The sequence below is a fragment of the Streptomyces sp. NPDC001832 genome (assembly GCF_040297265.1).
In the GTDB taxonomy this organism is placed as follows: Bacteria; Actinomycetota; Actinomycetes; order Streptomycetales; family Streptomycetaceae; genus Streptomyces.
The window spans coordinates 1-57,671 of sequence record NZ_JBEOYU010000033.1; the positions used below are offsets into that span (position 1 = coordinate 1).

Annotated in this window: 42 protein-coding genes; 18 read left to right on the forward strand and 24 right to left on the reverse strand. The window is 68.1% G+C overall.

Going from position 1 to position 57,671, the window contains the following annotated elements:
* Positions 1 to 91 precede the first annotated feature (91 nt).
* The 4 genes from kdpF to ABT115_RS22815 all read right to left on the reverse strand — a co-directional run bounded on the left by kdpF (position 92) and on the right by ABT115_RS22815 (position 7,013).
* On the reverse strand, positions 92 to 181 hold the full coding sequence (gene kdpF, locus ABT115_RS22800; protein WP_351792818.1) for a K(+)-transporting ATPase subunit F: 90 nt from the start codon (positions 179 to 181) through the stop codon (positions 92 to 94).
* Positions 182 to 410: 229 nt separating this feature from the next.
* On the reverse strand, positions 411 to 2,936 hold the full coding sequence (locus ABT115_RS22805) for a sensor histidine kinase (protein ID WP_351792821.1): 2,526 nt from the start codon (positions 2,934 to 2,936) through the stop codon (positions 411 to 413).
* A gap of 156 nt (positions 2,937 to 3,092) precedes the next feature.
* On the reverse strand, positions 3,093 to 3,440 hold the full coding sequence (locus ABT115_RS22810) for a CU044_2847 family protein (protein WP_351792822.1): 348 nt from the start codon (positions 3,438 to 3,440) through the stop codon (positions 3,093 to 3,095).
* Between the two features lie 33 nt (positions 3,441 to 3,473).
* A complete protein-coding gene (locus ABT115_RS22815) occupies positions 3,474 to 7,013 on the reverse strand; it encodes an nSTAND1 domain-containing NTPase (protein WP_351792825.1) in 3,540 nt (1,179 codons plus the stop codon).
* Between the two features lie 457 nt (positions 7,014 to 7,470).
* Between ABT115_RS22815 and ABT115_RS22820 the strand changes: the two genes are divergently transcribed.
* The gene (locus tag ABT115_RS22820; protein ID WP_351792828.1) at positions 7,471 to 7,674 is read left to right on the forward strand and encodes a cold-shock protein; all 204 of its coding nucleotides are present in this window, start codon (positions 7,471 to 7,473) and stop codon (positions 7,672 to 7,674) included.
* A gap of 79 nt (positions 7,675 to 7,753) precedes the next feature.
* On the opposite strand, the gene ABT115_RS22825 is transcribed toward ABT115_RS22820, so the two are convergent.
* Together ABT115_RS22825 and ABT115_RS22830 are read right to left on the reverse strand one after the other, a co-directional pair.
* Positions 7,754 to 8,710: an aldo/keto reductase gene (locus ABT115_RS22825; protein WP_351792831.1), complete on the reverse strand. Its 957-nt coding sequence runs from the start codon at positions 8,708 to 8,710 to the stop codon at positions 7,754 to 7,756.
* Positions 8,707 to 10,608 (reverse strand): DUF8034 domain-containing protein, encoded by a 1,902-nt coding sequence (locus ABT115_RS22830; protein ID WP_351792834.1) that lies wholly within the window; start codon positions 10,606 to 10,608, stop codon positions 8,707 to 8,709. Before ABT115_RS22830 ends, ABT115_RS22825 begins: the two co-directional genes overlap by 4 nt.
* A 161-nt stretch (positions 10,609 to 10,769) precedes the next feature.
* On the opposite strand from ABT115_RS22830, the gene ABT115_RS22835 reads away from it, so the two are divergent.
* The 3 genes from ABT115_RS22835 to ABT115_RS22845 all read left to right on the forward strand — a co-directional run bounded on the left by ABT115_RS22835 (position 10,770) and on the right by ABT115_RS22845 (position 13,542).
* Positions 10,770 to 11,591 (forward strand): amidohydrolase family protein, encoded by an 822-nt coding sequence (locus ABT115_RS22835; protein ID WP_351792837.1) that lies wholly within the window; start codon positions 10,770 to 10,772, stop codon positions 11,589 to 11,591.
* Between the two features lie 102 nt (positions 11,592 to 11,693).
* Entirely contained in the window at positions 11,694 to 12,680 is a 987-nt protein-coding gene (locus ABT115_RS22840; RefSeq protein WP_351792839.1) for an acetylxylan esterase, read from the forward strand.
* Between the two features lie 124 nt (positions 12,681 to 12,804).
* On the forward strand, positions 12,805 to 13,542 hold the full coding sequence (locus tag ABT115_RS22845) for a GntR family transcriptional regulator (RefSeq protein WP_351792842.1): 738 nt from the start codon (positions 12,805 to 12,807) through the stop codon (positions 13,540 to 13,542).
* 132 nt (positions 13,543 to 13,674) lie between these two features.
* Here ABT115_RS22845 and ABT115_RS22850 read toward each other — a convergent pair whose 3' ends face one another.
* The 5 genes from ABT115_RS22850 to ABT115_RS22870 form a co-directional block, all read right to left on the reverse strand.
* On the reverse strand, positions 13,675 to 15,651 hold the full coding sequence (locus ABT115_RS22850) for a right-handed parallel beta-helix repeat-containing protein (RefSeq protein WP_351792844.1): 1,977 nt from the start codon (positions 15,649 to 15,651) through the stop codon (positions 13,675 to 13,677).
* A 64-nt stretch (positions 15,652 to 15,715) separates the two neighbouring features.
* The gene (locus tag ABT115_RS22855) at positions 15,716 to 16,627 is read right to left on the reverse strand and encodes a carbohydrate ABC transporter permease (RefSeq protein WP_351792847.1); all 912 of its coding nucleotides are present in this window, start codon (positions 16,625 to 16,627) and stop codon (positions 15,716 to 15,718) included.
* Between the two features lie 9 nt (positions 16,628 to 16,636).
* Positions 16,637 to 17,593, reverse strand: a complete 957-nt coding sequence (locus ABT115_RS22860) for a carbohydrate ABC transporter permease (RefSeq protein WP_351792850.1) — start codon at positions 17,591 to 17,593, stop codon at positions 16,637 to 16,639.
* Entirely contained in the window at positions 17,572 to 18,819 is a 1,248-nt protein-coding gene (locus tag ABT115_RS22865) for an ABC transporter substrate-binding protein (protein WP_351792853.1), read from the reverse strand. Before ABT115_RS22865 ends, ABT115_RS22860 begins: the two co-directional genes overlap by 22 nt.
* A gap of 744 nt (positions 18,820 to 19,563) precedes the next feature.
* The gene (locus ABT115_RS22870; RefSeq protein ID WP_351792951.1) at positions 19,564 to 20,850 is read right to left on the reverse strand and encodes an alpha-L-fucosidase; all 1,287 of its coding nucleotides are present in this window, start codon (positions 20,848 to 20,850) and stop codon (positions 19,564 to 19,566) included.
* 109 nt (positions 20,851 to 20,959) lie between these two features.
* Between ABT115_RS22870 and ABT115_RS22875 the strand changes: the two genes are divergently transcribed.
* Complete coding sequence (locus ABT115_RS22875) at positions 20,960 to 21,745, forward strand: RraA family protein (RefSeq protein WP_351792855.1); 786 nt, start codon at positions 20,960 to 20,962, stop codon at positions 21,743 to 21,745.
* Positions 21,746 to 21,923: 178 nt separating this feature from the next.
* Here ABT115_RS22875 and ABT115_RS22880 read toward each other — a convergent pair whose 3' ends face one another.
* Entirely contained in the window at positions 21,924 to 23,102 is a 1,179-nt protein-coding gene (locus tag ABT115_RS22880; RefSeq protein WP_351792858.1) for a DUF418 domain-containing protein, read from the reverse strand.
* 714 nt (positions 23,103 to 23,816) lie between these two features.
* Between ABT115_RS22880 and ABT115_RS22885 the strand changes: the two genes are divergently transcribed.
* The gene (locus tag ABT115_RS22885) at positions 23,817 to 27,839 is read left to right on the forward strand and encodes a Pls/PosA family non-ribosomal peptide synthetase (protein ID WP_351792861.1); all 4,023 of its coding nucleotides are present in this window, start codon (positions 23,817 to 23,819) and stop codon (positions 27,837 to 27,839) included.
* Between the two features lie 321 nt (positions 27,840 to 28,160).
* Here ABT115_RS22885 and ABT115_RS22890 read toward each other — a convergent pair whose 3' ends face one another.
* The 5 genes from ABT115_RS22890 to ABT115_RS22910 form a co-directional block, all read right to left on the reverse strand.
* Positions 28,161 to 28,514, reverse strand: a complete 354-nt coding sequence (locus tag ABT115_RS22890; protein WP_351792863.1) for a beta/gamma crystallin domain-containing protein — start codon at positions 28,512 to 28,514, stop codon at positions 28,161 to 28,163.
* A gap of 476 nt (positions 28,515 to 28,990) precedes the next feature.
* Positions 28,991 to 30,289 (reverse strand): BNR-4 repeat-containing protein, encoded by a 1,299-nt coding sequence (locus tag ABT115_RS22895; RefSeq protein WP_351792866.1) that lies wholly within the window; start codon positions 30,287 to 30,289, stop codon positions 28,991 to 28,993.
* Between the two features lie 302 nt (positions 30,290 to 30,591).
* Positions 30,592 to 31,893, reverse strand: coding sequence for an extracellular solute-binding protein (locus tag ABT115_RS22900; protein ID WP_351792869.1), 1,302 nt, complete (start codon positions 31,891 to 31,893; stop codon positions 30,592 to 30,594).
* A 65-nt stretch (positions 31,894 to 31,958) separates the two neighbouring features.
* Positions 31,959 to 32,879: a carbohydrate ABC transporter permease gene (locus ABT115_RS22905; protein ID WP_351792872.1), complete on the reverse strand. Its 921-nt coding sequence runs from the start codon at positions 32,877 to 32,879 to the stop codon at positions 31,959 to 31,961.
* Positions 32,876 to 33,805 (reverse strand): carbohydrate ABC transporter permease, encoded by a 930-nt coding sequence (locus tag ABT115_RS22910; RefSeq protein WP_351792875.1) that lies wholly within the window; start codon positions 33,803 to 33,805, stop codon positions 32,876 to 32,878. The genes ABT115_RS22905 and ABT115_RS22910 overlap by 4 nt, the downstream gene beginning before the upstream one ends.
* 434 nt (positions 33,806 to 34,239) lie before the next feature.
* Between ABT115_RS22910 and ABT115_RS22915 the strand changes: the two genes are divergently transcribed.
* A complete protein-coding gene (locus tag ABT115_RS22915; protein ID WP_351792878.1) occupies positions 34,240 to 36,540 on the forward strand; it encodes an FAD-dependent oxidoreductase in 2,301 nt (766 codons plus the stop codon).
* A gap of 60 nt (positions 36,541 to 36,600) precedes the next feature.
* On the opposite strand, the gene ABT115_RS22920 is transcribed toward ABT115_RS22915, so the two are convergent.
* Positions 36,601 to 37,389, reverse strand: coding sequence for an IclR family transcriptional regulator (locus ABT115_RS22920; RefSeq protein WP_351792880.1), 789 nt, complete (start codon positions 37,387 to 37,389; stop codon positions 36,601 to 36,603).
* Between the two features lie 300 nt (positions 37,390 to 37,689).
* Between ABT115_RS22920 and ABT115_RS22925 the strand changes: the two genes are divergently transcribed.
* Together ABT115_RS22925 and ABT115_RS22930 are read left to right on the forward strand one after the other, a co-directional pair.
* Complete coding sequence (locus ABT115_RS22925; RefSeq protein WP_351792883.1) at positions 37,690 to 37,839, forward strand: hypothetical protein; 150 nt, start codon at positions 37,690 to 37,692, stop codon at positions 37,837 to 37,839.
* 231 nt (positions 37,840 to 38,070) lie between these two features.
* Positions 38,071 to 41,784 (forward strand): S8 family serine peptidase, encoded by a 3,714-nt coding sequence (locus ABT115_RS22930; protein ID WP_351792886.1) that lies wholly within the window; start codon positions 38,071 to 38,073, stop codon positions 41,782 to 41,784.
* Between the two features lie 363 nt (positions 41,785 to 42,147).
* Here the strand turns inward: ABT115_RS22930 and ABT115_RS22935 are convergent, their stop codons facing one another.
* A complete protein-coding gene (locus tag ABT115_RS22935; protein WP_351792889.1) occupies positions 42,148 to 44,970 on the reverse strand; it encodes an AfsR/SARP family transcriptional regulator in 2,823 nt (940 codons plus the stop codon).
* A gap of 327 nt (positions 44,971 to 45,297) precedes the next feature.
* Between ABT115_RS22935 and ABT115_RS22940 the strand changes: the two genes are divergently transcribed.
* The 8 genes from ABT115_RS22940 (at position 45,298) to ABT115_RS22975 (ending at position 52,197) form a co-directional block, all read left to right on the forward strand.
* Positions 45,298 to 46,119: a hypothetical protein gene (locus tag ABT115_RS22940; protein ID WP_351792892.1), complete on the forward strand. Its 822-nt coding sequence runs from the start codon at positions 45,298 to 45,300 to the stop codon at positions 46,117 to 46,119.
* Positions 46,120 to 46,166: 47 nt separating this feature from the next.
* Complete coding sequence (locus ABT115_RS22945; RefSeq protein WP_351792895.1) at positions 46,167 to 46,523, forward strand: hypothetical protein; 357 nt, start codon at positions 46,167 to 46,169, stop codon at positions 46,521 to 46,523.
* Positions 46,524 to 46,862: 339 nt separating this feature from the next.
* Positions 46,863 to 47,435, forward strand: coding sequence for a DUF2306 domain-containing protein (locus ABT115_RS22950; protein WP_351792953.1), 573 nt, complete (start codon positions 46,863 to 46,865; stop codon positions 47,433 to 47,435).
* 311 nt (positions 47,436 to 47,746) lie between these two features.
* Positions 47,747 to 47,881: a hypothetical protein gene (locus ABT115_RS22955; protein ID WP_351792898.1), complete on the forward strand. Its 135-nt coding sequence runs from the start codon at positions 47,747 to 47,749 to the stop codon at positions 47,879 to 47,881.
* A gap of 119 nt (positions 47,882 to 48,000) precedes the next feature.
* On the forward strand, positions 48,001 to 50,022 hold the full coding sequence (locus ABT115_RS22960; protein ID WP_351792901.1) for a hypothetical protein: 2,022 nt from the start codon (positions 48,001 to 48,003) through the stop codon (positions 50,020 to 50,022).
* A 176-nt stretch (positions 50,023 to 50,198) separates the two neighbouring features.
* Positions 50,199 to 50,708 carry a helicase associated domain-containing protein gene (locus ABT115_RS22965; protein WP_351792903.1) on the forward strand — a complete coding sequence of 170 codons (510 nt, stop codon included), beginning with the start codon at positions 50,199 to 50,201 and terminating at the stop codon, positions 50,706 to 50,708.
* Positions 50,709 to 51,155: 447 nt separating this feature from the next.
* Complete coding sequence (locus tag ABT115_RS22970) at positions 51,156 to 51,605, forward strand: DegT/DnrJ/EryC1/StrS family aminotransferase (protein WP_351792956.1); 450 nt, start codon at positions 51,156 to 51,158, stop codon at positions 51,603 to 51,605.
* 175 nt (positions 51,606 to 51,780) lie between these two features.
* A complete protein-coding gene (locus tag ABT115_RS22975; RefSeq protein ID WP_351792906.1) occupies positions 51,781 to 52,197 on the forward strand; it encodes a hypothetical protein in 417 nt (138 codons plus the stop codon).
* Positions 52,198 to 52,268: 71 nt separating this feature from the next.
* Here the strand turns inward: ABT115_RS22975 and ABT115_RS22980 are convergent, their stop codons facing one another.
* Together ABT115_RS22980 and ABT115_RS22985 are read right to left on the reverse strand one after the other, a co-directional pair.
* Entirely contained in the window at positions 52,269 to 53,045 is a 777-nt protein-coding gene (locus tag ABT115_RS22980; protein WP_351792909.1) for a hypothetical protein, read from the reverse strand.
* Between the two features lie 230 nt (positions 53,046 to 53,275).
* Positions 53,276 to 54,520, reverse strand: a complete 1,245-nt coding sequence (locus ABT115_RS22985; RefSeq protein ID WP_351792959.1) for an IS256 family transposase — start codon at positions 54,518 to 54,520, stop codon at positions 53,276 to 53,278.
* A gap of 461 nt (positions 54,521 to 54,981) precedes the next feature.
* Between ABT115_RS22985 and ABT115_RS22990 the strand changes: the two genes are divergently transcribed.
* Complete coding sequence (locus ABT115_RS22990; RefSeq protein ID WP_351792912.1) at positions 54,982 to 55,293, forward strand: hypothetical protein; 312 nt, start codon at positions 54,982 to 54,984, stop codon at positions 55,291 to 55,293.
* Between the two features lie 279 nt (positions 55,294 to 55,572).
* Here ABT115_RS22990 and ABT115_RS22995 read toward each other — a convergent pair whose 3' ends face one another.
* The 3 genes from ABT115_RS22995 to ABT115_RS23005 all read right to left on the reverse strand — a co-directional run bounded on the left by ABT115_RS22995 (position 55,573) and on the right by ABT115_RS23005 (position 57,535).
* Positions 55,573 to 56,127, reverse strand: a complete 555-nt coding sequence (locus tag ABT115_RS22995; RefSeq protein WP_351792915.1) for a hypothetical protein — start codon at positions 56,125 to 56,127, stop codon at positions 55,573 to 55,575.
* Positions 56,124 to 56,291, reverse strand: coding sequence for a hypothetical protein (locus ABT115_RS23000; protein ID WP_351792917.1), 168 nt, complete (start codon positions 56,289 to 56,291; stop codon positions 56,124 to 56,126). Before ABT115_RS23000 ends, ABT115_RS22995 begins: the two co-directional genes overlap by 4 nt.
* A 482-nt stretch (positions 56,292 to 56,773) precedes the next feature.
* A complete protein-coding gene (locus tag ABT115_RS23005) occupies positions 56,774 to 57,535 on the reverse strand; it encodes a DDE-type integrase/transposase/recombinase (RefSeq protein WP_351792920.1) in 762 nt (253 codons plus the stop codon).
* Positions 57,536 to 57,671: the final 136 nt, after the last annotated feature.

Below are 57,671 nucleotides of genomic sequence, written 5' to 3' on the forward strand. Positions count from 1 at the left end.
AAGTACGTCCAGTACGAGGGCTTCCGGCCGGCACGCCGAGAGCACGCACCGGACGCCGCTCCTTGACGGGCAAACGTTGCCTGCCGCGGCACTAGAACTTCTCGGGGAAGATCAGGCAGACGACCAGGTAGATCACGAGGCACGCGGCCACGATCAGGCCGACGAGGTTCTCCGTGCTCACAGGCGTCCGACTCCCTTGGCGGCCAGGCCGACAAGGGCGAAGACCACGACCGTGAGGCCGATGAACGCGGCATCCGACATGCGCGAGGCACCTCGCAGAGGCGTCAGGGGCGGGGCTGTTCGCCCCAGCTGGAATATGGTTGCGATGATTCGTTCCTGACGCTATATCAGTTGACTTCGGGGGTGCCCTGACACTCCGCGGGCCGGTCGGGTGAGTGGCCCGCAAGGAGTCATCCGGCGCAGCCGGACGTCGCGCCGCCGCCGGGCGCGGCGCTCGGAAGAGTGAGCGTCACCGAGAAGGCGGCCTCGGCCTCCTCGGTGGTGGCCTCCAGAGCCCCGTCCATGGCCTCGGCCAGGTCGCGCGACAGCCGCAGAGCCAGACTGTCAACCCTTGTACCCGGTGCCCGGGAAACAGCTGTGCTCGACTCCCGACCCCGCTCAAGCATCCCGTCCACCACCCGGATCTCCATACGGTCACCCCGGACCTCGGCGGTGAAGACGGGAGGCCGGTCTGGCGGGCTGTGGCGCAGTGCGTCGGCGCCGAGGGCGGTCAGGGCGCGGGTGAGGAGAGCAGCGTCGGCGATCACGTCGGGCAGCTGCTCCGGCAGGCGCAGAACGATCGAGTGGCCGCCGGGCCCAAGGTCGTCCAAGGCGGCGCCCAGTACTTCGTTGAGGTCGACCGGGCGGAGATAGAGATCGAGTGCCCCGGCATGCAGGCGACTCAGATCGCCGAGATCGGTGACCAGCTGCGCCGCGCGGTGCACGGCCACGCGGGCGGCGTCCAGCAACTGTGCCTCTTCCGGGGCCGGCTCCCCGGCACGTCCACGCCGCAAACGCAGGAGCGCCTCTTCGGCGATGTGCAGCGGAGCACGCAGATCGCGGCCTGCTGCGAGAAGCAGGGACGCCCGGGTGCGTTCGGCGTCGGCGAGGGCTTTGTTACCACCGGAACGCCCGGCGATCCGCCCCTGGACATGGGCCAGCCCCAACTCGGCAGCACACGTTGCAAGAACGCGCTGGTCCTCCGTACTCAGTCCTGTGCCGCGGGCTGCCAGCGTGAGATCGTCGTCGACCGGGCTCTCCACATCCGCCTCGTAGGGCCTTTCCGGCGGCCGTTCCCCTGCACTGGCGACCACGTACCAGCGGGGGGCCGGAGTTGCTTCCGGGTCCCTTTCGAGCAGGCTGACAGCGGCCAGGCCGAAGTACTCCCGGATCTGCTCCATGAGTGCCGGCAGATCCTGACCGCGCATCATGGCGGAGGCCAGGCGGCTCAACGCCCTCGCCTCTGACGTCGCGCGCACGGCCTCGTGCGTGCGCTGCGCAGCCGCGCCCGCGGCAGTGCCGACGAGGACGGCCGTGGCGATGAAGACCATAAACGCCGTGATCTCGTCGGGGCGCTCCATGGTCAGTGAGTGCACCGGCGCCGCGACGTAATAGTCGGCGAGCAGTGCCGCGGCGAAGGCGGCGAACAGAGCGGGGTAGAGACCGCCGGTCAAAGCGACCACGACGACGGCGAGCAGATAGATCACCAAGGCGCTGGAGAAGCCGAGGTGGCCTCTCAGCGCGGTCAGCAGGAGAGTCAGTACGGGCAGTAGCACCACAGCACCGGCCAACGCGGACCAGTGCCGTCTCGGGCCCATGCCACGGCTCGGATGCGGAAGCCTCGGCACAGCGATGCCGGCTGCCTCCTCATGCGTGACGATGTGCACGTCGACGGGGCCGGACCCCTTGATCGTCCGCTCTCCCACACCTGCTCTCAGGAAGGAGACGAGCCGGCCGTGCCGGCTCGCGCCCAGCACGATCTGAGTGACGTTCTCCGCCTCGGCGAACTGGAGCAGGGCGGCGACAACGTCTTCGCCCGTGGTTTGGTGGTAGCTGCCGCCGAGCGACTCCAAGAGGGTGCGCTGGGTGTCCAGTGCCGCCGGGTCGAGGCCGACGAGCCCGTCCTCCGGGACCACGTGGAGGGCCAGCAACTCGGTGCCGGGGGTGCGGGCGCTCATCCGCGCGGCACGGCGGATGAGGGTCTCGCCCTCCGGGCCACCGCTCAGAGCCACCAGGATCCGCTCACGGGTCTCCCAGGGTGCGGAGATGCCGTGTTCGGCCCGGTAGCGCTGCAGCCCCTCCTCCACCCGATCGGCGAGCCACAGCAGGGCGAGTTCGCGCAGTGCGGTGAGGTTTCCGACCCGGAAGTAGTGGGTGAGGGCAGATTCGATGCGGTCCGGTGGGTAGATGTCGCCGTGCACCATGCGGCGGCGCAGTACCTCGGGCGGGAGATCGACCAGCTCGATCTGGTCGGCGCGACGCGCCACCTCGTCGGGCAGGGTCTCATGCTGCCTGACCCCGGTGATTTGGCGGACCACGTCGTTGAGGGATTCCAGGTGCTGGACGTTGAGCGTGGTGACGACGTCGATGCCGGCGTCCAGGAGGTCCTCGACGTCCTGCCACCGCTTGGTGTTGCGGGCCCCCGGAATGTTGGAGTGGGCCAACTCGTCGACCAGCGCCACCTGGGGACGGCGGGCCAGCACCGCGTCGGAATCCATCTCGGTGAAGGCCGCACCGCGATGAGCCAGGGTGCGCCGGGGAATCGTCTCCAGACCGTCGGCCATGGCTGCGGTCGGTCGACGCCCGTGCGGCTCGACGAAGCCCACGACGACATCCGCGCCCAGCGAACGCAGCCGCTGCCCTTCCGTGAGCATGGCGTACGTCTTCCCTACCCCGGGGGCGGCCCCGAGGTAGATCCGCAACCGTCCACGTGCCACCGCCGGACTCCTGCCAGGTCACCCCCATGTCGTGCTTGCGCCCTTCCATGGTGCGCCCCTCCGCGTCCCTCCACCCGGCGGCACACGCCGCTTCGGCACCGCCAACACGGGGGAGGAGCCGGTGCTGACGTCGGCGGGGTGTTCCGACGCAGCGGGTCAGCCGCTCTCACCGGGTTTCTGCCACGTCAGCCTGACGGTGAAATTTCCCTCAGCCGCCGTCTTCGCGATGATCGCACCGGCTTCGGCATTGATCTTCACCCCGAGTTCGACCTCGACTGTGTCCGGCGGACTGGAAAGTGTGGTCAGCCTGTCCAGCAGCGACTCGGCCGCAGCACGGACCTGGTCGAAGCTGTCGGCCAGCGTCCGCGCAGCCGTCCCTGCGATCTCACCCGGACGGGCGGCCCTCACAATGCCCGACGTCTGCGCCCCCACCTCCACCAGCACCTGTTCGCCGTTGCCCTCCATGTCCAGCGGCACCCAGATGAGCTGCGTTCCCTCGGCCATGCGTTCCCCCTAATGGCTGTCCCGTAGCTGTGGTTATGAGCACAACGCTCCCCGATATGCCCCGGGCGGCAATTTTCCCTCTGCGGCGGACGGGAGCTTTTCATCGCCCAGAATTCGGCACAAGTGCCTCATCTGCTCCTTGGGCCGCATCGCCGACGCAGGTCGTGACGGTGACGCCGAGGTACCGGGTGGTGTGTCCACCGGCCGCGGGAGCCTGCTCCATGCGTCGGCGCCCTCGGCGGGTCCGACGAGGGCGATCAGCCCGGGATCGAAGAGCAACGCGGGCGACTCACCGTCCTTTGCGCCCAGCAGGTCCACCGTCTGCCACGAGCCCCCGATCCGGGTCACCAGGTCACCGGCGGTCCGGGCCGACCCCGGAGTCAGGCTGTACATGCGCACGGGTCCTGCTGCGGCGGCCACGGTGACACCGGTCGGCACATCCTCGATCCGAAACCGCTTCCGGCTCAGGCGTTTCCCGCTCGGCAATTCGTGGACGGTCACAGTCGTGGCCACCTTCAAGCCGTCCTGTCGCCCTTCGACGATTGCCAAGCGGGTGAGATCCGGGCTTACGTCCGTTGCCGTGACGACGCCGGACGCGTTCTTCCACGTGAGCACGGACTGCTGCTTCGGCGCCGCCCCGCCGAGATCCCAGAGCTTCACCACGCCATGCGTCGTACCGTCCTTCAGCTTGTAGTCCTGGCTCAGCGTGACGAGGCTCTTGCCGTCCGAGTGCACCCACATGTCGTCGACGGACTCGCTGGGGCCGGGCAAAATTCTTTGTATCCGACCGTCGGTCAGATCCCAAATGACAAAGCGACCCCCTTGGCCGTAGAGGCCCGTCTGGCCGATCAGTAGTTTGTTCCCGGGCGCGAAGGCGAACCGCGCATACTGAGTCGGCATTGCGAGGCCGGGTATATCCGGGATGTCGGGCAGCTTCAGCTCAGGGAGAAGGTCATCGTCGTCGAACTTCGGGAATGCGTCCCCTTCCTGAGGGCGCTCGAGTTCTACGACCTTCCGGGTTGTTGTGTCGTACACGAGGGCCGGTTTCCCTCGTACATCCGGTGCCTGGCCTGCGTCCAGGAGCGAGGGCTCGGCCATGGCCACCAGGGAGCCATCCCGACTGACAGCCGTGATGTCGGCGTTCCTGCCGGTGGGCAGGCGGATCACCCCCGAGCCGTTGCTGCTCCAGACCACTGCTTCGCCGTCGGCGGCTGTTGAGACGATGACCCGCCCCGCGGTGTCGGTGACGGACTGCGTCGGCGGACTGCCGTCCGAGTCGGTCAGAAGCGAGGCCGTGGACATGTATCTGGGGACGAGCAGGTCGGCGAAGCCGTAGCGCCCGTACATATCGCCGACCAGCGCCCTCGTCTCCGCTGTGTCCCGGGTGCGGTAGGCGCGCAGTGCCAGGAGCAGCGCTGTGTAGGAACCCCCGGTGGTGACGCTTTCCTGGGCGTCGCGTGACTGTTGGGCCAGCACACGGGAAGCCTGGCCGGCTGCATCTTCGCGAGTGTTGTTCCGGTCCACCCAGAAGAACAGGCCCACGAGGAGGGCGACCGACGTCACCATCGCTGTGAGTGCGAGCAGGCGATGGCGTGCCCCCCGGGCAGCGGCTTCGATGAACGCCTTCTCCGCCGGGCTCAGTTCATTTTCCCGGCTGCTTCGCCACGCACGCGCCTCACGCAGCTCCGCGCTGCTCAGTTCTGCACCGTTCAGCAGACCGCGTCCGCCGCGTTTGCGGGACTCCCACCGTACGATCCGCCGCCGGATGCTCTCTTGCCAGCTGCGGAACTCGTGGTCGGCCTCGACGAACTCCCTGAGCCGGCGCCACTGAGTCAGTAACGTCTCGTGTGCCAGCTCGACCGTCTCCTCCGGCGGTCCGCCGCCCGGGCGGAATTCCTCGCCGGGCACCACCAGACGCGTACTCATCAGTCGCTGGGCGATCCGCCACTGGTCGGGCGGCAGCTCCGAGCGGGCCACTGTGCGGCGGGTGGGCGCGCGCTCGTCGGCCGGGTGCACCAGCTGGACAAGCAGCGCCCTCGCCCCGCTGTGCTCCTCCTCCGTGAGGCCGCTGGTCCACACCTGCTCGGCGTGATTGACCAGCGCGTCGTTGACGCGTCCCAGCGCCTCGTACGCGGCGTGATTGATCACCCCGCGCTGCTGGCGTTCCCACAGTTTCGTCAGGGTGAACTCCAACAGCGGAAGCCGTCCGGGATCCGTCCCCAGATCACTCAGGATCCGGTCGACCAAGCCGGGTTCGTACGCCACCCCTGAGGTCTCCAGCGGACGCACCACCGCGGCACGAAGTTCAGTGGCCGACATCGCGCCGACCGTGAACAGACGGTCTCCGCCGAGCAGCGGAACCAGCGTCGGGTGGTTCAGGGCGGAGGTGAGGAAGTCTGCACGCAAGCTGATCAGGACCCGCAGGCGGGAGCTGGCCTGCAAGGAATACGCCAGGGCGTCCGCGAGCGGATCGAGGTCTGCCTGTCCGAAGTCGAGGAGCGCCTCTTCGAACTGGTCGGCGATCACCAGCAGCCGCTGTTTCCCCTGCCGCGCCAGCACCCGGTCGACGATCGCCGGCATCTGTCCCTGCCGCAGCAACTCGGTCAGCCTGGGAAGCTCGGCGAGACGAGCGGTCTCGGTCAGATCGGCTTCCAACAGGGGGAGCAGCGCCAGCGCCAGCGCGGTGAGCGGTGTTCTGCCCAGCTGCCCGGGCCGGAAGCTCACGACCCCCAGATCGGGCGCGCGCTCTCGCAGCCGCGGCAGTACCCCCGCGTAGAGCAGCGAGGACTTTCCGCTTCCCGACGGGCCGACCAAGCTGGTTACCGGAGCGTGTCCGAGCAGGTCGACGATTTGGCGGGCCGGTTCGTCCCGGCCGTGGAACAGCCGGGCGTCCCGCTCCTGGAAGGGTTCCAGGGACCGGAACGGGCAGGCCGTCAGGGACGCCTCGCTCAGTGAGGACCAGCTTTCGCGCAGCTTCTCCGTCGGGATCAGATACGCGGTCCGGACGCTCGACCCGCTGTCAACCGCGACGACCATGCCGACCACGCCGCCCTCGTCGACGTCCCAGACCGGTGCGCCGGAGAAACCACGCTCCACGCGATGCTGGCTGGCCGGATCGGTGTCGTACTGGAGCCATCCGGTGCCCTGCCGGCCACGCAGCCAGCCGACGCTCCACGTACCGTCGCCGTACCCGTCCGGGAACCCGAACGTACGGACACGACGATCGGGACCCGCGACGTTCTCCACCAGGCGCGCCACCCGCGCTTTGGGCGGGGCGTCGGTGAGCAGCCGCAGTACAGCGATGTCTCCGCTTCCGTCGGCACCGATCGGCGTCCAGGACTCGATCCGCGCCTCCACCCGCAGACCTGGTTCGGTCAGCGGGAAATCCACCCATAGTTGCCCGGTGGGCCGATCGGTCACATCACGGCGAAGGCCGAGCGCCATGGCCACCACATGCGCACAGGTGATCACTTCGTTCCGCCGCGTAAGAAATCCAGCCCCGGCCGGCTGCCCCTCGACGTCCATGACCCGCGCAACAGCGGCGTCGCTCGGCGCAGCACTGTCCAACTCCATGAGGTCCCCCGCAAGCCACGTTGCTTTTCCTCGTCGGCATCAACAAGGTACACAATCAAAGGAGTTGGCCGAACAGTGCCGACCTCCGTCTTGCTGGCGTTTCGTGCCGGAACGAGAACGCGGGCGGCCCGGACACTCGAATGGAAGGCCCGGAGGATCGGCACTCGGAGCACAACCGTTGCGGTCCACGACAAACGCGAGGCTCCCGAGCCGTACGCGAAGGGCGGATGCCGCACGATCGCCCTGCAGTGGGATCGGTGTCGTCGAACTGCAGCGAGCGGTCGTTGCTCTCTGGTGAGGGACGGTTTCTGCGTGTAGCGTCACCTTTCAGATGTCGTGGTTCGCAGTATCTGCCCGCGCCCCGGCGCGGGCTTCTCGCTGTGCAGTGCCAACGGGCCAGGACGATCACCTCCGGGACCACACGGTGTGGATCCCGTTTCGACTGGGAGGCATGAGCATGGCCAGCGGTACCGTGAAGTGGTTCAACTCCGAAAAGGGTTTCGGTTTCATCCAGCAGGACGGCGGGGGCCCGGACGTCTTCGCGCACTACTCCAACATCAACGCCACCGGCTTCCGTGAGCTCCAGGAGGGCCAGGCGGTCACCTTCGATATCACCCAGGGCCAGAAGGGTCCGCAGGCGGAGAACATCACCTTCGCCTGACCCCGTTCCGGGCGCCGCCCCGACCCCCGTTCCCGCCCCGGCCCACGGATGGGCCGGGGCGGGTCCGAGCCCGTCCGGGCTAATCGGTCAGCAACTGCGGAGGCACGAAACCCTCCTCGGCGAGCCGTTGCCACAGCCGGTCCGGGATCGGGAACCGGGATGCCGCGGCGTTCGCCGTCACCTCGGCCGCCGACCGGCAGCCGACCACGACCGATGTGACGGCGGCATGCAGGTACGGGAACTGGATCGCGGCCGCGGCGAGCGGAACCCCGGACTCGGCGCAGATCTCGCGGCACCGCTGTGCGCGAGCCAGCGCCTGAGCAGGCACCGGTCGGTAGTTGAACATGGCGTCGTGCGACGGGTCGGCGAGCAGACCGGTGTTGAAGACCCCGCCCACGACCACGGCGGTGCCGGCCTTCGCGCACAGCGGCAGGAGGGTCGTCAACGCCTCGTGGTCGAGCAGGGAGAAGCGGCCGGCGATGAGGACGACGTCCACCTCGAACTCCGCCACGTACGCGGCAAGGCGCTCGCCGTGGTTCATCCCGAATCCGATCGCCCGGACCAGCCCCTCGTCCTTGAGGCGGCGTACCGCCGGGTAGGCCGTACGCCGGATCTCGTCCGGGTAGTCGTCCGGGTCGTGCAGGTACAGGATGTCGACCGACTGCCGCTGCAGCCGCGTCAGACTCGACTCCAGCGATGCACGGATCCCGCGCTCCGTCCAGTCGGTCTCCACGGTGCCCGGCGAGCCGTCCGGCTCGGGCCGCAGCAGCCACCCCGTCTTCGTGGAGATCACCGGCTCGGCGATCCCGGCCGGGGCCAGCAGCCGGCCGAGACGGTCCTCGGCCTGTCCGTGCCCATAGCGCGGAGCGGTGTCGAAGTAGGTGATGCCGGCCACTGCCGCGGCCTCCAGCGTCGCGACCGCGTCCTGTTCCGACACCTCCTGGAACAACCCGCCCAGTGGCGCCGTGCCGATCCCGAGCCGGGGCAGGTCGAAGGGCAGCCGTGAAGGGGCCCGGTGCGTCGGCGCGCCGGTCATCGAGCCACCTCCCACGGGGACCGGTACGTCGGACGGCCGTCGCGCAACGTCATCGTCAGCGTCAGCCGTACCCGTGTGGCTCCGGGCAGCTCGACCCGGCAGTACGGTCCACCGACGTCCTGCGCCGGTCCGTCGTCGACGCGGGCAGTGTGCACGAGGTGTTCCGCGAACGAACCCGCCTGCACGATCACCGAGCGATCGGTGCCGCCGAGGTTGACCAGCTCCACCACGGTGTGGTCCGGTCGGATGTCGGACACGAGCGCCGCGACGTCCGGGGGCAGTCCGGGCCGTGGGTCGAGGGCGTCGTGGTAGCGCAGATGCAGTTGGGCCAGTCCGCCGTTGTAGAGCACCTGCGGCGATCCGGTGGTCAGTTGCAGCAGGGCCTCGGTGACCACGGGATTGAGGTGCTGCCAGTGATGGATGTCCAGCGCATCGGGGCCCACGGCCGGATCCACCGGGTCGTTCTCGATGGCCTCGACCCGTTCGGCGCAGGAGGCGATGGCGCTGCGCAGCATCCGCTCGGGGAAGTCCGGATTGCGGCCCTGGAGGAACTCGTACCACGGTTCCTCGTGCCCGGCCTCGTCCTTGATGCGCTGGGTGTGCACTGCCGTCCAGTCCCAGTTCGATCCGGCCCGCAGCTGCTCGATGCGTTCCCGGTCCACCGCATCGCGGCTGAAATGCCAGAGTGACAAAGGAAGTTGGCCGGGCATGATCGTGAAGTCGAACCAGCCGGAGTCGTTGTGCCGCTGGGGCACCATGAGCGTGCGCTCTTCGGTCATCGTCCGCAGATGCGGTTCCCAGCGCTCGCCCAGGGTTCCCATCTCGTCGGCGCTCCGGTGCTCGGCCTGGCGCAGCACCGCGTCCAGCGGGTTGCGGGCCAGGTCGAGGAAGGACCGGTCGCCGGTGAGCAGCGTCGCGTTGGATGCTCCGACGAGGGTGGCGCTCCCGACCGGCGAGAGCCCGTGCGGCCACGACCAGCCGTAGTGGCCGCCGTACCACCGGCCGTCCAGATACTCTCCCACCTCGCCGTGCAGCCCGGCGTTGTCGGGTACGACGTCGTGCCCGGCGAGCCGCTCCCGCCACACGCCGACGTACTCGGCCACCCAGTCCGCGTAGCGTTGGTCCCCGCCGAACAGGTACGCATTGGCGGCGAGCCCCGTCGCGGCCAGGTTCACGAGGGTGTCACCGCGGCCCATCCGGTCCCACATCGCCCGGCCGTAGGCGCGGGCGCGCTCGGGGGAGGCGGCGAGCTCGTCGAAGGACGTGATGTCGTCGACCCCGTCGAGCGGCAGCCCGTAGGGGCGCAGGGCGAGGCTCCACGGAAAGTACGTGTCGTGGTCACTGAAGCCCCAGCGCGGGCCGGCGGAGCCGTTGTGCGGGGCACGGATCACGCGGTGCTCGGCGTCGTAGTTGGGACCGCCCGGCAGATAGAAGTCGGCGAAGCGGCCGGCCATTTCCCGCAGTTGTGTGTCGCCGGGGTCGGCGAGGCACAGGCCGTAGAAGAGGAGCAGCCCCTCGCCCTGGTGGAACCAGTCGTAGCCGCGCTCCAGGCCGCTCTCCAGCATGCCCATCTCCGTGAGCTGCTCGGAGACTCCGTGCCAGTGCCGCCGTGCCGCGGTCAGCAGATCCGCGCTGCCGCCCAGCAGATAGAGCGTCGGCCAGTTGAAGAACGGCTCGTAGAAGTCGTCCACGCCGTCGCGGCCGTCGAGCCCCTCTCCCAGTCCGCCGCGGAAGACGAGGCGGCCGTCGCGCTCGGTGTAGCGGTCGGCGAAGACACGCCACGCCTTGTCCTGGACGGCGAACAGCTCCCGTTCGAGGGCGGCCCACCGGGGAACATCAGTGACACGGCGGGTCGCACGCACTTGCGGCACATGTGCGGCGTCGGCGGTGGTCGTCATCGGTGCGCCACTCCTGCCGCGGACATTCCGCAGATTTGCCCGGTTATGAGCATCAAGAACACCCGGCCCCTCACAATCGCCCATCGATTACCGATGGCTAGACTCACTGGCGGGGGCCGACGTGTCAATACTCGGCAGCGCCTCCGGAAAGGAAGTCGTCCGTGATCGACTGTCATGCGCATCTGTGGAACCCGGGGGAGGGGTTCCCCTGGATCCGTCCGGATTCCGTGCACCACCGGTCCTTCTCCTCCGGTGATCTGGAGGACGCGGGTGCCGACCTCGGCCTGACCGGAACCGTCCTGGTCGAGGCGTCCCGCGGCGATACCGGCGAGACGCTCGCCCTGCGCGACCTGCGCCTGCGCCGGCCTGATCTCGTCGCTGGATACGTGGCGAACCTGCACGTCCACGGGGAGGCGGGTCCGGATCGCTTCCGGGGGCTCCTGGACGGCCTGGGCGACACACGGCCCAACGGGATGCGTCTGGGCGGACCGGCCTGGGCGGACACGCCGCCGCCGGCCCGCGCGCTCGTCCCGGTGCTGGCCGAGGCCGGTGTGGTGCTCGAACTCAACCTCGGTACCGGCGCCCTGCGGGCCGCGGCCGAGGCGGCCGCCCGGCATCCTGGCCTGACCGTGGTCGTCGACCATCTCGGCAATCCCCCCAACCTCAAAGGGGATCTCGGGGATTGGTACCGGGACGTGGAGCGCGCGGCCGCGACGCCCGACGTGGTCGTGAAGATCTCCGGTCTGCTCACCCAGCAGCACGGGGTCCCGGCTGACCGGGTGGCACGTCTGGTGCGGCACGTGGTGGACTCCTTCGGCCCGGACCGCTGCCTCATGGGCTCCGACTGGCCGATCTGCCTGCCTCGGGGCTCCCGGGGCGATTCACTGGCGGTGGCGTGGCTCGGACTGGCCCATCTCCCCGCCGGTCAGCAGGAATGTGTGCTGCGCACCACCGCCGAACGCGTGTACGGACTGTGTGGTTGACAGTGCTGAGAGTGCCCTGCTTCGATTCATGTGATCATCGATAGGCGATAAGTGGTCGCCTTTTACCGGCCGAGTCGGCCCCGACCTCCGTGGAGACCCGAGATGGCTTTCTTCGACCTGCCCCAGGACGAGCTGGAGAGGTATCGCCCCACCCTGGCCGAGCCGGCCGACTTCGACGAGTTCTGGCGACAGACCCTCGCGCAGCAGGGGGACTTCGAGCTCGCCGCGACGTTCGAGCCGGTGCACAACGGACTGGCCACGATCGACACCTTCGACGTGACCTTCGCGGGCTACGGCGGGCATCCGGTCCGCGGCTGGCTGCAACTGCCCGTGACCCGCACCGGGCCGCTGCCGGCCGTCGTGGAGTACCTGGGCTACGGAAGCGGCCGCGGTGCCCCGCACGAGAAGCGGCTGTGGGCGTGCGCGGGGTACGCACACTTCATCATGGACACCCGCGGTCAGGGTGCCGAGACCCCCGACCCGGACCCCGCCGCCGGCGACATAGCGGCAGCCGGCTTCCTCACACGTGGCGTCCTCGACCCGCACCGCTACTACTACCGCCGCCTGTTCACCGACGCGGTGCGTGCCGTCGAGGCGGTCCGCACGCATCCGTCCGTCGACCCGGCGCGCGTCGTGGTCACCGGCACCAGCCAGGGCGGCGGGATCGCGCTGGCCGCGGCGGGTCTCGTCCCGGACCTCGTCGCCGTCATGCCGGATGTGCCGTTCCTGTGCCATTTCCCGCGCGCCACCACGATCACCGACCACCAGCCCTATGTCGAGGTCTCGCGGTTCGTGAAGCTGCACCGGGAGCACGCGGCCACGGTGGCCCGCACGATGTCCTACTTCGACGGTGTCACGCTGGCACGCAGGGCGAACGCGCCGACCTTGTTCTCGGTCGGGCTGATGGATCACATCTGCCCGCCCTCGACCGTGTACGCCGCGTTCAACCACTACGGCTCAAAGCACCAGGTCGACCAGGCGGACAAGCAGATCAGTGTGTATCCGTTCAACGACCACGAGGGTGGTGGACCCGCGCACGAGGTCGTCAAACTGGAATGGCTGACGAAGCAGCTGGAAACCGTGGAATGAGAATCTCCACGGCTTATTGGACCGCGTGATGGGATGGGCCGCGTCATGGGATCTCGCCATCGATAGACGATGAGCGCGTATCATGGCACAACCGGCTCTCCCTCCATCGCAGGATTGGGAATTCATGGCATCGAAAGCGTCGGCTGGATTCGTCACCACGCTGGCCACCAACAAGGACCGCTTCCGTAAAACCCTGATCTCCGACCAGGTGTACGAGTTGCTCCGCACGGCCATTGTGGAGGGCGACCTCGCACCGAACGAGCGGGTGGTCGAATCGGAAATCGCGCGGCGCCTCGGAGTGAGCCAGGCTCCGGTGCGGGAGGCGGTCAAGCAACTGGCCCGTGAGGGCCTGCTGATGCACGTCCCGCGCCGTGGCCACTTCGTGATTGAGATCTCCTCGCAGGACGCGGAGTACGCCCGCCAGGTGCGGGAGCCGCTGGAGCGGTTGGCGGCTCAACTCGCCACCGGGCGCATCACCGAAGAACACCTGAGTGAGCTCGACGCGCTCGTGGAGCAGATGCACGACGCCGTTGCCGCCAACGACGTCAGCCGGTTCCGCGACGTCGACATCGAGTTCCACACCCGGGTCGCCCAGATCGCCGGCAACCCCTTCCTGGCCCGGATGTGGGAGGTCATCGAGCCGAGTCTGCGTGCGCTGCGCGCCATCTCCGACCCGCTCTTCGAGGGCGACCGGCACGCGATGGCCGACGAGCACGGCCGCCTCGTGAGCCTGCTGCGTGCCGGCGACGCCGACGTGGCGGCCGCTGCGTTCGCCGACCATGCGGCCGGGCGAGGACCGGTGCCCGACGCACGCGCGGCGAAGAAGCCGCGGAAGGCTCCCGCGGCCAGGAAGAGAAAATAGTGCCGCGTGGTACCCCGGCCCGTTCGCTGCCTCCCCGGTCGACGAAGGCCGGTGGCCCCGGGGAGGCACGGCCGAGCGTGAGGGGCCCGAGCCGGACATCCGGCTCGGGCCCCACTTCCTGCTGCTCAGCTGCTACCGGCGGGCGCCCGCCGTCCACTTCGGCGCACCGTACTGGAAGGCGCCGAGGCTCGGGGTCGCGTCGGTCGACCCGTCATTGATGCCTGGCAGTGGTATCGCCTGGTTGCGCGCAGGGGAACCCTCGGACAGCCGGTAGTCGCGCTGCGCCGCGTCGACGAACAGCGGATCCGTCTCCGCGGGCAGGTTGTTCGACAGCACCAGTCCGCCGTCGGTGGCACCGGCCAGGCCCCGGATCGCGCCGATGTTGTTGTAGATCTTGGTACCGGTGGACTGCCCCGGTTCCTTGACGTAGAACAACGTCATGCCACCGGTGTTGTTGTACACGAGGTTGTCGTGCGATCCGGTGCCGAGGCCGTTCAGCATCACCGTCCCTTCAAGGTTGTTCCAGCCCACGTTGTTCGCGATCACGAGGTCGCTCTGCCCGTTGTCCGCGTAGACACCGGCCACTGCGAACGGGGTGACGCCCGGGGTGGGCGTGCCGTCGTGCAACAGGTTGTGGTCGATCGAGGACCCCATCATGTCGGCGCTGCAGCAGGTGTAGATCCCGGCGGTGTCGAGGCTCAGCCGGGCGTACTGGGAGATGTCGTTGTGGGCTATCCGGTCCGGCCCCGGTGCGAGGCCCTCGGTGGTGCCCCACTGAAGGTTGATCCCGCTGCGGCCGACCCTGTAGATGGTGTTGTGCATGACCGTCTGGCTGTTGCCCTGCACGGCGATGCCGGCAGCGTACGTACCCAGGTAGTCGACATCATGGATCACGTTGTCCGTGGCGGTGTTGTTCTGCCCGCGCAGCGCGATCCCGTTGCCGGCGCTCAGCGAGAGATCGCTGTTGACGATCTTGTTGTGCGTTCCGTCGATCACGATGCCGGTGTCACCGACACCGCGGGTCACGGAGCTGCCGCAGTCGGTGGTGCCGCGGGTGATGTCGGTGTAGTGCGACAGGTACGTGCCGGTGATGCCGTCCAGGGTCACGTTCGTGCTGGACGGGCCGGTCCTGATCGTCGAGGCGAACAGGTCTATGCCCTCGACCGTGGTGTGGCTGGTGTTTTTCAGGTCGAACGCCAGCGGCCTGGTCTTCGCCTCGATCCGGTGCAGAGCGGGATTGTCCGTGCTGTACACGTACAGCCGTTTCGCGTCCGGGTCGTAGAACCACTCGCCGGGGTTCGAGAGCTCCCCGATCTTGCCGGAGAGCGAGTATCGGGTGTCCTTCGGCACGACCTTGTGGACGCACGGCGGCGCCGCGTCCAGTTCCACCGTTCCGACGCCGGAGTTCTTCACGGTGGTCGTGGCGGAGACGTACCAGTAGCTCGTCAGCGCACGCGCGCCGTTCCAGTACCCCGCCGGGCGGGTCAGATCCGCGTCGGCGATCGTGGCGCCCGCACTGCCCGCACCGGCGTACTGGAGCTCCGGGTCGAGCAGGTCGAGGCCGGGATAGGGCCACTGGGCCTCGATGCCCATCTTCTTGTCCGTGAAGACCTGCACCGTGGTCACGTCGGATCCGAGGTCGACGTCCGTGCTGTAGACCCGGCCCGCCGCTACGGCTTCGCTGAACGCCGAATTCAGCGCGTAGGGGTCGGTCTTGCCGATCTCGGCGACGTCGCCGCCGGTGACCGGCGACCATCCCCGGACCCGTGTGGCACCGCTCAGCGTCACCTTGGCGCCCTTGGCGGCGCGGTAGGTGATCGGCTTCTCCGCCGTGCCCGAACGGGCCGGCACGACCGTCTCCTCGTATGTGCCGGACGCGATCACGCAGGTGTCCCCGGGAGCCGCGGTGTCGGCGCACTCCTGGATGCTCCGGAAGGGCGTCAGGAGCGTGCGGCCACCGGCCGTGTCCCGCCCCCATGGTGCGACGTAATAGGTACGGCCGTCCTTGGCCCCGGCCGGATGGGCGTCGGCCGGGACGGCGGACGTCACCACGCACATGGACGCCAGCACGGCGGCTGCGGGCCACAGCCCGCGGAGGGGCAGTGACAACCGTTTCGTCAGCACTCCATTGTCCTCTCTCCTTTGCTGGATGGATGGAACCGGTTCGCCCGGATCATCCCTTCACCGCACCGACCGTGAGGCCGCTGATGATGTGGCGCTGCATGTAGATGAAGAAGATGATCACGGGAGCGATTGCGAGCAGAAGGTTGGGGAACACCTTCGTCAGGTCCGTCGAGTACTGGCTGATCCCGGCGTAGATGGCCGTCGTCACCGTGTAGTGCCCCGAGGACGGGCTGAGCAGGATCTGCGGGCTGATGAAGTCGTTCCAGATCCCGATCGAGTTGAGAATCAGCACGGTGACGACCGCCGGGCGCATCAGCGGGAAGATGATCGTCCAGAAGGTCCGGTGCCTGCCCGCGCCGTCGATCGTTGCCGCGTGGTCGATGTCCACCGGGATGGTTCGGATGAAGCCGACGAACAGGAAGATGCTCACTGGCAGGGTCGACGCCACGTCGTGCGCGACCAGACCGGTCACGGTGTTCGCAAGCCCGATCTCACGGAGCACGTAGATCACCGGGATGATCACGGCCGCGCCGGGGATGAAGGTGCCGGCCAGGAAGTACAGCAGCACCAGCTGTGTGCGCCGTTTGAGGCTGCGTGCGATCGCGTAGGCAGCCGGTCCTGCGAGCACGATGCACAGCACGTCCACGATCACGACGAGGAACAGCGTGAACCCGTAGCCGCCGATGACGTTGTACTGGGGGCTGTTGACGGCGGCGGACAGGTGCTCCAGCGTCAGACCGCCCAGCGGCAGCGAGAACGGGTTGTTGAGGATGTCGTCCTGCGACTTGAACGCGTTCACCAGGAGCAGGTAGACCGGCACGATCATGACCACGAACAGCAGCGCCAGCATCGCCCAGCGCACGACCGAGCGCGACTCCCGTTGTTCCGTGCCCGGGGGAGCGTCGTCGGGATCCGGCGACTGTGTGCGCTCGTCGCGGATTTCCGCCTCTAGTGCCACCACCACCGGCTCCTATCCTGTCGCAGCTTGATCTTGTCGGTTGCGCAGCGCCGTCACGATGAGGGCCAACGCGGCGGACACGACCATCAGGAAGACCGCCTGAGCGGTTGCGTAACCGACTTTGGTGCCCTCGAAGGACCGGGCGAGAATGAGGTACGAGAACGTCTGCGTCGAGCCGGCGGGCCCACCGCCGGTGAGGCTCACCACGATGTCGTAGGCACGGATCAGACCGACCAGGTTCAGCACGGTCGCCACGGTCACCACCGGCGCGATCATCGGGATCACCACCCGCAGGTTTGTCTGGCGCCTGGTGGCGCCGTCGATCGCGGCGGCCTCCAGCAGTTCGGCCGGCACCGTCTGCAGGGCGGCCACGAACAGCACGACGTTGAACCCGAACCCGGCCCAGACGATCACACCGATCAGTGTGATGAGTGCGAACTGCTCGTCGAAGAGGAACCCGACCGGCTCGATACCGAACCTGGCGAGCGTGTTGTTGATGGCACCGTTGGTGCCGAGGATCGCCGCCCACAGGTATCCGAGGATCAGGGCGCTGATCACGTGCGGGAAGTAGGCCACCGCACGGAAGAACGAGTTGGACCGCGACCGCCCCTTGAGGACCAGTGCGTAGGCCAGTCCCAGGCCCACCATGAGCAGCGTGCCCACGGCGGCGATGAGGGCGGTCACGTACCAGGAATCGGTCGAGCTGGGGTCGTCGAACAGGTGCCGGTAGTTGTCGAGCCCGATGAACTCGGCCGAGGAGAACCCGTCCCAGTTCGTCAGACTGAGATACACCGCGACGCCCACGGGCACGACGGTCATCACCGTGTAGAGCACCACGGCAGGTCCCATCAGGCCCAGGGAGACGGCTGCCTCCCGAAACCGCGCACGCCGGCGGTCCACCTCACGCCCCGCCCGGGTGGGGGCGGTGCCGGACCGCCCCCGCCGTGTCAGCTCTGCGAGTTCCACCACTTGTCCAATCCGCCCGCGGCATCCTTCGCGGACGCGCCCGTGTACAGGGACTGGATCTGCTTGTTGAGCTCGTCACTGAACCCGGCGATCGGCTGGCTGGGCCCGGACTTGACAAGCACCGACGGCGCTTTGTCCAGGACCTTCTGCACCTCGGTGCCGAGGCTGGACATCGGATAGCTGAAGCCGCCCCGCAGATTGCCGTCGGCGGCGAGCTGGCTCTTGATGGCCTCCCGGTCGGTGACCAGCCACTTGACGAACTCGATCGCCTCGGCCTTGTGCCGTGACTTGTTGACCACGACATACGGGTTGGAGATGTTGCCGAACTGGCCGGAGGGGTACGCGCCGTCGGTCGGCATGGTGAACACGCCGATGTCGTCGCTCTTCTTCGCGGCGTCCGCGGCGGGAACGAAGAACGAGCCCATGATGTACATCGCGGACTCGCCGTTGAGGAACGCGGTCTGGCCGTCCGCGTAGGTCAGGCCCAGGGCGCTCTTGTCCAGGTAGCCGGAGTCGATCCAGCTCTTGTAGTGCTCCAGGTAGCGCACGTAGCCGCTGTCGGTGAAGGAGACCTTGCCCTCGTTGCGCTTGACCGTCCACTTCGGGTCCTCGGTGAGGACACCGGCGTCGGCCATCATCGAGAACTGCGAGCCCGTCACCCACTGGCCGGCTGTCTGCAGCGGCTTGTAGCCCGCGGACTTCAGCTTGCCCATCGCGGTGGTGAACTGGTCCATGGTCTGGATCTTCGTCGCGTCGACCCCTACCTTGGTGAAGGCGGCCTTGTTGTAGAAGACGAGCGACTGGATCTGCTCACCCACGCCGACCATGTACCGCTTGCCGTCGAGGGCGTACTGGTCGACCAGCGGGGTTTCCTTCGCCCACGGCTGGTCCGACAGGTCGGTGAACAGGGAGGCGTTCTCCGTGGTCAGCTTGATCTGCTGGGCGATGTCGGGCGGGTCGCCCGCTGCCAAGTCCTGCGTCAGCTTTGCGTCGGCCGAGATCGTGCCCGTCAGCTCCAGCTTCACCTTCACATCGGGGTGGCTCTTTTCGTACCGGGCGAAGAGCCCGGACCAGTATTTCTCGGTCAGATTGGGGGTGATGTTGACGATGACGCGGAGGGTCGTCTTTCCCGCGGCATCTTCGGAGTCGTTGCCACCGCAGGCGGCGGCCGACGCCATCACCATCGGAGCCACTGCGAGTGCGCAGGCGCGGCGCCACATTTTTCTCATTCGGGACACGCTCCTTGTGTTGTCAATGAATAATCGATTGTCGAGATCGAAGCACAGGCGTTTCGGCGAGGTCAATAAGTAAAAGGAGGTCAAGAAGTAAAAGAAATTGGCGACCCCACCAGTGGGCGCGCGGAGATCGGCACGTTGCACCGTTTGACGCAACCGCAGATCAAGTGCTGGTTCGTCGGAAATTGTGATTCCCGATGTGACGTCCACGCATTTCCGACATCACCGATGTAGAAGATGATTTCCATGCCTGGAGTTCTGGTGATATCGGGCATGTGTGCCCCGCCTCATTTTGTGGACGGAGCTGTCTGCTCCCACCGGTTTCCGCATTCGCCCGCTCGGGTGACGCAGTGAGGGTGTCTCGTGGGTTTTCGGTGGCTTTTTCCTGGTCAGGAATTCGGCCCTGCCCGTTTTCGGTACAGATGCCGACCTCCGCGGAGCATCGGCCACGCGGCGCCGGACGGGCGAGAACGCGATCGGCGGCGAAGCGCCGACCGCGCCGTGGTTCCCCGAGAGCGGCACGCGACAGGGGGGCGCATCGGTGCGGGCCCGCCGCTCTCGCGGCAGCGTGTTCGGTGACGTGGCGACAGCCTGCCGCTCCCGAAGGAGTCGCATCGGTCGTCACCCCCATCGCTATCGTCTATCGATTACTGATGCTATGTGGGTCACCCCGAATGTTTCAAGAGTGCTGCGGCAACCCTCTGGAGCCAGCCGCTCGTGCCGGGCCCGGTCATGGGATCACTCATCCCCGAGGAGTTCGAGCTCGATCACCGGAAGCAGCACATCGGGCCGGGCGATCGGCACGGTCAGCGTGAGCGTGCCCGCCGCCTGGCTGGGCGGCGCCAGATTGTTGTGCTCGTGTTGCGTGCCGTCCAACTGCTGGAAACGGATCTCCGAACCGTCGTGCAACAGTTGGGCGTAGCGCACCCGCCCGGCGAGACCGGGCAGGTGGATCTGCTTGAGCGGCCACGCGAGCAGATGCAGATACAGCCGGCGCCCGGCCTGGGTGTAGAGGGCATTCGCGGGTGCCTCGAAGGTGCTCGGTCCGGCATCGCAGACGGCCCGCTCGTGCAGGGCCGTCCAGTCGGCGATGGCGGCCAGCGTGCCCCGGGCCCGCGGATCCAGCGCACCGCGGCCGGTGGGCCCGACATTGAGCAGCATGTTGCCCCCGCACGCGACGGACTGCACCAGCATCCTGACCAGCATCGCGGGGTCCTTGTACTCGTGGTTGTCCCGGTCGTAGCCCCACGAGCCGTTGAGCGTGTGGCAGGCCTCCCACATCACCGGGGCGCCGTCCCGCTCCAACGGCCGGTCGGGCTGATACTGCTCGGGTGTCACATAGTCACCGGGAATCCCGAGCCGGTCGTTGACGAGAATGTCCGGCTGCAGCTCGCGGACCGTGGCCATCAGCTCCTGTGCTCCCCACTCGGCCGGTCCCTTGTCGGGATAGGTGAAGTCGAAGAAGAGCAGGTCGATCGGCCCGTAGCCGGTGAGCAGTTCGCGTACCTGGCCGCGCAGGTACGCGCGGTAGCGCTCCATGTCCCGTGGCTCCTGCTCGGCCGGCGTCCCGCGCAGCGGGTGATAGCGGTCGACAGTGAAGTCCGGGTGGTGCCAGTCGAGCAGGGAGTAGTAGAGGCCGACGTGCAGACCCTCGGCGCGCATCGCCTCGGCGAACTCGGCCACCAGGTCCCGGCCCGTCGCCCGCACCGAGGTGTAGTCGGTCAGCGACGAGTCGAAGAGGCAGAAGCCGTCGTGGTGCTTGGCGCTCAGCACGGCGTAGCGCATGCCGGCCTCCCGGGCCGCCCGTGCCAGCTCACGCGCGTCGAACAGGTCCGGGTCGAACCGTTCCAGGTAACGGTCGTAATCCTCCTGCGACATGGCCTCCCGGCTGCGCACCCACTCGTGCCTGGCCGCGAGGCTGTACAGGCCGAAGTGGACGAACAATCCGAAGCGCGCGGCCTCGAACCACCCGATGGATGCTGTGGGCACTGAACTCTCCTGTCGCGGTTGACAGTCCTTATCGATCGGCTGTTATCTACCATCGATAGGCGATAAATGTCACTGGTGGTGCGTGCGACGGAGCGCGCGGAGAGGCATGTGAATGAACCCGACCGGGGATCAAGGAGCGCCGTCGATGGGGGAGGCGCAGACCTACGACTCGATGCTGGCGCCGGTCCACACCGCGTCCTTCAAGCGGCCGACCGCGCGCATGGTGGAGGCCCTCACGGACGTGAGCGCGGCGACGGCCTGCGCGAAGCTGCATCAGATGGGCATCACACGGACCTTCATCGACGGTCCCGTGCCGTTGCACCGAGAGCCGGACGTCAAGGTCACCGGCGGCGCCGTGACCCTGCAGTTCCTTCCGCAGCGCGAGGACGTCTTCTCCGGCGCCGACCAGGAGGATGCCGAGCGCAAGACGGCGCTGTGGGGCGTCCTGGAGTCCGTGCAGCCCGGTGACGTGCTGGTGGTATCCGCGCACGCGAGCCACTTCACGGGCTGCCTCGGCGACATGCTGGTGCGCTATTTCAAACTGCGCGGCGGCGTCGGCATCGTGGTGGACGGGCGGGTGCGGGACGCGGCACGGATCCGCGCGCTCGGTGTGCCCGTCTGGTGCACCGGAGTGACCCCGCACTACGCCTCGCAGACGGAGCTCTTCCCGTCGGCCTTCAACGTTCCGGTGGGTGTCGGAGGCGCGTTGGTGACGCCCGGGGACCTCATCGTCGCCGATGAGGACGGGGCTGTCGTCGTGCCGCAGGAGAAGGCCGTCCCCTTGGCCGAGGACTCGCTGCTGCACCAGGACCGCGAGGCGTTCGCGCGTCGGCGCCTCGACGAGGGAGGGCGGTTGTCCGACTACTACCCGCTCACCGGGACGGGCCTCACCGAGTACCTGGCAAGCCGCGCCGCCGACGGCAGCGCGTAACCGGCGGGCCCGCGGTCACCCGCAGCCTCGCCACCGCCCGGCCGACGAGGTCATCGGCAGCCTGCTGGAGCACCGCACGGCCCGGCAGTCCGGCGGCCTGTGGGTGGAGCTCCCGGCGGCCGAGCCGCCGTCGGGAGTCGCCGCTGGGGGCGGTGTGACGGTCCGGCCGGTACTGCGCTCAGTGGATGTGCCGGGCCAGGCCCGTCGCCTTGGTCATCAGCCATTCCAGTGGTCCGCGCTGCTGGAAGCGCAACCAGACGGTCGCGAACACCATGGCGGCTGCGATGAAACCAAGTAGGACATACAGCGGCGATCCAGGTACTTCCTCGATGGCCAGGAAGCGGATGCCGATGAGGTGGAAGACGTACGCGGTCAGCGACATGGTACCGACTGCGATGACCGGCCGGGCCAGGGACTGGAGCCGCGGGAAGGCGTCCGTCGCGGCCAGACACACGGTCACGACCATGATCGCCACACCGGTGTTGCCCAGGATCGACAGAGTGGTCTCACTGTGCGGGGAGGCAGCCAGCAGCCAGGCGGGGGTGTCACCGGACGGATAGCCTGCGATGTCGGACCACCACGCGCTTGTCCCGTCCGGGCCGATGGCGTTGGCGGCGCCAGGAATGACGTGCAGTGCCAGCCAGGAGCCTCCGTAGCCGGTGATCATGAGGGCGGCACCCGTGAGGGCCAGGCGTGTCCGGACGGCGGTGGCAGCCAGGTCCAGGCGGGCCACGGCCATGCCGGCGATGACGAATGGGATCCAGGTCAGGGCCGGGTAGCTGCCGGTGAAGAGCAGCGAGATGATGCCGTCGGGCTGTCCGGGTGAGGGGACGCCGCTGTCGCCGATCGCCTGCTGTATTACGTAGAGCACCTGGGGCAGGACGAGGGCCGTTCCCACGGCGATCGCCGCCAGGGGGCGGGCGCCGAGCCGGTACAGCGGTAGTACGAGCAGGAAGTACAGGCCGTAGAAGGCGAGGATAACGTCGACCGGGATGCTGGTCATGGTCAGCGCGGTGCCCAGGGCCAGAAGGATCACGGCCCGGATCACTACCTTGGCTACTGCCTGGCGCCCGGCCTGGCCCGTCTTCGGCGTCACGCGCCCGGTGATGAGGACGACGGCGAAGCCCGCCAGGAAGGCGAAGAGAGCGGAGGACCTGCCGTGGGCCAGCTCCATCAGGAAGCCGATCACACCGCCCTGGTCAGGGTCGGGTCCCACATGAGCCGCGTACATGCCGAATACCGCGAGTCCGCGGGCCAGGTCCAGCCCGATCAGACGGCCCGCCGGTGCCTTTCCGCTGTCACGCACGGGGGCCGGGGCGTCTATCGCAGGAGCTGTGACGTCTGAGTACTGTGTCATGCCTTCCAGGTTTGAGAGTGGGCTGATCGCCGGATGTCCGGCAGTTGTGTCTGGGCCGCCCCGCTATTCGGCGCAGGCCCACCTGCCGGGCGTCTGGAGCCGCTGTTCGTGGAGCCGCCCTGGTCATCTGGGGCTTTGGGCTCGGTGCATCAGGCATGGACAGCCATCGGCGCATTACTTCGAATGTACAGCCGACGGCCGCGAACAGACGGCGAGGCGGAACGTATGTGATCCGGCTCTCGGCGGGGGGCGGCCGAGACACGGCCGAAAGCAGGACCTGTTGAGCGTGTTCGCGAACAAGGCCAGCTGTCCCGAAAGGCATCTTACCAAAGGCGTCGTTGAGACCGTCATCCCGGTGTCGATGATGGTGAAGAGGTGACCCAAGCCGTCACGGCCAGGCCGGAAGAATCCCTCAGGCTCGCGTCCCTCCTTCAGGCCAACGACACAGCGGCCGTCATCTGTGATGACACGGCATGGCCAACGTCAAGGTCTATCGTCACAGACGGCGTACTCACCCCGCCCAGCGTCTGCGGTACCCGGCGGGACGTGGGCTGGATGATTCCGAGGCCACCGAGCCCCGCGAAGCCGCACCCCATTTGCCGGCCGGTCCAAGGGATGCCGTGACGGCGATCGGGGGGAGTGGGGGACCGGGGGTTCCCGGCTCAGCGGTCCTGACCCGCACACCGATATCGATACAGAACGGGATGCACGAAGATGCTCGCTGTTCCGGGCGCGACGCCGGGAGAGGCGCACCGGCGCTTGCACCACGTCTTCGAATCCGCCTGTGACCGTGCTCCGTCGGCCACGGCACTTGAGTGCGACCACCACGTACTGGCCTATGCCGAAGTCGAGGCACGTGCCAACCAGCTCGCTCACTTTCTCCGTGGCCTGGGGGTTGGCCGCGGCGCCCGGGTCGCGCTCATGCTGCCGCGGTCGGTAGAGGTGTACGTGTCGCTGCTCGGGGTGGGAAAGGCCGGTGCGGTGCTCGTGCCGGTCGATCCGGCATCGCCTCCGGACCGACTCGCGTACATCGCGAAAGACGCAGCTGTGGACCTGGTGCTGACCACGTCCTCTCTCGCCCGGGCCTCGTCCGGTCTCACGTGCCGGGTGGTCGAGTTGGACGAGTACGCCGGTGAACTTGCCGTCATGCCCACTGCCAGGCCGCTACCGGACCCGCCCGAGCCCGGTACGCGGGACAGTGACCCCGTCGCGTACATCATGTACACCTCTGGGTCGAGTGGCAGGCCCAAGGGAGTGGAGGTCGCCCAGTCGAGCATCTGCAACTTTCTTGATGTCGTTCCCCGGGTCTACGACGTGCGGCACGACGACCGCGTGTATCAGGGAATGACCGTCTCCTTCGACTTCTCCATCGAGGAGATCTGGCCGACGTGGTCGGTCGGTGCCACTCTCGTCGCAGGTCCGGCTGGTTCCGGCTATTTCGGCGCGGAACTCGGCGATTTCCTCGATGACCGGCGGATCACGGTTCTGTACTGCGTACCGACGCTGCTTGAGACGATCCCACGGGAGCTGCCGCACATCCGCACCGTTGTCGTCGGCGGTGAACCCTGTCCCGCTCAGCTTGTCGAGCGGTGGAGCAGACCGGGACGGCGCATGCTCAACACCTACGGCCCTACCGAGGCCACCGTCACCGCGACCTGGGCGGAACTGAGGCCGGGCCGGGTGGTGACGATCGGAAGGCCGCTGCCGACCTGTTCGGTGGTGCTCCTCGACGAGCAGTTGCGGCGTGTGGCCGATGGTGAGGTGGGTGAGATCTGTATCGGTGGCCCCGGCGTCGCCCGTGGCTACATCGGACGGCCGGAGTTGACGGCCGTCCGGTTCATCGAGCACCCGCTGGCGCCGCGGGGCAGCAGGCTCTACCGCACCGGGGACCTCGGCCGGGTGACCCCGGACGGCGAGGTCGAGTTCCTGGGCCGGGCCGACGAGGAGGTGAAGATCCGGGGATACCGGGTGGATCTCGGCGAGATCGACAGCGTCCTGCTGGAAGATCCTGGCGTGGCTGAGGCAGTCACCACGCTGACAGCCGCTCCGGGCGGCGGCAGGGGCGGCGGCACAGGGGCCGTGGACAGCGGTGAACTGTGCGCCTACGTGGTCCGCGCCTCAGGCCGCGCGGAAGAAGAGAACACCCTGGTCGCCAGGCTGCACAAGCACTTGCGGTCCAGACTGCCCGCGTACATGGTGCCGTCCTTTCTGGACGTCCTTCCCAGCCTTCCCTTCATGGCCAGCGGCAAGGTGGACCGTAAACGGCTGCCCGCACCGACCGGCCGACGGCTGGCGAGCGGCGGCCGACTGGTCGCAGCTGAGGGCGAGTTGGAGAAGCAGGTACGCGACGCCTGGGCGGAGGTACTCGGGATTGAGCCCGAGGCGCTGTCGGTCGAGGCGGACTTCTTCACCGACCTCGGAGGTCATTCACTCCTGGCGGCCAAGGTCGTATCGGTCTTGCGTGACCGGGACATCGGCGCGAGCACCACGCTGCGTGACCTCTACACGTATCCGACCGTACGCGGCCTCGCGGTCCGATTGAGCGCCACGTCCGGTAAGGGACGGCAAGCCGCTCCACCCCGCCCGAAGCCGATCCGCCATCGCACCGGCCGGATCGCCGCTGCCGGAGCTGCGCAGGCGGGGGGTATCTACCTGACGCTGCTTGTGCTCGGCCTGCCGGTGGCGTACGTGTACAGCCGACACGGTGGCCAGATCTCGGTCTGGGCATCGGTGCAGACGACGGCCGGTGCGTATCTCAGCTATGTGGGCGTGCGCTGGCTCGTACCGGTCGCCCTCGTCCGACCGCTGTCGGCGGGTATCAGGCCGGGCCGCCACCGCTTGTGGGGCCGGGTCTACTTACGACTCTGGACGGTGAATCTGCTGCTCAGCTTCGCCCCGCTGCCGGTGCTCAGCGGCTCCCCCATGATGGGCGTCTACCTGCGGCTGCTCGGGGCGCGCATCGGACCACGCACCACCATCGCCACCAGCACGATCACGCTGCCGGCCATGCTGCGCGTCGGCGGCGACACCTCGGTCGGCTATGGAGTCTCCGTAAATCCGTGGCAGGTATCGGACGGCTGGGTCACGGTCGCGCCGATCGAGATCGGGCCGCACGCCTTCGTGGGGGCCAACGCGGTCCTCGAACCTGGCGCACGAATGGGAGCCGGCTCCGGGCTCGGCGAACAGTCCGTGATCGGCCAGGATGAGGTGGTTCCCGCCGGGGCGCGCTGGGCCGGATCGCCACCGCACCCCGTGCAGGCTCTGTCTCTCGACGTCGAGACCATGCTGCGTGCCCACGGTGACACGGACGGATGGCGACCGCGCCATCTCACCGCCGCGATCGTCGGCCTGGTGCTGCTGGAGACCGCCGCACTGGCAACGACCCTCCCAGAGATCGTGCTGTTCTGGTGGGCGGTGCTGAACTGGGGCACCAAGGGCGGCATCGTCGCCACCGCGCTGTCCGGTCCGTTGTTCGTGCTCACCGTCTGCTGCGTGGTCGCCATCGGCAAGCGCCTGACCCTGCTGCAAGCGCCGGTCGGCATCTATCCGGTGCGCTCCTCGCTCGGCGTACGCAAATGGGTGTCGGACAAACTACTGGAGATCAGCCTCACCTTCACCAACTCGCTGTACGCCACTCTCTACACCGTGCCCTGGCTGAAGCTGCTCGGCGCCCGGATCGGCCGGAGCGCGGAGGTCTCCACCGTCTCGCACATCGACCCCGACCTGCTCACCCTCCACGAAGGCAGCTTCGTTGCGGACCTGGCCAACGTCGGAGCTGCCACATTCGCGGCCGGTCAGGTCGCGTTCGGCCCCACCGAGGTCGGGCGGCGCGCGTTCGTCGGCAATTCCGCGCTCCTGCTCTCGGGAACACGGACCGGACCGGGGTCCCTGGTCGGAGTGAGCACGGTGCCGCCGCAGGATGACGTAACCGACGGCACTACGTGGCTGGGATCGCCTGCGATGCGTCTGCCTGTGCGGCAGAGCAGCGGCTCATTCCCCGAGGAGCTGACGTTCCGGCCGACTCGAAAGGCGGTGCTCCAACGCCTGGGCATCGAGTTCTTCCGCATCACGATGCCTGCGTCAGTGCTGGCCCTGAGCGCCTACCTGTACCTCCTGGCGCTGTCCGGGCTGACCAGCCGAACGGGCCTGCTGGTGCCCGTGCTCGCGACGCCAGTTCTCGTAATGCTCGCGAGCCTCGTGGTCATTACGTACTGCGCGGCGGTCAAGCGCCTGGTCGTCGGCGTCTACCGTCCCCGGGTCGAGCCTCTGTGGAGTCTGTTCGTGCGTCGTACCGAGTTCGTCACCGGCCTTTTCGAGGCGGCCGCGGTACCGGCCGGGGCGGGCTTCCTGATCGGGACGCCGTATCTGCCGGTGATCCTTCGCCTCTTCGGGGTGCGTGTCGGCAGAGGAACCTGGATCGGCACCACATTTCTCACGGAGTTCGACCTCGTGGACATCGGGGACAACGCCGCGATCGGTCTCCGCGTATCGTTGCAAACACACTTGTTCGAAGACCGCGTCATGAAGATGTCGCTGGTCACGGTCGAAGGCGGCGCGAGCATCGGCACACGCTCCGTGGTGCTCTACGACTCATCCGTGGGCGAGGACGTCCGGCTCGGCGCACTGTCGTTGCTCATGAAGGGTGAGCACCTCGCACCTGGGACCAGCTGGCGCGGCATCCCGGCCGAAGGCGTCGTCGAGCAACGCCCCACCCCGACTCCGAACGCAGGGACATGAACGAGCCGCGACGTCCGGGCAGATTTCGTCGGGCGGCATCTACGACGTCAGGCCACTCGCCCAGGGGAGCCGCCACTTCGGTGCGGCCCTCTGCAGGACCTGGGGCCACCTCAAGGATGAGTTCGAGCCAGCGGGCCGCCGTTTGGCAGACGGTCCTCGCCGCCGACTTCGTCACCGGGCGCACGGTGCGCCCTTCGCCGGAGCCCTACCTCATTCGCCCAGGCGGAAGCGTTGCGCTGCGCTGACACTGACACATGCCGATGCCCGTCACGACCTTGCGGGCGTGACGGGCCGCCATTCCTGGGGCAACCGGATGTCAGCTCACAGGATCTGGATGGCGACGACCTTTGGCGCGCGGTTTGGGAAAGTGATGTCGTGCCAGCGCTCGATCTTCACCGAGTCACCGTTGGCGTCGTAGTAGATCAGGTCGTTGTTGCCCGTGGAGATCCGGTCGACCCACCACCCGCCGAAGTCGGTCTTTCCTGCGTTCGCGTAGCAGTCGACGCTCTCACGGCCGTCGAGGTGCGACCAGATCTTCAAGAAGTTCTCGCCCCCGACACACTGGACGTGGTCGATGGCGAAGGCGTTGCCGCTCGGAACGGTGACGGTGAACGCCGCGGCTGCGGTGAGCGCCACGGCCATGGAACGGACGGCCCTCTTGCTTTTCGAGATCACAGACTCTCCTTCATGCGAAAGGCCGGCGCACGGCCCGGCCCTGTCGGCGACATCGCGTCATGACGGAACGGTGCTTCATCGAGCCGGCAAACGGCCGACTGCACACCGGGCTGGCCCATCACGGCTGCGCCTGTCAGGAACACAGCCGGAAGACCCGCGGGCTCAAGCTATCGACCTCCGTCTTTCGTCCAGCCGAAACACTCCGAACGCGAACCATCGGGCCAAAACCTCACCCGATCGTGGCCCTCACGTGCGGCGACACGAACGGCAGCGAGGCGACGGTCATTCACCGCTTGATTCGAAGGTGGGTGGTTCGGCTGCTGCCGCCAGCCACACGCGCCACTCCGCTGGGACAGCGATGCCGTCTTCGCCGCCCTCATGGGCGGCCCGGCTGGTACACCGTCACCTCCACCGGCCCGTACGTGAGGACTCGGCGCGGTTCGTCACCGCCCGTCTCCTCGAACGAGTGCAGGGTCTCAGCGGTGTGCGTAGTAGAGCGTGTTGTGTGTGGTGTCCGGTAGGTACAGCACGTCGTTCCCGTCCGAGTCCCGCCGCACCGCGAGCCGGTCCGCGCTCACGCCAGGCGCGGCGGACTGCGAGATCCACGTGCCGTCCGACTCGGTCGCGGCGAAGACGCGGTCGGTGCCGGAGCCGGTGACGTAGTAGACCCGCTTGGCCTCTGTCTCGTCCCAGGTGATGCCGAGGGCGGCGGCGGTCTGGCCGCCGGCGTACACGGTCTGGCGGGCCCAGCCGCCGCCGCTCGGATACGCGTAGTACACGCGGAAGTTGCCGCCGCTGTCGGCCGGGCGGTAGCGGTAGGCGATTTTCGGGGTGGAGCCGTCGAGGGTGAGCTTGGCGCTCTGCACCGCCGGTCCCGTGTAGGCGTTGTCGATGCTCCACTCCTCACCTGGGGTGAGGTCCTGGATCACGTCGGACGTGCCGGGCGTGACGGGGGTGGTGACGGCCGTGCCCGCGCTGTCCGCGAAGGCGCCGGTCGCCGGGTCGTAGCGCAGGTAGGAGAGCTGGTGGCGGAACCCGGTCGCCGGGGCCTTGGCCCATTCGTACAGGAGGTGCACGCGTCCGTCGGCGTCCACCATCAGGTCGTCGGGGTACACGGAGCGGTTCAGTGCGCCGGCGAAGGTGGCGACCGTGCTCCAGCGTGCGACGGCGTTGTCCCAGCGGTACAGCTTGCCGGGACGCTGATCGGCGCCGGCGCCGACGCGGGCGGCCAGGTACAGATCGCCGTTGGGTGCGGTGGTCACGATCGGGTAGGTGATGCCCACGCCCTGGTCGGGCAGTTCGGCCGCGTGGTCCGTGACGTCCCCGCCGGGGGCCTCGGTGCGGAAGTAGCGCCAGGCGTTGGCGTGCATGGAGGCGAACACGTGCAGGCGGCCGCTGCCGTCGCGCGCGACGGACGGCTGGTTGTGCCCGTTGTCGTCGGGGAACTCGGCCTGCTGCCCGCTCTTGTCGAGCAGCGGCAGACGGCTCCAGACCCCGTCCGGGTCGCGCCGCGCGATGGCCGGGCGGTGCGTCGCGGCCGTCGAGCCGGGCTCGTTGAAGGCGAAGTACGTGTACTGGCCGCGGCCCTTGTACGTGGCGACCGGCGTCCACCAGGCGGCCTGGTTCGACGAGTCCATCGCGTAGGGGACCTTCTCGATCACCGTCGCCGCGGCTGCCGCGCCCCTGCTGTCGGCCTGGGCGGCCGGGACGGGTGCGAGCAGGGCGGCCAGGGCCGCGGCCGAGGCGGCGTGGGCGAGTGCCGTGGGACGTCGCAAGGTGAACTCCTTCGCGGGAGTGATGGGGAGGCGAACGGGAGCGGCCTCGCGGGTCGGTCCGCCCCCCGCAGCCGTCTGGTGATGTCAACGCGTTTAGACCGATCGGCAGCCCCCGTGTGGAGTGCTTCACGACCGCATTCATCTGGGCTGCGCCGGAAACTTACAGCAGACCCCAGATCATGAACAGGGGTTGCACAGTACGGATCTGAGATACGTCTTGGGGAATGCGTGTGCGGCATGGCAAGGGGTCCGGTGGAGGCTGTTTCGGCCTTCACCGGACCCGGGACCCGCCGCGCGCCGGCTCAGCGCTTGATGAGGGCGGTGATCTCCTCGCCGGCCTTCTTCATCGCGTCCTTCGGCTTCGACTTGCCGACCAGGACGGCCTGGACCTGCTTGGCCACGGCCTCCTCGATCTGGGCGTTCTGTGCGAACTGCCAGAACGGGCTGCCGGTCGCCGTCTTGGTGATCTTGTCGGTCCACTCGGTGGTGAAGGTGTCCTTTGCGACCTTCGGGTCGGACAGGCCCGCGGTGGTGGACGGTGGCAGGGCGCGGGAGGCGAAGTACTCGGTGACCGTGGCGCGGTCGGAGGTGGTGTGCAGTGCGAACCGTGTCGCGGCCTCCTGTCCGTTGCCCTTGACGACCGCGATCACGCCGCCCCACAGCAGCGCCTGCGGCGTGTCGCCGGAGCGCAGCACCGGGCGCTGCATCGGCTGCATCGCGTCGGCCAGTGTCTTGTCCTTGGACTGGGCCGCGGTCACGCCCTTGCCGATGATGGCGTCGTCGTAGAAGGCGGCCTTGCCCTGCCCGAACAGGGCGCGTGCGTCGAAGCGGTCCACGTCCGCGGCGATCAGCTTCGCGTCGTGCAGTTTTTTGTACCAGGTGACCGCGTCGACGGAGGCGTCGTCGCCGATGGTCACCTTGTTGTCCTCCATGAGCGTGCAGCCGAAGGTCTGCATCCACGGGAAGATGTCCTTGAGCTGCGCGACCTTGGTGGCCGCGGCGTAGGGCACGATGCCGCCGCCGAGGCCCTTCAGCTCCCGCAGGGCGCCCTCGAACTCCTCGACGGTGGTGGGGTGCTTCTTGATGCCGGCCTTCTCCAGGAGCTCGGAGTTGGCGATCACGCCGATCGAGCCGGTGTTCCACGGCAGGCCGTACTGCTTGCCGTCGTACACGCCGCTGTTCAGCGCCACGTCCGTGTAGCCGCCCTTCAGGGCCACGGAGCCGAGGTCGGCGAGCTTGCCCATCTGCGCGACCGCGGCGAGCCAGGCGATATCGAGGTGCACCGCGCCGGTCGTCTCCCCGCCGCCGAGCTTGAGGGTGAGCTGGCTCAGGTACTCGTTGTACGGGTACGAGACCGCGCGGATCTTGGAGTTTTCGGCCTTCTCCCACGCCGCGATGATCTTCTCGATCGCGGGCTTGGCGGCCTCCTCGTTGAGCGACCAGGAGGTGAAGTCGAAGTTCTTGGACTTCGTGTCGCCTCCGTTGGAGGAGGTGCTGGCGCCGGACGGTGCGCAGGCGCCCAGCACGCCGGCGCCGGCCGCGCCGAGCGCGCCGATGCCGAACATGCGCAGCGCGCCGCGCCGGCTGATGCCAGAGGTGGTCATGGTGTCTCCATGGGGGAGTGGGCGGAAGGGGACGTGGGGGGAGGGGGCGGACACAGCCCGCGGGCTCAGCTCTTGACCGAGCCGGCGGTCATGCCGCCGACGAGGTAGCGCTGCAGGAACATGAAGGCGACGACCACTGGGACGGATACCACCAGCGAGGCGGCCATCAACTCGGGCCAGGCAGTCTGGAACTCGCCGATGTAGGTGGAGACGAGGCCGGGCGGCAGGGTCTGCTTCTCCTTGTCGGCGAGAGTCACCGCGAAGATGAAGTCGTTCCATCCGCGGACGAAGGCGAACAGGCCGGCGGCGATCATTCCGGGCGCGGCCAGCGGCGCCACGATGGAGTGCAGCGTCCGCCATCGGGACGCGCCGTCGATGGACGCCGCCTCCAGCAGGGCGTCCGGGATGGTGTCGAAGATGCCCTTCAGCATCCAGACGCACAGCGGCATCGTGAACGTGGTGAAGGACACCACCAGGGCGGTGTACGTGTTCAGCAGGCCGAAGCTGGAGAACACGGCGTACAGCGTCACCAGCAGGAGCGCCTGCGGGAACATCTGGGAGGCCAGTACCAGGTGCATCAGCGAGCGCCGCCCGCGGTAGCGGAACTTGGAGAACGAGTAGCCCATGTACGTGGCGACGACCACGCTCAGTACGGCGGTGATCGAGGCGACGATGAGGGAGTTGACCAGGTACGTGATCAGCTGGTCGTTCTCGGCCAGGGCCGTGAAGTTGCTGATGGTGAGGTCGGTGGGTACGAGCTTCGGCGGGAACTGGAACGTCTGCTCGGGGCTGCTCAGGGCGGTGGCCAGCAGCCAGTAGACCGGCAGCATGCCGAAGGCGCCTATCACCAGGACCGCGGTCCAGGCGGCGATCCGTGAGCGCAGCAGGTCCTTACGCATCCGGCGCCGCGAGGTGCGTCCGGCGGATGTGGCGGACGGCGCCAGCCGGTCGGTGCCGGTCAGCGGTGTGGAGGTCGTGGAGGTCATCGGGCGTCGCCCTTCCGCTCGGTGATCCTGAGGTAGATGGCGACCAGGATGAGCAGGAGCAGCATCCACAGCCCGCCCAGCGCGGTTGCCCGGCCGATGTCGAAGCCCTTGAAGGCGGTCTGGTACACGGCGGTCGCGAAGGTCTCGGTGGTGCCGGCCGGGCCGCCGCCGGTGAGTACGTAGATGGTGTCGAAGTGCTGGAAGTTCCAGATGAATTCCAGGAGCAGCACGATCGAGGCGACACCGCGGACCTGCGGCCAGGTGACGGCGAAGAAGCGCCGGATCGAGCCCGCCCCGTCCATTGAGGCCGCCTCGTGCAGTTCCTTGGGCACGGTCTGCAGGCCGGCCAGGAGCATCACCATCATCCAGGGGAAGCTCGCCCAGGTCTTGGTGACGATGACGGCGAGCATGGCGGTGCCGGGCTGGCCGAGCCAGGAGACGGACTCCTCGATGATTCCGGCTTTCATGAGGATGCCGTTCAGCACGCCGTAGTTCGCGTTGAAGATCCACATCCACAGGAAGGAGACCACCACGCCCGGGATCACCCACGGGAACAGGAACAGGCCACGCAGGAAGCCGCTGCCCTTCAGGCCCGAGTTCAGCGCGAGCGCGAGCGCGAAGCCGGCCACGAAGGGGACGAGCGTCGCACCGACGGTGAAGACGACCGTCTGCTTGAGGATCGTGAGGAATTCGCCGTCCAGCCAGTAGGCGAAGTTGTCCAGGCCGACGAACTCCCGGCCCGGAAGCCGCAGATCCTGCTTGAAGAAGCCGGTGAACAGCGCCGACAGCAGCGGGTAGATGATGACCGTCGCGAACAGGGCGAGCCCCGGTGCGGTCAGCAGCAGTGCGAACGCGCCGTTGGAGAGCCGTCCGCCGGACCGCTCACGGCGTGGAGCGGCCTTGTGTGGAGGTGCGGCCGTACTCATGGGTGTGTCCTCTCGAACGGGGCGGGAGCGTTGGTGCGGGGAGTGGCACGGGGCGCCGTGCGCCGGCGGGCGGATGCGACGCGGCCGGGCGTGAGCGATGAGCCGCCCCGTCCCCTGCTTCGACCGAGGCCCTGTGTGAATGCCATGCATGCTCCGTTGAACTCAAGTTGCAGCATGCGGGATCGTTCTCCATATTGTGCGACGGCGTCAACCCTTTTGGTCGATGAATCGCCGGTTCCGTGCAAGACCGGCGACGTCGCCGAACAGGCCGGACTCGGCCGCCGGCCCGCGGCGGCAGTGTCGTCGGCCGTGCCGGAAATTTACAACACATCCCACTGCATGGATAGTGGTTGCACAATATGCATGTGATGTACGTTCATGGCGGCTCCGCTGCGGCGGAGAGTATCCGAGCTTCACATCAAGGAGGCCGCACCGTGCGGGAAGAAGAGGTCCATTACGACATCGCCGTCATCGGCGGTGGCCTGGCGGGGACCTGCGCGGCCATTGCCGCGGCCCGGCTCGGCCAACGCGTCGCTCTGGTCAACAACCGGCCCGTCCTGGGCGGCAACGCCAGCAGCGAGATCCGCGTCTGGGTCTGCGGCGCCACCGCCCACGGTGTACACCGCTGGGCCCGCGAGACCGGCATCATGGGCGAGCTGTACACCGAGAACCAGTACCGCAACCCTGAGGGCAACCCGTACTACTGGGACCAGGTGGTCCTCGACGCCGTCCGTGCCGAGCCAGGCATCGACCTGTACCTCAACACCGACGTACGGGAGGCCGACGCGAGCGGCCCGGACGGCGCACGCGAGGTGCACTCCTGTACCGGCTGGATGATGGGCTCCGAGCGGCGCATCACCTTCCACGCGAAGCAGTTCCTCGACTGCACCGGCGACGGCCTGCTCGGCCACCTCGCCGGCGCCCGCTACCGCATCGGCCGCGAGTCCCACCAGGAGTTCGGCGAACCCTGGGCGCCCCAGGAGCAGGACGAGGCGCTGCTCGGATCGACGATCCTGTTCCACACCAAGGACACCGGCCGGCCGGTGAAGTTCGTACCGCCCGCCTCCGCCCGAGACCTCACCACCACACCCATCCTGCGCAACCGCGTGCTGCGCACCGGCGACAACGGCTGCGACTACTGGTGGATCGAGTGGGGCGGCGAGCTCGACACCGTCCACGACAACGAGCGTATCCGCGACGAACTCCAGTCCGTGATCATGGGCATCTGGGACCACATCAAGAACTCCGGCGAGTTCCCGGACGCCGAGAACCTGACGCTGGAGTGGGTCGGCAGCCTCCCCGGCAAGCGGGAGTACCGCCGCTTCCTCGGCGACCACATGCTGACCCAGCAGGACATCCTGGAACAGCGGCAGTTCGACGACCGCGTCGCATTCGGCGGCTGGTCCATCGACCTCCACCCGGTGCAGGGCATGTACGCCGACGAGCCCGGCGCCCGCCAGCGCTACGCGGACGGCATCTTCCACATCCCGCTGCGCTCCCTGTACTCGGCGAACGTCACGAACCTCCTGTTCGCCGGGCGCAACATCTCCGCCACCCACATCGCCTTCGGTGCCACCCGCGTCATGGCCACCTGTGCCACGCTCGGCGAGGCCGCGGGAACGGCAGCCGCGCTGTGCGTCGCCGAGGGCATCGGCCCGCGCGAACTCGCCGCCAAGCGCCCCGAGCTGGTGCGCCGCGCCCTGCTGCGGCAGGACGCCTCGGTCATCGGCCTCGCCGACGACGACCCCGACAACCTGGCGCGCACGGCCCGCGTCAGCGCCTCCTCGCACCTGAGCCGCCTCGCCGCCGAGCCCACGCCGGCCGCGCCCGGCGAGCCGTACCCGCTCACCCGCGACCTCGCGCTGCTGCTGCCGGTGGACCCCGCACTCGACACGGTCGACCTGCTCGTCCACGGCGCCCCGGGCGAGCGGCCGAGCGAACTCACCGTGGAACTGTGGAGCACCGGCCGCCCCGAGAACGCTGTCCCCGTCGATCATCTGCTCACCACCACGGTGACCGTGCCCGCCGCCGGCCCCCACTGGGTCACGGCCCGCCTCGACCACCACCCGGACACCCCTCACAACGTCGTCCTGATCGTGCGCGCCTGCCCGGGCCTTGCGCTGGTCCTCGTCCCCGAGCGCACCGCCGGTGTCCTCGCCCTGCGCAGCAGGGCCGAGGGGGACGCGGCCGTCGACCACGACATCCCGGAGGAGGACGGCCAGCTGGTCCTGGAATGGCAGGCCCGCGGCCTGCGTCGCCGCACCTTCGGCTTCCGCGCGACCCCGGACACCGCCGCGTTCCTGCCCGAACGCGCCGTCGGAGGATTCCAACGCCCCTACGGGGGCCCGCAGATGTGGTCGTCCGAGCTGCTGCCCGACCCGGACCGGGCCACGCAGTGGCTGTGCCTCGACTGGGACGAGGAGCAGCAGCTCACCGAAACGCGCGTGGTGTTCGACGACGACGTCGACGAGTACCTCAACAACCTGCACCGCCACCGCACCCCATTCGAGGTCATGCCGGAACTGGTCCGCGACTACCGCATCCAGAGCCGCGAGCCCGACGGCACCTGGCGCACGCTGCTGACGGTGACGGGCAATCGCCGCCGCCACCGCGTGCACGAACTGAACGGTACGCACGGCGGGCCCGTGCGCACCGACGCGCTGCGGCTTGTGGTGGACGCGACGCACGGGGCGCGGCACGCGCACGTGATCGCGTTCAAGGCGTACGGCGCATAGCCACGCGCAACGAAGGGGCCGGGGGAAGACCGCATGGTCTTCCCCCGGCTCCTTCGCTGTTCAGAGGGCGCCGAGTGCTTGGCTGATGACGTCGGCGGCTTCGATGACCTCGCGGATGAGGGTGGAACGCTGACCTTCGGCTTCGGTGCGGTTGCCGAGGAGGGAGGCGGGGCCCCACAGGGAGATGGCGGCGACGACATCACCCGAGACGTCGCGGACGGGCGCGGCGAGGGAAGCGCGGCCCAGGGCGCGTTCTTCTGCTTCGATTGCGTAGCCGGTGCGGCGGACGGTGTCGATCTCGGCGTCGAGGAGGTCGTGACTGGTGGTCGTGTAGTCGGTGTGTGCCGCGAGCGGTTCGGGAAGCAGCTTGCGGCGCTCTTTGGCCGTGAGGCCGGTGAGGAGGCACTTGCCGATGCTCGTGGCGTGCAGTGGGGCGGTGTGCCCGGCCTGCGTGTAGGACTTCGGGGCGCGGGCTCCCTCGAAATTGCACAGGAACAGCAGCTCGGTGCCGCGGCGGACGGCGACGTTGGCTCCCAGCCCGGTGCGGGTGGCGAGGTCCTGGAGGACCATGCGGGCGGCGCGGTGGACGGGGTGGCGATTGGTGGCGGTGGCGGCGAGCGGGAGGATGCCGAGGCTGAGCCGGTAGAGGTTGCTGACGGGGTCGCGTTCGACCATGTCGAGGCGCTCGAGGGTGGACAGGAGGCGGGAGGTGGTGGAGGAGCCCAGCCCGGTGAGTTCGGCGACGTCGGAGACGCGCAGTTCGGCGCGGCCGGAGTCGAGTGCGCGCAGCACCGAGACCGCTCGTTCGACGCTCTGGTTCGTCCCGGCGTCGCTCGCCCGAGTAACCATGACCCTCCTCATTTTGCAAATCGCTTGCACAATCTGCATCAGTATATCGCGTTGACCTGAGGGTGTTCCTGAAATCCGCCGGCTCCAGGGGCGCGATCCCCGGAGTGCGGAGCGCAAATCTTTTGCCACTTGGCGGATCGCCGTCATGTCGGTTACCCGCAGTGGTATCCGCGGTTGCCGCTGGTTGGCCGTGGAAGAGTTCCGGTGCTCTCCCATCGCACCGCGCCTCCCGACAGGCGCCACACGAACCGGGCCGCCCCCTGGCGTACCCCGGTGCCGACTCCTGGAGGAACCCCTGAGATGACCCGCGTACGCCGAATAATGACGGGCGACCGGGGCGACCGGGGGGACCAGATGCGGGCCTGGTTCGGCCGACCGCTGGCGACGGGCAGCGAGGAAGGCGCGGCGCACGGCCGCGGCAGCAACACGGCGCGCGGTCCGCCGACCTGATGCTGCTCACCGCTCGCACATGAAAGAGCAGCACAACCACCACATGGAGTGATCCGACGAGGCGCCGAATTCCGCGACCGCGTGGCCTTTGTGCGCCTTCGTTCCCTCTCAGAGAAGGTCATCGCCTCAATGAGACAGTCACGATTGGTTGGGTCCACCGGATTCCCAGACCGCTCAACTGCCCCTACAGCCTACCGGCTGACACGCCGTCCAGTACGGGCGGTCCTGGGGATGCTCACCGCCGCCTGTGTGGTCGGCACGCTCGGCGTCCTCCCCGTGGCCGCCGCAGCGACGCCGACAACCCAGGCCGAACAGACCCAGCAGAACAGCCCTGTTGTCGCCACACACAAGCTCACCCTCGTCACCGGCGAAGTAGTAACGCTGGAACGTCACGCCAACGGCTTCCAGGCTGCGACCGTCGCGCCCTCGGAAGACGGCACCGAGACGGCGTTCTCCACCATGAAGGTGGGCGACGAGGTCTACGTCATCCCGGACAAGGCCCAGCCGTACCTCGCCGCGAACGAGCTCGACCGCGAGCTGTTCAACGTCACCAAGCTGATCGATTACGGCTACGACGACGCACACCGCCCCGCCGTGCCGCTGATCGCCACCTACCCGGGCGCGCCGGGCAAGGCCGGCAAGGCGCTGAAGCAGGCTGCACCGGCCGGTTCGGTGAAGGCCGACGAGCTGCCCAGCGCCAACGCGGTGGCGCTGCACGCCGGCAAGAAGAAGGCATCGACGTTCTGGGAGGCGGTCGACGACGACAGCGCCGCCGCGACGAAGGCACCGAAGCTCGCCGGCGGCATCAGGAAGCTCTGGCTCGACAAGCCGGTGCATGTGACGCTGGACCAGAGCGTGCCGCAGATCGGCGCGCCGGAAGCCTGGGCGGCCGGCTACGACGGCACCGGCACCAAGGTGGCCATTCTCGACACCGGTATCGACCCCGACCACCCCGATGTGGCGGGCCGGGTGAAGAAGACACAAAACTTCACCGACGACCCCGATGCGGTCGACCACCACGGTCACGGCACGCATGTCGCCTCGACCATCGCCGGCTCGGGTGCCGCGTCGGGCGGCAAGTACAAGGGTGTGGCACCGGGCGCCGACCTGTACATCGGCAAGGTCCTCAACAACGCCGGCAGCGGCCCCGAGTCGGGAGTCATCGCCGGCATGGAGTGGGCGGTGGCTCAGGGCGCGGACGTCGTCAGCATGAGCCTGGGCTCGGCTGCCGGCAGTGACGGCACCGACCCGATCAGCCAGGCCGTCAACGAGCTCACCGAGTCCTCCGGCGCGCTGTTCGTCATCGCGGCCGGCAACACGGGCCCGGGCAAGGGGACCGTGGGTTCGCCGGGCGCTGCCAAGGACGCGCTGACCGTCGGCGCGGTGAACAAGCAGGATCAGCTCGCGGGCTTCTCCAGCCGCGGCCCGCTCAAGGAGACCTTCGCGGTCAAGCCGGAGATCACCGCACCAGGCGTGGACATCGTCGCCGCGCGCGCCGCCGGCACCACGATGGGCACCCCCGTCAACGGCAACTACACCTCGGCCAGCGGCACCTCGATGGCCACCCCGCATGTGTCCGGCGCCGCGGCGATCCTCGCCCAGCGCCACCCGGACTGGAGTGCCGACCGGCTCAAGCAGGTGCTGGTCAGCACCGCCAAGCAGGGCTCCTACACCGCCCACCAGCAGGGCGGCGGCCGGGTCGACGTACCCAAGGCGATCGACGCCACGGTCTACTCCAGCCCCGCCGTGGTGAGCATGGGCAAGAAGTCGGCCGAGAGTGCGCCGGTCACCAAGACGGTCAACTACGTCAACACCTCCTCCACGGACAAGACGCTGTCGCTCCGCCTGCTCAGCGTCGGGGAGACCGCGCCCCCGCCGGACGGCACGTTCACACTCAGCGCCAACAGCGTGACGGTCCCGGCGAACTCCACAGCGAGCGTGACGGTGACCTACCACCCCGAGCTCGGCGCCATAGGCGACTACACCGGCATCATCACAGCCACCGCCGCCGACGGCACCGCGATCCGCACCACCGTCGGCGCGACGAAGGACGTACCCACCGTCGACCTCACCGTCAACACGATCGACCGGAACGGAAACCCGGCGTCCGCCGAACTCGCGGCCTTCGACCTGGACGCGGGAGTCGTCCGCACGGTCTTCCCCCAGGGCGGAACGAAGACCGTCGCACTGCCGCTGGGACGCTACTCCGTCATGGGTGTCGTCTACACGACGGACCCTGCCTCGGGCCAGATCCTGAACCACACCCTCGCTGGCGAGCCCATGCTGGAACTGAAGGCGAATCAGACGATCATGCTGGATGCCCGGCTGGGCAAGGAGGTCAAGGTCGCGACGCCCAAGGAGTCCGAGCCGAACGGCTACAAGCTCGGATACCGCCAGCGGCTCCCCGGCAAGCCGGGGATCGACTTCATGAAGGGCGCGTCGAGCCCGCTCTGGGACCACGCCTATGTGGTGCCCACCGAGCCGGTGACGAATGGCATGTTCGAGTTCAACTTCCAGCAGCGCAGGTACTCGCCGGTGATCCGGGCGTCCATTGCCGGACAGGAAGGCGCACTCCCGCTCGAGCCGGTGATGTACGCGGCCCAGCTGCACGGCCCCAGCACGCTCCAGGCGGTCGACGCCGGCATGGCACGGCCGCAGGACCTGGCCGGCAAGGACCTCACCGGCAAGCTGGCGGTCGTCACCCGCGATGCCACCCGCAAGACTCCTGACCAGATCGCCGCGGTGACCGGTGCCGGCGCCAAGGCAGTGATCATCGTCAACGACCGGCCCGGCCCCTTCGCCACCATCGTGCCGCGCGTCGCCCGCACTGCCATCCCCGCCTGGAGTCTCACCCAGGATCAGGGTGCGGTGCTCTTCGACCGGATGGCCGACGGTCCCACGCAGATCAACCTGCACGGCATCGGCAATCACCCCTACGTGTACAACATCGCGATGATGGTTCCCGGTGGAATTCCGGCCGACCCCGTCGACGCGGTCACGGCGGAGAACTCGGCCGTGGTGAAGTCCCACTACCGCGGCCCCGAGGGCGGCTACCTCGGCGAGACCGACTCGGCGATCCGTCCGGGAGAGTTCTTCATCACCCAGGTGTTGGACTACTTCGACGCGCCGGTGGACCGGGAGGAGTGGTACTCCACCGGCAGCAAGTGGCCGACGATGAAGGACATGGGATGGTTCCACACGGTCTACCCGGACCGCATGGAAATCGCCCGCAGCGTGAAGGACGTCATCCGTAACTACAAGCCGGGCGAGCAGCGCGAAGAGACCTGGCTGGGCGCGGCGAATGGCCCGGCCGGACCGGAGGCATCCTACGCGTTCCGCGAGGGCGACAAGGTCACCCTCATCCTCCCGGAGATGGGTGACAGCCAACCGGGGCACTACAGCCAGTTCGCACACAGTGCCGACACGTCGATGATGCGGGTGTACCAGGACGGGAAGCTCCTCAAGGAGACGGACTACCCCTCGTTGCGCGGGTTGCCGGTCGGCGCCGAACCTGCGACGTACCGGATCACCCTCGACACGTCGCGCCCGGCGTGGTTCCCGCTGTCCACTCGGACCAGCACAGCGTGGACGTTCACGTCCGCCCGGCCGACGGGTGCCAAGGAGAATCTGGCGCTGCTCTGGCCGAAGTATGGTCTGGACCTGGATGCGGAGAACACCACCCAGGGTGGCAGCGCCTATGACTTCGACTTGGCGTTCGCTTTGCAGGCCGGCGTTACCGCGGACATCGACGGGGTGGAGGTGGAGGTGTCTACCGATGATGGTGCTACCTGGGGCCCCGCGATGGTGAAGTCCAGGAGCGATGGCCACTACAAGGTGTCGGTCCGTAATCCGGTGAAGGGTTATGTGTCGCTGCGCGTGAAGGCGCAGGACACCAATGGCAGCAAGGTCGAGCAGACCTTGATCAGGGCCTACGCTGTGCGTTGACCCTCACACTTGCCTCATCCTGACCGCGCCCCTGACACAAGGCATGCCCTTGTGTCAGGGGCGCAGGCTTCTGGCCGGTCTGTGTGCATGAGGGTGTCTCCTCCTGGATGCCTTGTCGTTTCCCCGACAATGAGGCCGAGGGGGTGCCTGGGCCTGCCGCAGCTGTGTAGGACGGTGCGGTTGTTGGACTGCGCCAGGCCTGCGAGCAGCCCCCACCCGCCATCACCCTCACCACGCTGTGCTGGGCATGCGCCAGTGGCCCCGTTTTCCCAGCCTTCGGTGGCCGGTCAGCTGGGTGTTGCGAGTGCGGTGTCGTGTTGTGTGCGTTTTTCGTGTGCGTTGACGTTTGCGCCGGACTTGGGGTCACGGCGTGGTGGTGGTGTCTGTGTTGAGTGTGTGGAGCCGTGCGCGGGTTTGCTTTATGCGTGATGGGTGGACTTCTATGTTGTGGTAGATGTCGAGGGCTTGTTCCAGGGAGTGTTTTGCAGCGTTCTGGTTGCCCATGGCGTGGTGGACTTCTCCGAGGTGTACCAGAGTTTCTGCTTCGTTGAAGCGGTGGCCCAGGGTGCGGTGGAGTTCGAGGCCGTGCTGGTGGTATGTGAGGGCTTGGGAGTGGTTGCCGAGTTGTTGGTGGGCGTAGCCGAGGGTGTCCAGGGTGTCGGACTGTCCTCGTAGGTCGTCGAGTTTCTTCTGGATTGTGATGGCTTGATTGCAGTGGGCGATGGCGCTTTGGTGGTTGCCTTGCTGTGCGTGGTCCCATGCTACGGCGTTCAGGGCGCGTGCCAGTCCGGCTTGGTGGCCGAGTTGTGTGAAGAGGCGGACTGCCTGGCTGTCGTGGTGCAGTGCCGCCGGCCGGTTGCCGGTGTGTTCGTGGAGCCAGCCGAGGGCCAGGTGGGTGTGGGCCTGGGACAGGGCCTGATCGCTGTCTTGGGCCAGGGACAGAGCCTGGGTCAGCTGGTTTTGGGCCGCGTCGTGGTCGCCGGCTTCGGTGCGTTCCCAGGCCAGTGCGCGGTGGGACTCGGCTTGGGCGGCTGTGTCGTGGAGGCGGGTCGCGGCGGTCAGTGCCGTGGTGTGGACGGTCGCGATGTCGTTCCACTGTCCGCGCCGGGTCAGGAAGGTTGTCAGAGCCCAGGCGAGTTGCCAGGCGTGGGTGTTGTGGCCGTGGCCTTCGGCTTGGTGTACGGCGGCCACGAGGGTGGGGTGTTCCTGGATGAACCATGCCATCGCCTGCTCGTGAGTGGTGAGGTCTTCGGGACGCACGCCGTCGGCTGGCGGTGGCAGGTGGATGGGGTCCCGGTGCGGGTGCAGGAGCCGGTCGGCCGACCAGGCGGTGTGCAGATAGTGATCGAGGATTCGGGTGCGGGCTTCCTGGCCTTCCGCGTCGTTGATGGAGTCCGTGATTTCGAGAGCGTAGGTGTGTAGCAGGTCGTGGCAGCTGAATCGGCCGGGGGCGTGTTCCTGGAGGAGGTGGGAGGTTCGGAGCCGGTGCAGCGTGGTGTGTGTCGGTGCTGGGGCGAGGCCTGTGAGGCTGCTGGCGGCGGGGCGGGTGATGTCGGGGCCGGGGGCCTGTACGAGCTGGCGGAACACCCGGGCGGTCTTTGGATCGAGGGCGCGGTAGGAGGAGGCGAGGACGGTGCGTACGTCGGTGGCGCTTTCACCGGTGCCCAGGGCGTCGAGGCGGGTGGTGCTCTCGCGTAGTTCCTCGGTCAGGGCGGTCAGGGTGCATACCGGGTTGGTGGTGATGCGTGCGGCCAGGACGCTCAGTGCGAGGGGCAGTCCGGCGCATTGTTGTATCAGGGTGGTGGCGGCGTCGGGTTCCGCGGCGACGCGTTCGGAGCCCAGTCGGCCGGTCAGAAGCTCGCGTGCCGAGGTGGGGTCGAATGGGTTGACTGTCAGGTGGGTGACGTGGTGCGAGGCGGTCAGTCCGGTGAGCTGGTCGCGGCTGGTGATTATGACGGTGCAGGTGGGTGTGCCTGGTAGCAGGGGCAGGATCTGCTCGGTGTTGCGGGTGTTGTCCAGGACCACGAGCATGTGCCGGTCTGCGAGGAGACTGCGGTACAGGGCTGCCTGGGCGTCGGAGGCGATCGGGATCCGTCCGGGCTCGACACCGAGGGTGTCGAGGAATTGGCGGATCACCATGAAGGGGTCTGCCGGTTTTCCCGAGGGTGTGAACCCGTGGAGGTCCGCGAAGAGTTGCCCGTCGGGAAAGTGCTGCTTGCGGGTGTGGGCCCAGCGCAGTGCAAGCCAGGACTTGCCGACCCCGCCGGAACCGCAGATCACTGACAGCGGCAGGGTGGTGCGGGGCTCGGGCTGGGTGGCGAGCATCTTGTCCAGGACGGCGAGTTCCGTGTCCCGGCCGACGAAGTGTGCTGGGGGAGCCAGTAGTTGGCGGGGCACCGGTGATGTTGCCGCGCCCGTCGGGAGGTTCTTTGGAGATGCTTTGGGAAGGGTCAGCGTCGGGTCGGTGGCCAGGATCTGCTGGTGAAGCCCGCGTAGAGGCGGTCCCGGGTCGGCCCCCAGCTCACGCGCTAAACGTCGACGGATGTGCTGGTAACGGGCGAGGGAGTCTGCGGTGCGCCCGGCTCGGTACAGGGCGAGCATGAGTTGACCGGCCAGTCGTTCGTCCAGTGGGTGTTCATCGGCGAGCACGGTGAGCCGGGGCAGTAGTTCATTGTGCTGTCCGGCGCGTAATTGGATGTCGATGTAATCCGTTTCCGCTGAGAAGCGCTCCTGCTCCAATGCCTGGCGCAGGTCGTAGAACCATGGGACGTCCACGGCGGTGAATGGTTCGCCTCGCCACAGTCCGAGTGCTTGTCGTATCAGTGGTGCCGCCTGGGTGTCATTGGTTGTCCGGGCACGCGCGATGAGGTCCCGGAAGAGGTGAAGATCCACGGACAGTGGCATTGCTTCCAGTACGTAGCCTCCGGGGCGCCGTGAGATGGTCACCTCCGGGGCGTTCGCCAGAGCCTGGCGCAACCGGGACAGATACCCGTACAGCGTTCCCTTGACCCGCTGCGGCGCCCGGTCACCCCACACCCGGTCGATGAGCGAGTCCACCGCGACTTCCCGGTTGATGTCCAGGAGCAGAGCGGCCAGTACGCACCGCTGCCGCATGTGCCCCATGTCCGCTGAACGGCCGTCCAGACGCGCCTCGATCGTTCCGAGCAGGCCGAACTCCATTACCATCCCACGCCCCCCTTTCCCTGTTCACGTTAGTCACCTGGCGACCGCACTCACCAGGCGATTCAAGGTCGACTCAAGGTTCGTCCCCGGCCAGATACGCAGGGTTGGACCGATGAGAGGGCAGCGAGGCCGGTGTGCGTGCGGTCTGGCCGGCGCCCATAGCCGCCTGCTAGGGGACAGGGGAGCGTGATGCGACGTATCGGCCGGGCAGTGGGAGCCTGCGTATTCCTCGTGTGCTGCTTCGGGGGATGCAGTACACAGCCGGGGGCGGGGAGCGCGGAGCCGGGGGCGGAGACGCGGCCGTCCCTGGCTCCGCTGCCTGTGGCAGAAGTGGGGAACAGTCTTCCGCTGGACCTGTACGCGCCCTCCCCGAAAGAGCAGGCCCGGTCCGACCGCGCTCAGGAGGCGCTGGAACGCGCCTGCCTGGCCCGCTACGGACTGCGGTGGAACGGGCCGGGCAAAACCGCTTTGGAGACCGGCCGGCGGATGGTCCTGTCAAAGCAGGCGGCACGATTCGGGGTGGTGGACGCGTCGCAGGCGGCGCGATACGGGTACCACGCGCCTGCCTGGAGTACGTACAACCCCCACGTGAGCGATGTGCTGGACCAGCACGCTTCCATCCCTCCCGACGTGGAGAAGGTGCTCTACGGCGAGGTCGCGAATTTCGGGGACAAGCCCGTTCCGCGGAACGGATGCCGGGCGCAGGCGGCCGAGCGGCTCGTACGCGGTGCCCCTCATGCGGATCGCGAGCTTCCTGACCGCTTGGCGGATCGGGCAGCCGTTGCGAGTGCCGAGGATCCCCGGCTCTCGACGGTCCTGAGTGCGTGGCGCACGTGCATGACCCGCGCCGGCTACCACTACGCCTCGCCGTACGCCGCCGCGCACGACCCACGTTGGAAACGGGAAGGGGCCCCCACCGAGAAGGAGCTCACGGTGGCTGTGGCAGACGTCCGGTGCCAGAACCAGGTTCGGTATCTGCCCACGCTCGTGGACGTCACTTCCCGGCACCAGCGCGAGCTGATCAGCCGTCATACCACTGAACTCGGCCGACTGAAGCGCCTGAAGGACATTCGGGCGCAGAACGTCGCCGAAGCGCTCGCCACTCAGCCCTCCGGCCCTGTGCCATCCCAGGAGGGCGACGAACCGGGGTGAGCGAGCCGAAAGTCAGCACGATCCGCAACCGAAGAGAGGAATTCGACATGCGACGTATGATCACCACTGTGCTGGGTGCGCTGGCCCTCACCGCGGCATCCGCCGGTCTGTGGGCGGCGCCGGCCAACGCGAGCGACGTCTACCAGGGGAGCGACTGGGCGACCCATGCCTACGACGGGACGTGGTTCGACTACTGCGACGGCGAGGACGACGGCCACTCGGTGTGGGGCGGCTACTACACCACCGCTTCCAGCGCCTACCAGACCTCCAGCCCGGTCAATGGATACTGCGGCACCGAGTACGTCAACGGTGTGCTGACCAACCTGAGGATGGTCGAGGACAACCCCTCCAGCAGCACCAACTACTACGGCGCCTGGCACGGCTACCCGGTCGCCGGCAACTGACCGCCGCGACGCGGCGAGGAAACTCCCCGGCGGCGGGCCTTGCCAAGGCCCGCCGCCGGGGCACGTCGGATCGCGCCCCCGGCGTGCGGGCACTTCCCCAACGAGCAGGCCGCCCTCAAACGCCTCTACCTCGCCACCCTCGCCCTCGACCCCACCGGCCGCGGCCGCCAGCGATGGAACAAACGCTGGTTTCGACCACGGTGGTGGCGGCGCCCCTGGGCGGGAGGGCTGGCCCTGGTGGTAGCGGTGTTCCTGGCCAACCCGCGCTATCTCACCTTCGACCCGGCAGACTCCAGAATTCCGCCGAACCCGCAGTACCCCTGGCACTACCCGGTGCTGGTGACACACATCCTGTGCGGGACGGTCGCCATCGTGACCTGCTGCCTGCAGGTGTGGCCGGCCCTGCGCCACAAACACCCCAAGGCGCACCGGATCAGCGGCCGGCTGTACGTGGCAGCGGGCGTACTGCCCGGCTCTCTCGCGGGCCTCGCGGTCGCGTACGCCAGCCCGTCGGGGCTCTCCATGCAGATGAGCACCGCGACGACCGCGGTGGTGGGCCTGCGCATGATCCGGCAGGGCCGGATCGCCGACCACCGCCGCTGGATGGTCCGCAGCTTCGCGCTCACGATGTCGATCGTCCTGAGCCGGGTACTGGGCGTCCTGTACGACCACACAATCCTGCCACCGCCGCTCACCCAGGACATCCCGACACTCATCGCCTGGGGGCAACAACGCGCGGGCCTGGCCTCCTGGCCGGGCTGGATCCTGCCGCTGCTGATCGCCGAGTGGTGGCTGATCGAGCGGGAGGCCTCCGCCCGGCACCGGGCCCGCCAGGCCCGCCGCAAACAGGCCGCCCAAACCGGAGCAACACCCCAGGGGCCGCCCAGCGCAGGAGGCTGGCGAGGGTCTTGATGTCGCACTTTCCGCCTGGCGGGATCTCGCCGCGCAGAAGGCGGTCCCGCGTACACCGCGGCCGTGAGATCCCCCTTCGAACCGCCGTCGCTCTTCTCTCCCCTGCTGCGACGCATCCGGGCGACCGCCGGCCCCGGCCCGGTCAACGGCACCGATGCCTGGAACTCGGTCGGCGGCTCCTTCCGGCTGGAGACACCGACGGCCCGCCGTGCCCCGAGCTCATCCGGCTCCTCGGCGACGGCCCCACCGGGTTGGGCTGGAAGATCGATCACAAGAGCTGCACGTGCCTGTGCGACCACACCCATTCCGGCATGGGCTGCAACATCGACTTCCTCGAACCCACCACGGGTCAGTTCGTGTACTACTCCAACCTCAAGTGGGGCCGCACCCTCAGCGACCGCCGCCAGACCATCACCGAGTTGAATCGCCTGGCCTTCGCCTGTTAAGGGCGACACCACCGCCCGGTCGTCGGCGATCCGGTCCACGTCGAGGGCCTCGCCGCGGCCGGTGTGATGTTTTCGACCCGTCCGGCGCTGAGATGTACATGAACATAAAATTCAAACATGTGCCCGATTCTGCACGTCGTCTGGCTCTCGTCCTCGCACTCGCTGCCGTGCCCGTCGCCGCCGTCTCTCCCACAGCCCACGCCGAAGGGTCCACGGCGCCAGAGGTCGTGCTGACCGCACCGGACAGATACACGCCCGTCCAGGACGTGCTGTACGCCGCCGGAGATACTGGCTATCTCCACCGGCGGGAGACCGACGACGGCTCCACTGCCCCGTACCAGTGGCGCGGATACGACGGGACCGAGCGGACCGTCGAGAACTTCACCGGCCAACTGCCGGGTCAGCAGGGCTACTACGGGGCGGGGACGGACATCCTTCCCGTGCCCGTCGGTGCGAGCGGAGTCGTGCAGCTGCGGGACCCGGCGACGGGCGAGTCGACGCCGCTCACAGTGCCTGACGGTCAGTACACCGTCGCTTCCTTCGGGCGGACCGTGCTGACGTTCTCGTACAACGAGATGTGGCAGGTGGACAAGCTGCACATCCTCCGGCTCCAAGATGGCGCGACCACCGAAACCCCGGTCGAACCACCGCCGGGACTGCGTTTCGACCGGTACCCGGTCGCCGCCGGGGACGGGCAGCTGGCCGTCGTGAGGTTCACCCGCGCGCACACCATCGGCCTCGTCGACCTGACGACCGGCACCCTGACGCCCGTCTCCACCAACGTCGCCGTCGACGAGCCCTGGTCCGTCCAGGCCGCCGTTTCCCCCACCCACATCGCCTGGTACCAGAAAGGCATGAGCCAGGCCCGGGTGATCCGCCGCGACGACCCGTCCGGGGCACAGACCTCCGTCACCGTGCCGCCCTCCGACGAGGGCACCCCCGTCGTCGGACTGGCCGGCGAGTGGCTCCTCACAACCTACCGGCCGCAGGCCCCCACCGAGCAGAACCCTCCCGCGCGTCGGGGAGGCCCCCTCAAGGCCACCCCGCTCAGCGGCGGTTCACCCCTCACCCTGCTGGACGCGGCGCAGCCCGACCTGTCTCAGGTCCCCGGCGGCGGAGCGGTGACGGTAGGCGGCGCGCACGCCGGCGACTGGGCGGTGCGCCGGGTCGAGACCGGGCCGGACGGCCGCCCGACGCTGCGCACGCTCACCGAGGTACCCGCCGCGCCCGCCGTTCTGCGCGGCATCGCCCTCTCCGGTGGCCAGTTGGTCACCAAGGAGGAAGACAGCGGGCCGCGGCCCTCCTATCAGACCCGCGAGGTGACCCTCACCGGTACGCCGTCGGCGGGGGCACGCTCCGAGGTCACCACCGCCCCTCTCGGTGGCAGTTACGGCCAGCCGCTGGGCGCGGGGGACGGTTCGGTCGTCCATGTACGGTACGACGAAGCCTCTCAGCGGGACGTCCTGGTCCGCGCAACGGCGGGCGGTACGCGCACCGAGGTCGTGCCCCTCGACCGCACCATGCCGCCGACCTCGGGCCGCGGCCTGCGCGACGCCGCCGGGCGGTACGCGGTCTACGGAGGTGGCGACGAGCGGGTGGTCGTCGATTTCGAAGCACCCGGTGGCGGGGCGGTGGTCCAGCAGCTGAAGACCCCGGCGGCCGCGCTCAGGGGATCCACGCTGTGGACCACGGACGGCACCGGCGGCCGCGTCGAGGCGCGCGATTTGGTCTCCGGCGCGATCACCCCGTACACGGTCGGCGCCTCGTGCGTGATCCGCGACATCCAGGTCGCCGGGCGCTGGATGTACTGGGACTGCCTGGGCCAGGACATGACCGGCGACCAGTCGACCCCGTTCGGCGTGTACGACCTGAAGTCCGGCGCCAGCATCAGTCTGCCCAAACGCGGAAAGCTCGGAGACGGCTTCCTCGTCAACCACGACACAGCCGCGGGCAAGCTGCAGCTCACCGACTTCCACACCGGCACCGTCGCCGCGCCCCGGACGCTGGCAGACCTGTCCGCCGCGACCGGCTGGAAGAACTACGACGTGGACAAGTTCGGCAGCGGAATCGCATGGCTGGACGCCGACGGCACAGCGCACGTCACTTCGAGCGGTACGCCGGCCCTCAGTTCGGGTCTCTGACCCGGGTACGGGCGGCGCCACCCTGCCGCCGCCCGCGCCCTGAGGCACCGCTGAGATCTCCCCTTCGTCCGGCGCCCAAGGAGCCCCGTGAGGCGTTCGCGGCCCGCCTGCGGCACCTGCGCAAGGACGCCGGCCTCACCGGTGTGTCGTCTCAATCAGAGGACGGACGCGTAGAAGTGCCGCAGGGCGTGCATGCCGTGCTCGCGGGCGGCGGGTGCTCGCGGCGGGTCGATACGATGCTGCTCCGTGAGGCGGCGCGGCGGGATGAGCTGGACGCGATCGATCCGGGATGGTGCCAGGTATGGGAGACCGCGTGGCAGCGCTGCTACCGCCTCATCCACAACCACGTCCAGGCCGGCGGCGCACTCCCGGAGACTGCGGGCGACGTCGTCGTCCAGGGCAAAGACCTCGGACGCTGGGTCACCGCCCAGCGGTTCGGGTGGGAACAGCTCCTGCCGGTACAGCAATGGATCCTGGAGAACACCCTCAAGATCACACCAGCCGAGGAGGACGAACGGCCGGCGAAGCGGACACAGGATTCGAAGTGGGCGGTCAACCTCGCGGCGGCGCGGCAGTTCCACGCGCGTGAAGGGCACCTACGAGTACCCCGCAAGCATGCCGAGCAGTTTGGTCAAGCTCGGCACGTGGCTCGACAACGTACGCAAACGCGCCGCCAAGCTTCCTGAGCAGCGCCGGGCAGACCTCGATCGACTCGGGATGCGCTGGTAATGCGGAGCGTAACGTAGAGCCGTCATACGCACCGATAGAGGCCGATTTCGTGACGGCTGGACGTCGCGCTGTCCGCGCTCTGCGGGGCTCCCGGCGGCGCCACGCTCTTGAACGGCACTTCCCGGAGCAATACACCGCGTCCCGGCGTCGGTGCCCGCCGACGAACGTGATCCGGCCGCAGACCGGGCAGGTCAGCAACCGGATCACGCCGGTTTCCCCGATCCGTTCCGCCTCGGCGAGCATCAATCCGAGCCGCCAGATCCGGTCGGCGACCTGCCGGTCCCGGTACGCCTGAGCCCGACAGACGTCGTCGCAGTACTGTCGACGGGCCGACGCCCCCATGGGCAACCGGGCCCCGCAGGAATCGCAGAAACGAAGGCGGGCCATACCTCCAGGGTCGCGGGATTAACTACCGCCTGGCCGAACCCCTCGCCGCGCTCGCCCGGCACAACCTGAAGGGCCTGGAGCAGGCCCTGGCCCGGCGCCACGAGCAGGCCCACCGGCTCTACGACCTCGTCGGCGAGATCCCGGAGCTCACCGTGCACGCCCCGGCGCCCGACGACGCACCCAACGGGTACAGCGCCCTGTGGCGCGTCGATTTTGACCGGCCCCGGGACTTCAGCACCCACCTGGCCGAGGCCGGGGTATTTAACTCCGTCGGCACCTACCGGCTCCGGGCGGCGCACCAGCACCCGGCCTGCCAGGACCTGAGCCCGGCCGACTGCCCGCGCGCCGCCCAGGCCGTCGACCGGATGCTGGCCGTCACCCTCCAGCAGCAGACCACCGACACCGACCTGCACCACCTCGCCGAGACCATCCAGCGCGAGGCCAAGACCTGGACGGAGGGCCAGTGACCGCGAACCCCCTGCCGCAGCCCGACCCGGCGGCCACACCCGAGGTGGACGAGCTGCTCCAAGACGTCGACGGGGTTGTCGTCGACTGGGACGGCACCGTCGTCGACAACGCCGAGATCCGCCTGAGCGCGTTCCAGCAGGCCCTCGCCCCGTACGGCGTGGACGTCGACCCGCAGTGGTACGCCCTGAACTGCGGGCTTCCCATCCGCGAGGCCGGGGTCAAGCCCCGAACATCCACGCCCGGTTCATTGAGCGCGCGCTGCGCCGGCCCGGCGGGATCGGGGAGCGGCTGCTGCGCCGCCGCGCCGCCCCGATCGTCCGGAGGGCCAAGCAGCTCGCGCCGGGCAGCATGGCCCGGGGCATCACCCTGCGGATCGAGGGCACCGGCCGGGGGATGCAGGCCATCATCACCCCGACCCACCCGGCGTCCCTGTACGTCATCAACGGGACCCGCCCCCACGTCATCCGGCCGAGCCGGGCGCGGGCGCTGCGGTTCCAGGCTTGTGGGCGCACGGTCTACGCGGCCCGGGTCAACCATCCCGGAAATGCTGCGAATATCTTCCTTGCCCAGGCGGTACGCGAAGCGCTATGAAGCCCGGGCCGCGCCGCTACCGCGACTTGGGAACACAGGCCCGCATCGGCGTGATCGCCTGGTGCCGGCGTTCAGGGGCGGGGGTGTTGGCTGAGCCATTGCTGAAGTTCGCGGTGGCGGAACTGGTAGCCGGGCCCGCTGTAGCGGAGGAGACCGGCGGTGACGGCCCAGTCAAGGAAGACACCGAGGCGGAAGGGCAGCTTGCCGCGTGAGAGCAGCAAGAACACCCCGTACCTCCGCGCTGCGCGAGCGCACCCGCTTGCGATCCCGACCACAAGTCCAACTGCACACGCGATCACGGGTCCGGCCGCGAGTCCGTCGGTGAGTTCCGATCCGTCCTGGATTGCGAGTACGAGCCCGGCTAGGCTTCCGGCGAGTCCGCCTAGGAGTCCGGCCAGGGGCCCGATCAGGAGCCCGTAGACCATGTCGGCGCGGATAGTTTGTCGAGGGTTGGCCACAGTGGTTCGCTCCACCCTGAGTCCTCGCAGGAATCCACCTGCGAGCCCGCCGACAACCCCGAGCATGAGCGCGAACATGAGCCCGTCACTGAGCCAGGCGGAGAGCCCGGGCTCGGGCTCTAGCCAGAGTCCGATCCCGAGGAAGAAAGCAAACCCAACCGCGAAGCAGCTTTTGAACCATGTCTTGAATCCGTCTGCGGAGCCACCTGCCAGCCCTCCCGTGAATCCGCCGATGAGACCAAGCCCGATGCCTAGGATCATTCCGGATCTGATTGAGTACCCGATCCCGGCCGCGTCCAGGGCTGGGGGATCGCTCATGAAGTCGGACGTGACTGGGATCGCGAAGCCGACGATGAACCAGGTCTTGAATTTGGCCCAGAACCTGGCCATGAACCTGTCCTCGAGTGTTCCCCAGGTAACGCGGAGACGGTTGGGCTGGGGTGTCGGACGGAAGGCGATGAAGCAGGCGAGCGCGGCAACAAAGGCGACGGAAGTGAGGGCTTCGAGGTCGGTTTGGCGAAGAAGATCGCCACGAAGACGAAGGGGAGGGCGGTGAGGGTGAGGTCCGCGATCGGACGCGGGTGTGTCAATTTAACGGCTGATCTTGGTTGTTGAGTTGGTCAGTGGTCGGTGGGGGGCAGGCGGCCCTCGAAGGCGACCTGGAAAGCGTTCAAGGGCGCCTTCCAGCGCATGGTCCACCGCTTGCGGCCCTTGCCGGTCGGGTCCAGGCTCATCAGCGCCATGTAGACGCACTTGAGCGCCGCGACCTCGTTGGGGAAGTGCCCGCGGGCCCGGACAGCCTTGCGTATGCGGGCGTTCACGCTCTCGATCGCGTTCGTCGAGCAGATGACTTTGCGGATCTCGACGTCGAAGGAGAGGAAGGGCACGAACTCGGCCCAGGCGTCGGACCACAGCTTCACGATCGCCGGATACTTCCGGCCCCACGCGTCCTGGAACTCCAGGAACCGCTCCATCGCCGCTTGCTCGTTCGGCGCGGTGTAAACGGGCCGCAGCGCCTTGGCGATCTTGTCCCAGTCCTGGCGGGCCGCGTAACGGAAGCTGTTCCGCAGCAGGTGAACGACACAGGTTTGTACCATCGTTCGAGGCCAGACGGCCTCCACCGCATCGGGCAGGCCCTTCAGTCCGTCGCAGACCAGCATGAGCACGTCGTCGATGCCGCGGTTCTTCAGCTCGGTAAACACGGGCAGCCAGTACTTCGCGCCCTCGCCGCCGTCGCCGGCCCAGATCCCCAGGATGTCCCGGGTGCCTTCGGCGGTCACGGCCATGACGACGTAGATAGGGCGGTTCGCGACCTGACCGTCGCGGATCTTGACGTTGATGGCGTCCACGAACAGGACCGGATAGACGCGGTCCAGCGGGCGGTTGGACCATTCCGCCATGCCCTCCATCACCTTGTCGGTGATCGTCGAGATGGTCTGTTTGGAGATCTCCGCGCCGTAGACCTCGGCCAGGTGCGCGGAGATCTCCCCGTGTGTGAGCCCCTTCGCGGACAGCGACAGCACCATCTCGTCCACGCCGGTCAGGCGCCGCTGCCGCTTCTTGACGATCTGCGGCTCGAACGTGCCAGCCACGTCCCGGGGGACCTTCACCTCGACCGGGCCGACGTCGGTCAACACGGTCTTCGCCCGGGTTCCGTTCCTGCTGTTGCCGCTGTTACGGCCCTCGGTGTCGTGCTTCTCGTACCCGAGGTGATCGGTGATCTCGCCCTCCAGGGCGGACTCCAGCACCCGCTTGGTCAGCATCTGCAACAGGCCGCCCTCGCCGGTCAGCTGCAGCCCCTCGGATCGGGCCCGGTCCACGAGCATCGCGACCAACTGCTCATCCGACGCGGGCGGCACCGGCATGACCCCGGACTTTTCCACGGACTCCTGCTCGACAACGGACTCGGTCATCTCTGGCGTCTCCTTGATCATCAGATCCGCCGTTGATTAGACACTCCCGCTCCCCGCACTCCGGTGCACGAGGGTGCCCGTCAGAGGGCCCAGGTTACGGAGGCCCGTACTGCATGGAGGAGGATGCGGTACGGGAGGGGATCAGGTACGGCATGGAGGTCTCCTTAACTGTCGGTCGCCGCGCGGATCATGACGACTTCCAGCAGCCTCGGGCCGTCGCCCTGTGGACAGAGCCCAGAGATTTCTCCCTGCTCCACGAGATGGGACGAACCTGTGACGTTGCGCGGCAGCTGGCCCCGTTGACCGCTACTTGGACAGGCATAGCGCTTGAGCGGTTCCTCGGTCGGCAGGCTCAGTGGATACAGTCCGCTTGTTCGAGACGTTCATTGGCTGACGAAGGGGATGGACGAGATGTGACGGGGCGGGAGGGCGACCTGAAACTGAGTGCTGACGAGGGCGGCGGGCTCGCGGCGCGGTGGTGGCAGTGGGCGCTTTCCGCACCCGACGCGTGCAGCCCCGTGCTGGACAAGACCGGCGAGTTCGCCGGCTGGCAGCAGCTCGACGACGTGCGGTTCCTGGCAGGGACCTACGGCGGCCGGGTCGTGCGACGCTGCTCCATACCTGCCAGCCGTCCGGTCTTCTTCCCCGTTTTCAACACCCAGCGTTCCGCCCTCTTCTCGTCCCGTCCGGCAGTGATGCACGTCGCCAAGGCCACGGGTTCCTGAACGGGGCCCTGCTGACCCTGCACGAGTACACTTCACCGCGGTTGCGCGCAGGACTGGTGCCCCGGGTCGCCTGAGGACTGTGGTCGGTTCTGGCGCCCCTGCCCCCCCCCGGACAGTACGTCCTGGAGATCAAAGCGGACACGGGCGACGGCTTCTGGGTCGACACCACCTACCACCTCACTGCCGCCGCTTCCTGACACCGAAGCGACAGCAGCAGCTGGTAGGGGTGCTGTTCCTTACCTGAGAATCGGGCCGCCGCCGGCCCCCAGCGGCCGGCGGCTACATCGACGGATTGCGCGCCATCGCCCGCGGCAGGGGCTTCAGAAGGGTCACCAGGTCAGTGGCAAGAGCCCTTGCTGAAGGTCGCGTGGGAGAGGTAGAACGCGAGCATCCCCGGGTCGGGGGGGGCGGCCGGTCCTCGGCCCCCGGGAAGACTACGGGGGGCTGGTCGTCCAGGGTCAGCGTGATGCGGACGCAGTACTCCGTCTCGGTGTCTTCAGTGCTGACCGTGTAGCCTCCGCCCTCCTCTTCACGCGTGTCGACGCCGTGCCCTGGTCCGATGCCGCTCTCCCGGATCGCCTCCGCGATCAGGAAGCCGTGGTTGCCCTCCAGGCTTGTGTAGTGCCGTTTGCCGCCTAGATCTTGGACGCCCTTGCGGACGGCGTCGCGGAGTTCGCCCTCACTCCACGTCGACTCGGCCTGCATACCGAACAGCACGCCGAGCGCGACAAGCGGCGTGAGGATGATGAGTGCGAGACCAACCGGGTTGCGGTGGTTGTAGACGTACCGGCTGGTTCCCAACTTGTTCCGGATGAAGACGGGTTCTTCGCTCAACGTGCTGCCTGCACACCGCCGATGTGCGCTGCCCAGGCATCTGCCCGGAGCGCGAGCTTCGGGGCATCGGGGCTCTGCGGGGGCACGCCCTCAAACGGTCTGTCGAACTCGGCTTCGGCTCGGTTGATGCGGGCCGAGAACCTGCGGTGAGGTGCGGTCGTCATGGCGGCACTGTAGCGGCGAGGTGATCACATCGGATATCCCGTCGATATCCGAGACGACGGCTCGGATACTGCGATCACGCCACGCCAAGCGCTCGTCGGCCGCGAACGCTCAGACTGGTCACGTAGAACGCTCACCGGCCAACTCTGGCGCTCAGTCACAGAACCGGGCTGCCAGGGTCAAACCCGGCCTCCTTGTCCAGCCGGTAGTTGTCAAGTCAAATGAGACGTTCGCGGTGCTATGAACCTTGTGGTTCGGGTTCCCTGCGTTTGGCAGCATCGTTGATCCAGACCTGGCCGGGGATCTCGGGTGGCTTCGGCCGGCGGGCGAAGCGTTCGGGGTGGCGTTCGTATGCCTCGGCGAGAGCGACGGCCCGCTGGTCGCGGACCTCCTCTGCAGTGCCGAAGTGGACGGAGGCGGGGGTGTGCAGGCCGATCCCGGAGTGTCTGTGGTCGTGGTTGTAGTAGGTGATGAACGCATCCAGCTACTCCCGGGCATGGGCCAGTGAATCGAACCGTTCCGGGTAGTCGGCGGCGTACTTCGTGGTCCTGAACTGGCTTTCCGAGTACGGATTGTCGTTGCTGACCCTGGGGCGCGAGTGACTTCTGGTGATGCCGAGGTCGATCAGCAGTTGGGAGACCTTCTTGCTGGTCATGGAGGTGCCTCGGTCCGCGTGTACGGTCTCGGGCACGATGCCGTTGCGCTCGATCGTCTCGCGGATCAACTCCTCGGCCCGCTCGGCCGTTTCGGCCCGCTCGACGGTGTGACCGACGATGTAGCGGCTGAAGATGTCGATGATGACGTAGGCGTGGTACCAGATGCCCTTGTCAGGGCCGGGCAGCTTGGTGATGTCCCAGGTGAACACCTGCGACGGCCCGGTCGCCACCAGCTCGGGAATCTTTTTGGCCGGGTGGGTGGCCTGGCGGCGGCGTTCGCCGTTCTGCCCGGCGGCGGACAGGATCCGGTACATCGTCCGCTCCGAGCACCAGTAGTTCCCCGCGTCCAGCTCACGCGCCCAGACCTGCGCGGGCGGCAGGTCGGCGTACTCCAGCCGGTTCAACAGCGCCAGGACCTCGGCCCGCTCGGCCGGCGACAGGGCCGAGGCGGGCGCGGGTCTCGGGGACGGTGCTGGCCTTGGCCTCGGGTTGATGCGACGGTAGTGGGTGGCGCGCGAGCGCCCGGTCATCCGACAGGCCGCCGCGGTCCCCAACTGCCCCTGGACACCCGTGAACGCCTCATCGATCACGGGCGCTGCGGCATGCTTCAGTCCGCGCTCTCGGAGAGCAGTTCCAAGCTTGAGATTAAACCGGTGGAGATCATTTAGCTGCTGTGGCGCTCTCGGCCTCTGGCGGTTGGCGCTGGATGTTTTCGCTGGTGGGGGT

Excerpts from the sequence above, each read along its gene's own strand:
- ABT115_RS22920 (WP_351792880.1), bottom strand. The coding sequence starts at position 37,389 with ATGGTTACTCGGGCGAGCGACGCCGGGACGAACCAGAGCGTCGAACGA.
- ABT115_RS22865 (WP_351792853.1), bottom strand. The coding sequence starts at position 18,819 with ATGAGAAAAATGTGGCGCCGCGCCTGCGCACTCGCAGTGGCTCCGATG.
- ABT115_RS22905 (WP_351792872.1), bottom strand. The coding sequence starts at position 32,879 with ATGACCTCCACGACCTCCACACCGCTGACCGGCACCGACCGGCTGGCG.
- ABT115_RS22980 (WP_351792909.1), bottom strand. The coding sequence starts at position 53,045 with ATGGCCAGGTTCTGGGCCAAATTCAAGACCTGGTTCATCGTCGGCTTC.
- ABT115_RS22900 (WP_351792869.1), bottom strand. The coding sequence starts at position 31,893 with ATGACCACCTCTGGCATCAGCCGGCGCGGCGCGCTGCGCATGTTCGGC.
- ABT115_RS22910 (WP_351792875.1), bottom strand. The coding sequence starts at position 33,805 with ATGAGTACGGCCGCACCTCCACACAAGGCCGCTCCACGCCGTGAGCGG.
- ABT115_RS22885 (WP_351792861.1), top strand. The coding sequence starts at position 23,817 with ATGCTCGCTGTTCCGGGCGCGACGCCGGGAGAGGCGCACCGGCGCTTG.
- ABT115_RS22985 (WP_351792959.1), bottom strand. The coding sequence starts at position 54,520 with ATGCCGGTGCCGCCCGCGTCGGATGAGCAGTTGGTCGCGATGCTCGTG.
- ABT115_RS22930 (WP_351792886.1), top strand. The coding sequence starts at position 38,071 with ATGCTCACCGCCGCCTGTGTGGTCGGCACGCTCGGCGTCCTCCCCGTG.
- ABT115_RS22845 (WP_351792842.1), top strand. The coding sequence starts at position 12,805 with ATGGCATCGAAAGCGTCGGCTGGATTCGTCACCACGCTGGCCACCAAC.
- ABT115_RS22935 (WP_351792889.1), bottom strand. The coding sequence starts at position 44,970 with ATGGTAATGGAGTTCGGCCTGCTCGGAACGATCGAGGCGCGTCTGGAC.
- ABT115_RS22955 (WP_351792898.1), top strand. The coding sequence starts at position 47,747 with ATGGGCTGCAACATCGACTTCCTCGAACCCACCACGGGTCAGTTCGTG.
- ABT115_RS22815 (WP_351792825.1), bottom strand. The coding sequence starts at position 7,013 with ATGGAGTTGGACAGTGCTGCGCCGAGCGACGCCGCTGTTGCGCGGGTC.
- ABT115_RS22840 (WP_351792839.1), top strand. The coding sequence starts at position 11,694 with ATGGCTTTCTTCGACCTGCCCCAGGACGAGCTGGAGAGGTATCGCCCC.
- ABT115_RS22830 (WP_351792834.1), bottom strand. The coding sequence starts at position 10,608 with ATGACGACCACCGCCGACGCCGCACATGTGCCGCAAGTGCGTGCGACC.
- ABT115_RS22810 (WP_351792822.1), bottom strand. The coding sequence starts at position 3,440 with ATGGCCGAGGGAACGCAGCTCATCTGGGTGCCGCTGGACATGGAGGGC.
- ABT115_RS22825 (WP_351792831.1), bottom strand. The coding sequence starts at position 8,710 with ATGACCGGCGCGCCGACGCACCGGGCCCCTTCACGGCTGCCCTTCGAC.
- ABT115_RS23000 (WP_351792917.1), bottom strand. The coding sequence starts at position 56,291 with ATGACGACCGCACCTCACCGCAGGTTCTCGGCCCGCATCAACCGAGCC.
- ABT115_RS22925 (WP_351792883.1), top strand. The coding sequence starts at position 37,690 with ATGACCCGCGTACGCCGAATAATGACGGGCGACCGGGGCGACCGGGGG.
- ABT115_RS22820 (WP_351792828.1), top strand. The coding sequence starts at position 7,471 with ATGGCCAGCGGTACCGTGAAGTGGTTCAACTCCGAAAAGGGTTTCGGT.
- ABT115_RS22875 (WP_351792855.1), top strand. The coding sequence starts at position 20,960 with ATGGGGGAGGCGCAGACCTACGACTCGATGCTGGCGCCGGTCCACACC.
- ABT115_RS22945 (WP_351792895.1), top strand. The coding sequence starts at position 46,167 with ATGCGACGTATGATCACCACTGTGCTGGGTGCGCTGGCCCTCACCGCG.
- ABT115_RS22880 (WP_351792858.1), bottom strand. The coding sequence starts at position 23,102 with ATGACACAGTACTCAGACGTCACAGCTCCTGCGATAGACGCCCCGGCC.